This is a genomic window from Pedobacter foliorum (assembly GCF_013266735.1).
Classification (GTDB): Bacteria; Bacteroidota; Bacteroidia; order Sphingobacteriales; family Sphingobacteriaceae; genus Pedobacter; species Pedobacter foliorum.
The window spans coordinates 57,672-115,173 of sequence record NZ_JABSNU010000004.1; the positions used below are offsets into that span (position 1 = coordinate 57,672).

Below are 57,502 nucleotides of genomic sequence, written 5' to 3' on the forward strand. Positions count from 1 at the left end.
CAGCAATGGTTGGTGCAGTATTGTTAACTAAAAAAGAAAAAGTATAGTGGAAAACATGACTCAACAATTGCAGGGAGTACCACTTAACCACTACATCTGGCTAAGTGCTATTATTTTCACAATCGGCGTTATAGGAGTATTAACCCGTAGAAACGCTATCGTTATATTTATGTCTGTAGAGTTGATGCTTAATGCAGTTAACTTATTGCTTACGGCTTTTTCAGTACATAACAATGATCCATCCGGACAAGTATTTGTATTTTTCATTATGGCTTTGGCCGCTGCAGAGGTCGCAGTAGGCTTAAGTATTATTGTAATGGTATACAGAAATACTCAATCAGTAGATATAAATGTGTTGAATCGCCTTAAGTGGTAATATAAGTATAGATATAAAATGATAATAGATTTAGTTTGGCTGGTTCCGTTGATTCCTTTGATTGGTTTTATAATCAATGGCTTGGGAAGAAACACATTATCTAAAGGCCTAATTGGTTTTATAGGAAGCAGTGTTATTTTCGTTTCTTTTGCCATTAGTGTTGGTATATTTCTGGCTTTAGGCTCAGATGCAAATAAATCTCACGAAGTTTTTCTTTTTGATTGGATAAGCGCAGGAAAACTACATATTCCACTATCCTTTCTGGTAGATCCGTTAAGTGCTATAATGTTACTTATCGTTACCGGGGTAGGTTTCCTTATTCATATTTATTCAATCGGCTATATGCATAGCGATGAAGGTTTTGGTAAGTTCTTTAGTTACCTGAACTTGTTTATCTTCTTTATGCTTTTATTGGTATTAGGATCGAACTATATTGTAATGTTCATAGGATGGGAAGGCGTAGGGTTATGTTCTTACCTGCTAATCGGTTTCTGGTATACAAATAGCAGTTATGCTTCGGCAGCGAAGAAAGCTTTTGTCATGAACCGTATTGGTGATTTGGGCTTCCTGTTAGGTGTGTTTTTCATCTTTACTACTTTTGGAAGTATTGAGTTTTCTAAAATATTCCCTCAGGCCGCAAATATGTTGCCTGGAGATCATACTATAGCGCTTATTGCTTTGTTACTGTTTATTGGTGCATGCGGTAAATCTGCTCAATTGCCACTTTTTACCTGGTTGCCTGATGCGATGGCCGGTCCAACGCCTGTTTCGGCTCTAATTCACGCTGCGACAATGGTTACAGCCGGTATTTACATGATTGCCAGATCTAACCTGATCTTCGATTTAGCTCCACTAATTCAGCATGTGATTGCTATTGTCGGCTTGGCTACTGCAATCGTGGCTGCTATTATTGCATTAACCCAAACAGATATTAAAAAGGTACTTGCTTATTCAACAGTATCTCAATTAGGATATATGTTCTTAGGTCTTGGTGTTGGCGCATATAACGGAGCTTTCTTCCATGTAATTACACACGCGTTCTTTAAAGCATTATTGTTCTTATGTGCAGGATCTGTTATACATGCATTGCATCATGAACAAGATATGAGACATATGGGGGGCTTACGTAAAAAGCTACCAGTTACATTCATAACTATGTTAATTGGTACCATCGCGATTGCAGGATTACCTCCATTCTCAGGATTCTTTTCAAAAGATGAGATTTTAGCACATGTATATCAACATGATAAAGTAATGTGGGCAATTGCCGTATTTGGAGCATTCCTTACCGCATTTTATATGTTCAGAATGTTATTCCTTACCTTTTATGGTAAATACCGTGGGACTCACCATTCTGAAGAAAAAATTCATGAATCGCCAAAGTCAATGACTATTCCTTTAATCGTATTGGCTGTGCTATCTGCATTTGGTGGTATTATAGGTGTACCTGAGGCTTTAGGTGGAAACCATTGGCTATCACATTGGCTTTCTCCGGTAATTAAGCATACAGGCGAATCTCCTGATCATGCTACTGAGTATGCGCTTATGGCAGTTTCTGTTGTTGGGGTTTTAATCTCTATCGCAGTAGCTTATGGGAAATACATTAAACAAAGTCACGTACCTGCTCCAGATGAAGCTAAACGTTCTGTACTTGCAAACTTATCTTATAACAAATTTTATTTTGATGAGATATATGATGCATTAATTAGAAAACCATTGGATGCAATTTCAGTATTCTTCTATAAAATAGTAGATAATAAAATTGTTGACGGTATTGTGAATAGTTTTGGTTGGGGAACAACCGAAGCAAGTAAAGGTTTACGCCTGATGCAATCCGGAAATGTTGGCTTTTATATTTTTATGATGGTGGTAGGAATCATCTCATTGTTATTGTATACTTATTTATCTCTATAAAAGATCGTTCAAGAAAACATAATGGAACAACTTTTACTACTTCTTATATTCTTACCATTGCTAGGAGCCTTGGTTACCGCTTTTTCCGGAAATGCAGCAAAACATGTTGCATTGGTTTCGGCAATTGTCTCTCTTGCATTAGCATTGGTGATGGTATGTAACTTTACCCCGGATGCCAGTACTCAATTTATGGTAAACTATCCATGGATCCATGATCTTGGAATAAACTTCCATGCTGGTGTTGATGGAATAAGTATGATCACAATATTATTAACAAATGTGTTAGTGCCATTAATCATATTGGCAAGCTATCAGCATAATTACAAGAGTTCAAATGCATTTTTTGCTTTGATTCTTTTTATGCAAACTGGTTTGTTAATTGTGTTTACTTCACTTGATGCTTTTCTGTTTTATATCGGATGGGAAGCAGCACTAATCCCTATTTATTTTATTTGTGCAGTTTGGGGTGGGAAAGATCGCATTAAGGTAAACATGAAATTCTTTGTCTATACAATAGCAGGATCATTGTTTATGTTACTGGGATTAATTTATCTGTATTTGCAGAATCCGGCACATAATTTCGATATCCAGGCTTTCTATAATCTTAACTTAGATTCAGTACAGCAAGGATGGATTTTCTGGGCTTTCTTTATTGCTTTTGCAATTAAAATGCCTGTATTCCCTTTCCATACCTGGCAACCAAATACATATACTGAAGCTCCGGCTGCAGGTACTATGTTACTAGCAGGTATAATGTTGAAAATGGGTATTTATGGTGTAATTAGATGGTTATTGCCTATAGTGCCGACTGGAGTTCAGGATTGGGGACATGTAGCAATCATATTGTCAGTTATAGGAATTGTGTATGCGTCATTGATAGCTTTTACGCAAAAAGATGCAAAACGTCTGGTAGCATATTCTTCTATTGCACACGTTGGATTAATAAGTGCTGGTATTTTTGCATTGAATACACAAGGTATGCAAGGTGCTATGATCCAAATGTTAAGTCATGGGATAAATGTGGTAGGATTATTCTTTGTTCTTGACATCATCTCAAGTCGTTTAAAAACAAATAGGATAAGTGAATTAGGCGGAATTGCAAAGCAAGCACCAATATTGGCTATTACGGCTTTAATCATAGTTCTTGGAACTGTTGCATTACCGGGTACTAATGGCTTTATAGGCGAGTTTCTTTTATTGATAGGAGTATATCAGTATAATATCTGGGTAGCTGTTTTTGCAGGACTAACGATTATATTCGGAGCAGTTTATATGTTTAGAATGTATCAAAACATCATGCTGGGTAAAACTAACGACCTTACGATTACTTTTACAGATGTAAAGGGTTCGGAAAAGGCGGTATTGTACACGATCTGTGCACTAATTATTGTATTGGGCGTTTATCCAAAACCAGTTCTGCAATTGTCAGAGGCATCAGTGCAGCATTTAATAGAACAAGTAACACAAAAATTAACATCGGTAAACTAAGCAAATGAATATCATAATAACAATTACTGTTACAGCTTTAGTAGTGCTTTACGCAGGTTTGTTTAAGGCTAAAAAAGCATTATTACCCATTACTCTTATTGGGCTGCTTACTTCACTGGTTTTTGTTGCTACTGCATGGAACACTAATCAGACTTATTTTGGGATGATGCAAATGGATAATTTTGCATTGGCTTTCTCTGGAATAACAATCCTTGGTACCTTATTTATATTTCTGCTTACTCAAAATTATTTTGCAGCAGATAGCGAAAATATTGCAGAGTATTTTACCTTAATCTTATTTGCCCTGGCAGGTATCATCATTATGGTCTCTTATAAGAACATGTCTATGTTATTTATAGGTATCGAGATCATGTCTGTCTGTTTATATATCCTTGCTGGTATTCGCAAAAGTAATTTTGCGTCTAATGAAGCTTCATTAAAGTATTTTTTAATGGGAGCATTCTCAACAGGATTTTTATTATTCGGAATCACATTGATTTATGGTGCGACAGGCTCATTCGATCTAGAAACAATTAATCAATATCTGGTAGGCAATTACAAATCGATCTCTCCAATGTTTTATCCTGGGATAATTCTAATGATGATTGGATTGAGTTTTAAAGTGGGAGCTGCTCCTTTTCACTTCTGGACTCCAGATGTATACGAAGGTGCACCAACTTTGATTACAACTTTTATGTCGACTGTAGTTAAAACTGCAGGTTTTGCAGCATTTTTAAGATTATTTGCTGATGCATTTGCTCCTCTGCATGACTTCTGGCTTCCGCCTTTAATTGCAATCGTATGTATTACTTTGTTTATTGGTAACGTGACTGCATTGTTTCAAAAGAACTTTAAAAGAATGCTTGCTTATTCAAGTATATCTCATGCGGGTTATTTATTATTTTCATTAGTTACCTTGTCAGGAAACTCTGCAAATAATGTATTGGTTTATGCCGCTGCGTATACTTTTGCAAGTATTATAGCTTTTGCTGTACTTATTATGGTTAAGCAAAAAACAGGTAACGATCATTTTGATAGTTTTAATGGCTTGGCTAAGCGTAACCCATTAACTGCATTAGTATTAACAATAGCGATGCTTTCGTTGGCTGGAATACCACTAACTGCAGGGTTTATTGGAAAGTATTTAATGTTCCTTAATGTAATGGGAGAATATCAGATACTTCTGGTAGCGTTCGCTATTTTAAATGCATTGGTAGGTTTCTATTACTATTTTAAAGTAATAGTGGCTATGTACTTTAAAGAAGGTAATGAAATTGAGTTAGAAGCACCGCTTCAATACAAAGTAGTATTGGTGTTATCTGTTGTAATTACATTATTCTTAGGGGTATATCCGGCTGTAATTTTAAATTTGATATAACCATTTCTCTAGATAATTATTTGTAGTTTTACGAGTAATTGAACTATGCAAGATTTCTGGACGACACTACAGCATTTTATAGACCCCGAAAAATTACTTAAAGAAGGTGGTTTTTACGTTGTAATGTTCGTGATTTTTGCGGAAACAGGTTTGTTTTTTGGGTTCTTCTTACCTGGCGATTACCTCTTATTTCTTGCCGGAATGTTTGTCGCTACCGGAAAACTGGATGTAAATATTTATGTACTCATATTAGGCTTATGCCTGTGTGCCATTTCAGGTAATTTTACAGGCTATTGGTTTGGTCGAAAGACTGGGCCTGTGCTGTATCATAGAAAGGATTCTTTTTTCTTTAAAAAACGTTATTTGAAAGCTGCCGAAGAATATTACAATAAACAGGGAGCTTTTGCATTAATAATGGGAAGGTTTGTTCCCATAGTTAGAACTTTTGCACCGATTTTTGCTGGTGTGGTTAAATTAGATTTTAAGAGATTTGCATTATATAATATTGCAGGTGCAATATTATGGATAGCTTCCTTAACTTTGCTCGGTTATTTCTTGGGTAAAAGATTTGAAAAAGAGATAAACGATTATTTATTATATATAATTATAGGATTTATTGTTGTTACAACCATTCCTCTCGTTGTCACATTTGTGAAGAAGAAAGTGGTCAGTAGCACCGATAATGAAACAACAAATACAGAACAATAAAATAAAAAATGAGTAAATACGATCACCACCCATGGCACAGCGTTTCTCCAGGCGATAACTTACCTGAAATTGTTAATGCCATAATAGAAATCCCAAAAGGTTCGAAAGCGAAATATGAAATTGATAAAGAGTCTAATTTAATTAAATTAGATAGGGTACTATTCTCTTCAGTGATGTATCCTGCAAACTACGGCTTTATTCCTCAAACTTATTGCGATGATAATGACCCTCTGGATATTTTAGTGCTTTGCTCGGTAGACGTTTATCCATTGTCTATTATTGAAGCTAAAGTTATCGGTGTAATGCATATGGTAGATAACGGTGAACAAGATGATAAAATCATTGCAGTGGCAAAGAATGATATGTCTGTTAACTATATTAATGATTTAGCAGATTTGCCTCCTCATACAATGAAAGAAATAGTTAAGTTTTTCCAGGACTATAAAGCATTGGAAGAAAAGAAAGTAACTATTGAGCATCTTTTAGGTGTACGCTATGCACATAAAGTAATTCAGGAAAGTCTGGCACTTTATGACAAAAAGTTTAGAAATAACAATTCTTAATGGAAGGTCTCAAGATATTTTTAACATTCTTCTTAGTAGCGCTGAACGGATTTTTCGTTGCAGCAGAATTTGCAATTGTAAAGGTTAGAGCCTCGCAAATTGAAATTAAAGCGAAATCCGGAAGTAGGGTTGCTAATATCGCAAAATATATTACCCAGCATCTTGATGGCTATTTAGCCGCAACACAGCTGGGTATTACTCTTGCCTCACTTGGATTAGGTTGGGTTGGTGAATCGGTAATGCATAGCATTATTCATGATGCGCTAATTAATTTTAATCTTTCTGAGGTTTATATTACCTCGATTTCTACATTTATAGCATTTCTGTTCATTACAGTGATGCATATTGTATTTGGAGAATTGGCGCCAAAGTCTGTAGCAATACAAAGACCAGTTGCTACAACCTTATTCATTGCAGTGCCGCTTCAGGCATTCTATTGGCTATTCAGGCCATTTATTTGGGTGCTGAATGGCTTTGCAAATGTAATCCTTAAAATGTTTGGTATATCCAGCGTTGGTGGGCATGAGTCTGTTCACAGTACCGAAGAGCTATATTATCTATTAGATCAAGGTAAGGAAAGTGGAGCGCTGGATACAAATGAACATGAGCTCATTAAAAATGTTTTTGATTTTAATGAACGCGTTGTTAAAAACATTATGGTTCCGAGAACTAAAATATCTGGAATTGAACTTTCTACACCTAAACAGGAAGTAGTAGAAACAATTATTGCTGAGGGGTACTCAAGAATGCCTGTTTACGACGATATAATTGATAAGATTATAGGAATTGTACATGCAAAGGACATTTTGCCGTTATTGGCAGGTAATAAAGAATGGTCTTTAAAGGATATTATCAGGAAGCCATACTTTGTCCCTGAAACAAAGAAAATAAATGATCTGTTAAGTGAACTTCAACAAAAGCGCATTCAAATTGCTATTGTAATTGATGAATTCGGAGGAACAGCCGGAATGGTAACCCTTGAAGATATTGTAGAAGAAATTGTTGGAGAGATACAGGATGAGTACGATGAGGAAAAGCCAACAGTAGAAAAAATATCTGATACAGAATTTATCATTAATGCATATGCAACGGTTTATGATGTTAATGAGCACTTGCCTCATGACTTACCTGAAGACGAGGATTTCGATACAGTAGGGGGGCTTGTTTCCCATGCATTTGGAAAGATTCCTGAAGTTGGTGACAGTGAAGAGTGCTATGGTTATTTATTTACCATCTTAAAGAAAACGGAACAGAATATAGAAACCATAAAACTTGAACTAGTAATTAGTAAAAGTGATATGGTTGATAATCATTAATCCTTTTTGCCATGCATGTTTTTTATACACCAGACATCAATTCTAATGAATATGTCTTAAATGAAGATGAGAGCAAGCATTGCATTAGAGTTTTAAGATTAAATATTGGAACCGAAGTGCATCTCATAGATGGTATTGGAGGGCTTTATAAGGCTGAAATAATAGATCTATCTAAGAAAAATGTTAAGTTAAGAGTTGTTGAAGCAACTCATAATTATAATAAGCGTAACCATCATCTCCATATTGCAGTTGCTCCCACAAAAAATATTGATCGACTAGAATGGTTTCTGGAAAAAGCAACTGAAATAGGTATTGAAGAGATAACACCAATCATTTGCGATAGATCTGAACGTCGCGTTGTGAAAGAAGATCGTTTGGTTAAGGTGGTTACTTCTGCAGTTAAGCAATCACTTCAAGCTTACCACCCTAAAGTGAATCCTCAGATAAATCTTTCGGATTTTTTAAAATTAGAGAACGATTCTAACAAGATGATTGCTCATTGTATTGATGAGAATTCAAGACAATATATTACTCAGGTTGCTCAACCTAATCAAAATTATACCATATTAATTGGCCCCGAGGGTGATTTTACTCCTCTTGAAATTGAATTGGCTTTGCGGAATGGCTATAAACCATTAACTTTAGGTAATACACGACTACGTACAGAAACCGCTGCTTTAGCGGCCTGCTTTGAAGTGAATTATTTAAATAGATGAGATTTAAACCCTTTTTTCTTATTGGATTAATTTTGCTGCTATGTGGCTTTTATACGCCTACTTATAAGTTAGCAAAATTGAAATATAATGGCGGTGGCGACTGGTATGCCAATAGAACTGCACTTCCAAATCTCATTGATTTTTGTAATAAAAACCTGCAAACCAACTTTGTTGCTCAGGAGTCAATTGTTGAGGTAGGAAGCCCCGAAATATTTAATTATCCATTCGTATACTTAACCGGACATGGAAATGTGGTTTTTAGTAATGCAGAGGCAAGTAATCTACGTAAATACTTAATTGGTGGCGGGTTCTTGCATATCGATGATAATTACGGTCTGGATAAGTTTATTCGTAGGGAGATGAAGAAGGTGTTTCCTGAATTAGCATTCGCAGAATTACCTGCAAATCATGTACTGTACAATCAGAAATTTAAGTTCCCAAACGGATTACCTAAAATCCATGAACATGATGGTAAAAGACCACAGGGATTTGCATTAATTTGGGAAGGACGCATTGTTTGTTATTACACATATGAATGCGATTTAGGGAACGGATGGGAGGATTATGGTACTTATCCTGACGACAGCCAGGATAAGCGGGCTAATGCGCTTAAAATGGGCGCAAACTTAATTCAATATGCATTAACACAATAGCTATGAAAGTAAAAGTAAATGAGCATTATGATTTCAATGTTGAGATAAATAATGATTTATTGAGTGTTAATGGTTCAGAAGTTTCAATTGACTCAAGGAGTTTGGCCAATCATACCCACGTTATTTATAAAAACAAGTCTTTTAATATAGAGATTGTTACTGAAGATAAAACAACCAAAACCAGTGTAATTAAGGTCAACGGAACTTTATATACTATAGAAATAGAAGACCAGTATGATCAATTGCTCAAGCAATTAGGAATGGACAATTCTCAGGCAAATAAAGTAAGCGAAATTAAGGCCCCAATGCCAGGGTTAGTTCTCAATGTAATTGTTGCTGAAGGGCATGAGGTGAACAAAGGAGACAGTCTACTGGTTCTGGAAGCCATGAAAATGGAAAATGTTATTAAATCACCTACCTCAGGAATTATTAAAAAGATTCTTATCAACAAAGGAGATAAGGTAGAGAAGAATGAAATATTGATACAATTTCAGTAAACAAAAAATGGGGACTATTTATAGTCCCCATTTTTTGTTTACTGAAATAAATACTTTATCGCTTAAGGCCATTAAAAGCCCTTTGTGGTTTAGTCTTAAATTGAGGTTTGCCCATTGATCTAATTTCAGAAGCTCCAAGCATAGTCATCGCGCATCTAAAGCCTATATCTGCAGTCGATTCATCTTGCTGAAGAAATCTTCTTGTCGCAGGGTTTAACCACATTGCCTGATCATCCCATGAACCGCCCTTGTATACTCTTGATTTATCTGTAATAAGTGTAATTTCACCGTACAAATCATTAGCCTTGTCACGATAACCTCTCTGATCTGCATAAGTATTAACAGAATCCGCAGGTTTAGCTGCCGCGGCTTGTTTCTCTGCCCATGTTTGTTTTCTTGCAGATACTGCTGCAATCATAACCGGTCTATTGTGCTTATCTTTTTCTATTTTACCGGTGTTTGGATCCGCTACTTTCTTGTCTTCATAGAAATTTCCCCTATAAGGATTAAATGCATCAGCAGCTTCAAAAGTTTTAGAACGGTAAACATCGGCCACCCATTCATTTACGTTTCCAGCCATGTTATACAAGCCAAAATCATTTGGTAAATATGATCTTACAGGTACGGTTAAGCCTCCCTTATCGTTTAAAGAGCCTCCAACACCCATGTAATCACCTTTTGTTCTTTTGAAATTAGCTAATATTAAACCTCTGGTTTTTTTCTTAGCTGAACTTAAGCCAAGTCCATTCCAAGGGTAAATTTTATTCTCGTGAATATTTTCATACTCAGTATTTCCAATTAAGCCGAGGGCTGCATATTCCCATTCCGCTTCTGTAGGTAGGCGATAAGGCTGTTTTAAAATTCCATCCTCAAGTCTTACATTTCTGGTTGCGGCTTTATTCCCTTTGGCATCCGGAGCGCTGGCATTTGTAGGACTTAAATCCTTCATTGCTTTTTTGCCCTTGTCATCATATTGGCCATTTAAGTAAATCTCAGTATTGAAAGGCTCTGTCGGTCTGGAACTTGCTGCCGCGACACCCGATCTGGTATCTCCGTTTACTTCTTTGAAGGTGGTCATATACCCCTGATCTCTAAGTAATAATTCGTTCACTCGATCAGTTCTCCAATCGCAATACCTTTCTGCTTGCTCCCATGTAACACCAACTACAGGATAGTCCTGATATGCAGGGTGCCTCAAATAGTTATCTACATATGGCTCATTGTATGATAATGGTCTACGCCAAACCAAAGTATCTGGGATCTCATTGTAATAGTATTCGTAATCAGACGGATAATTGGTTCTTATCCAATTTAAGTATTCAAGCCAGTTTGTGTTCGAGACCTCTGTTTCATCCATGTAAAAAGAGGAAACAGTGGTCTCTCTTTTATGGTTATAAGAGCTTAATTCTTGTCCTGCAACATTTATGGCACTGCCACTCATTACAAAAACACCACCCTCAATTTCAACTAGGCCAGGGCCTGGTCCTCTTTTGAATTTATTGTTTACTTGAAATCCTCCGTATTCTTTTTTATTATAGGCCAATCCTGTCTTATCAGATGTTCCTGATTTGGATTTACAAGACATAAAGGAGGCTACAACTGCAAGATATGCAAGCGAGTATAAGTATGATTTTTTCATTGGGTCATGCAAATAGGTACTCTAACCGTTAAAACTACGCAAAAAAACGCTTTCGTACCAAAAAAATCTTTCTTTATAAGCTCGATGTAATTATCTCAGGATAGAAATTGCGTATAATTAAGAATACTTTGAAATTAATAAACACTATGCTAACTTGCGTGGGATAGTATAAATTATACGGGGCAAATGAATTTCAGGTACTCAGTAAAGACTGTATTAAGCATTTTTTCTCTGGCAGCAGTTTCCATTGGAGCGTTTGCTCAGGAAGTGCAACCTGGTACCCGAACAAATGGCAGCGCACCAAATAACATAATTACTGCTGTTCCCTTCCTATTAATTACTCCTGATGCAAGAGCAGGGGGTATGGGGGATGCAGGTGTTGCAGTTAGTCCTGATGCGAATGCAATGAGCATAAATCCGTCAAAACTAGCTTTTTTAGATAAACCGTATGGTTTTTCTGCTTCTTACAGTCCTTGGTTAAAAAGCTTGGTTCCTGATATTAATCTTGCATATTTAAGTGGATTCTATAAACTTAATGATGAAAGTACCATTGGAAGTTCTCTAAGGTATTTTTCTTTAGGTGAAATACAGTTTGTAGATATTAATCAGCAAGATCTGGGAGTTTACAGCCCAAATGAGCTGGCGTTGGATGTAACTTATTCAAGAAGATTTGGTAGCTCGTTTTCATTAGGGACAGCCTTAAGATATATTTATTCTAATCTTTTGTCGGGGCAATTTGCTGCAGGACAACAAACGCAAGCTGGTTCGGCAGTTGCAGTTGATGTTTCTGCATACTATAAAAAGCCAACCATTTTCCTGGGTACCGATGCGATTATTTCTGCCGGTGTCAACATTTCAAATATCGGGACTAAAATAAGCTATGTCGCTGGTGGAGAAAAGAATTTTCTGCCAACAAACTTTAAAATTGGGGCTGCTTCAACCTTTTTAATTGATGATTATAATCAATTTACCTTTGCATTGGATTTCAATAAGCTGTTGGTGCCCACGCAACCAATTTATGATGGGGAAGGGAAGATTGTAGCTGGTAAAAATCCTGATCGTTCGGTTCCATCTGGTATATTCGGTTCATTTAGTGATGCCCCTGGTGGTTTTAGAGAAGAAATGAGGGAAATTAATATCGCTGCCGGAATGGAGTACTGGTACAATCAGCAATTTGCATTAAGAGCAGGTTATTTCTATGAAAGTCCCCAAAAAGGCGACAGGAGATACTTTACGCTTGGTGCCGGTCTAAAATACAATGTGTTTAATATAGATTTTGCTTATTTGGCAGCTAACGCTCAAAAAAGTCCGTTGGCAAACACATTGCGTTTCACTTTGCTTTTTAATTTTGGCGATGCCAAATAATAGTATATAATAACAATTAAACAGATGAAAATTAAAGTAGGGTTTGGGTTCGATGTACATCAGTTAAAAGATAATCATCCATTTGTAATAGGCGGAGTTAACCTGGAGCATCATAAAGGTGCTTTTGGACATTCTGATGCAGATGTTTTGCTTCATGCAATTTGTGATGCCCTATTGGGTGCTGCAAATTTAAGAGATATAGGTTTTCATTTTAAGAATACCGATCCACAATGGAAAGGAATAAGCAGTGTTATTTTGCTTAAAGAAAGTGTAAAGCTGCTTAGCGAGAAAGGTTGGGAGATTGGTAATATCGATGCAATGCTTTGCCTTGAAGCGCCAAAGATTAATCCTCACATTCCAGAAATGCAAAAGAATATTGCAGAGGCAATAGATATTTCTATTGATGACATCTCTATAAAAGCAACTACCAACGAACAAATGGGTTTTATTGGTAGGGAAGAGGGGGTTGTTGCCTACGCAGTCTGCCTAATTCAAAAAGGATAATATCCTCTATAATTAAGCTGTATGCATCACACTGTCAACCAAAAAAATAAGGTTGTATGCATCATGCTATTTACTGAAAAATTACCTTCTCAGAGAAGACATAGGAAATTTTGCCCATTTAGCGAAGCGGGCAAAAGATTCCAGTCTTTGAAGAGAACGGTCATTTTTTACTCTTCTAAGTACCCAAATTTACCTTGGTTATAGTCACTTATAGCTTGTTGTATCTCTTCCGAAGTATTCATTAAAAATGGGCCATACTGGGCAATTGGTTCATTTATGGGGTCACCACTTAATACCAAAACTACACTGTTTTCCAAAGCTTCAAGCTCTATTTTAGAACCTTCATTCTTGAAATGAACAAACTGGTCTGTTTTGGCTGTTTCGGCGCCATTAATTTTAACACTACCTTCTATGATAACAAAACCTGTATTGTATTCTTCAGGGAAGTCAAAATAGGCTTTGCCTCCTTTGTTTAGACGGGCATTTAGTAAGTTTAACGGAGAAAAAGTATTTGCAGAACCTTTAATCCCGTTATATTCACCAGCAATTACTTCAATTACACCGCCATCATTATCCAGGTTGTATTTAGCCATATCGCTATGCTTTACATCCTGATACTTTGGTGTACTCATTTTATATTTTGCAGGTAAATTAACCCACAACTGAACCATTTGGAAAGCCCCGCCTTTTTTAGTGAATTGCTCTTCATGATATTCTTTATGTAAAATCCCACTGGCAGCAGTCATCCACTGAACATCACCGGGATAAATAATACCACTGTTTCCTGCACTGTCATGATGTGCTACTGCGCCATGATAGGCAATGGTTACCGTCTCAAACCCACGGTGCGGATGAACACCAACGCCTCTGGGTTCATTCCGTGCCGAGAACTCTATCTTTGAATTATAATCCAACATAAAGAATGGGCTCATTTTAATTTTATATCCTTTTGGGAAAAAATTATGCACCCTAAAACCATCACCAACCATATGAGGTGCCGGCGCATTTAAAATGGCCGACACTGCTTTAGTTTTTGCTTCCATTTGCATTCTTATCCTTTTACGGATGCTTATTTATTATTTAGGCTTGTTTTACAAATTGTAATTCACCAGCTATTTTAACAGCCTCACTAACCATTACACCACCAGTTTCTAATGCTGCATTCCATGTTAAACCAAAATCTGTTCTGTTTATTTTGCCGTTTAAAGTAAAACCTGCTTTTGTATTACCCCATGGGTCAGTTGCTATACCACCAAATTCAGCTGTCAATTCTACAGGTTTGCTTGTTCCTTTAATAGTTAGATTTCCATTTAAAATGTAATCATCACCATCTTTCTTTATCGAAGTAGATTCGAAAGTGATTTTAGGGAATTGTTCAGCATCAAAAAAGTCTGCACTTTTTAAGTGGTTATCTCTGTCTGTATTTCCAGTATTAATGGAGCTAGTCTCAGCTTCAAAAGAAACCGTTGCATTTTCAAAATCATCAGACTCTGAAGTTAATGTTGCACTAATTAAATGTAAACCACCGGTTACGGTAGAAATCATTAAGTGTTTAACTTTAAACTGTAATTCACTGTGAGTTGGGTCTAATACCCATTGTGTAGTTGCCATAATATTGTTTTTTTAAGTTGTTCTTTTAATTACAACACAAAATTACGGCTAGATGTTTTGCCTCACATTGACCTATGATAAGAAAACGCTAGGGTCTAAAATGCTTATGTGCCAAGTCTTTGCGAACCCTGCTCAACGATTCAGGTGTAATGCCTAAGTACGAGGCAATCATCCATTGTGGAACTCTTAGGGTAAGATTGGGATATAATTGGATAAAATTCAGGTAGCGTTCTTCAGCAGTTGCACTTAAAAGCATATTGATTCTTTTCTGCATAAACCTGATGGAGTTATTAAGCATAGTGCTATTCAGATCATTCATGCAGGGAACATGCTTTGCTGCATCGTTCATGAAATCTCTATTCATCGTAATAGCAGTAGTAGGTTCAATAGCATCAATAAAAAACTCCGAAGCCTCATTGAACATCCCATTTCTTTCAGAAAGCCACCATTGCTCAGGGGCAAATTGAATAATATGGGTTTTTCCTTTACTATCTATCGAATAACTACGCAAAAGCCCGTTTAGAACAAAAAAACCATTAGACAAAACCTCCCCCTTCATCAGAATCATTTCATTCTTATCGAAGGTTTTTACTTTAAGTTTGTCAGAAATAAGGTTAAACTGATCATCAGTTATGGCTACTTTCTTTTGTAAATAAGCTTTGAAAGGCTCTAGTATAGCTGTCATAGATAAAATCTATTTCTTGTCTGGTTCGATATTGGAAAAATCTACACCGCACTTGCAGTTGGTGCCGCAACCATTACTTTTAGGGGCTATAGAGCGATAAACAATGCGGCCAACGTAAAACAATGCGCCTGCAAACAGTATGATTACTAGAATAGTCTGAATGTCCATATCACAAAATTAGTTAATGCCTGTTTCAGGCAAGTCTGTTAATTGTAAATTTAACCTTCCATAAGCCCAACGGTACCACCAACCCAGTCAAAATCCTTATTATACCTTACACCAATCATTTTTCCTCTGCTTAAACGAGCCAAATTAATACATAATTTAGGTTCTTCTCCATCTGCCCAAAGATACATTAACCTTATTTCTGCCTTTACGCCACCATCAGGCGATTGTATAACGGGCTCATAAACAACTTTTCGTTGAAGTATCCAGTTTTCTGGGTCATTAATCTTTGTTACATCAGCTTTTGTTACGTCAATAATTACACCCATGCCTGCAAAAGAAAACAAAGGTTTTAATACATAGTTTTCAAGATCTGCAGGTATTTCGGTTAAAGTGTTCAGGAAATGTGTTTCGGGCACAAATTCACTCTTTAAGAAAGGCATAGTATACTTACTAATCCTGTAAAACCAATTGGGATGTGTAATCCACTCCACATCAATCTCATCTCTCGGATCAAAGCTTTCTATAAAAAGATCTGTTTTATCGGTAACCTCATCAAAAATCAGTCGGTTATAAATCCTCCTTAATTGCACTTTTTCGCCTTTTTCTTCATAGAATAGAGCATCGCCTTCTTTAAATATGTCGGTTAGACTTAAAATTTTGATGCCTAAATATTTCTGAGTAATTAAAAAGTCAATGGCTGTCTTTTGATTTGGAGCATCAACATCCATTAGCGCCACTTGATGGGGTGCGTAGTTGCCAAGCACTACCTTTTTTAATAAGTCAACGTACGATTGTTCATTAATTCCATTAAAAAAAGGAGTTAAACCAGATGCTAATCCATAGGATTCTTTATAAATCCTGCCGAGTTCGGGTTGAAAGCCATACAAAGAAGGGAAGCCCTGCATCTCAATTAGCTTGGGCACAAGGTGACCACTAGGATCTTTACAAATCCCAAAATCGAATGTCAAAAAATGAGGGTGCTCATTTTCATTTGGAACATTCCAATTCGCCGGAATAGAATCTTTTGTTAGCTCTTTAAAATTAGGTTGTTTTATTAGTTTTATAATTTCTTCCCCAGCTTCAACCAGTTTTTTTTGTAGGTCTGAAGGAATGAAAATTGGAGTTTCCGCAACCCTAAAAGGAATATTTGTTAATCCAGATTCCAGTGTTTTTAAAAAGCTTGAGTACTTTTCTTCAGAAAAAGTACTGTTAAACTGGTCTCTGTATTTCCCGATCATAGCTATGCTTCCTGTAAGGCATTTAATGCCTCAGTTAAAAAATTAGGTAAAATAACGCTTTGGGTAAGTTTGATCTTATCAGGATTGTCAAGACTCGATAACATGTCCTCGTATTTTTCCAGACCATGATTGTCAATAATTGCTTTCATTTTATCCTCTTGTAGCAAATACATCTTCATGCCAACGGGATCTGCTTCCGGATGAAATTGAGTGCCCACTATTTCTTTGGTAAAGCGAACCGACATTACACAACGTTCCAAATCAACATGTGGCCTTTCCTTTTCTAATGCCAGAACCTTAGCCTCTGAGTTTGAAAACAGTACATCATCAGGATTTATAACCTGCCAGTCACGACTGTCTACAGCATAAAGTGGATTAGGCAAGCCATTAAAGATCAAATCATTTTCCCCTTCTTCGGTTAAAAAGACTGGGAAAATGCCAAAAGCAGTTGATTTTCTTCTAATTACCTCACCCACATGGTACTTCCTGCAAGCCATTTGAAAAGAGTGACATATTAAAAAAGCATGCTTTTTCTGTGAGCTAATCTTATTATGGCACTCTATTTTGTCTAGTAAATTAAAAAAGTCGTTCTCCCACTGCTGGCCTTCTCCGTCAAAAGGGCTTCCTGGACCGCCGCTTGATATATAGATGTCGTAATGTTCATCAGGGATTTCTCCCTTTTGCCTCAAATCAAAAATATCATAACACAAATCAATGTCATTCTCTGTACGATAGCGCAACAAGATTTCCTGTATCCCACGCATCCCTTGGTTGGTAACTCCATTGTTCATGTCAATTACAGCAACCCTAATCTTATCTCTATCTATTATGTTCACGGTTTAGCCCCAATTAGTGTTTGTGTAGTAATGTAATCTACTACGGCCTCAAAGTTACCACTTTGTTCGTAAACAGCCAATTGCCTGTCTGCTCCTGTTCCATTCTCAAGAATTTTCAGCACATAATTGATCTCATTTCTGCAACCCAAATCGTCAACAACGTCGTCAATAAAATCTAGCAGTTCTAGTATCAGATTCCTGCAATTTACTTCCATTTCCTTGCCAAAATCAATCAGATTGCCATCAATGCCATAGCGTGCAGCTCTCCATTTATTTTCATTTATCAAGGCTCTCGAATAACTGATGAATTTCATGTTCTGGAGACGGAGCTTGTATAGTTTGGCACATAACGCCTGAAACAGTGCAACAAACGCCATAGTTTCATCAATTAACATTGGGCAATCGCAAATCCTGAACTCTATTGTTTCAAAGAAAGGATGCACCCTAATGTCCCACCAGATTTTTTTCGCGTTATCAATACTGTTGGTCTTAATCAACAGCTTAACATAATTGTCGTAATCTTCAATGCTATTAAAAATATCCGGAATGCCTGTTCTCGGAAATTTGTCAAATACCTTAGTTCGGAATGATTTATATCCCGTATTCCTGCTTTCCCAAAAAGGGGAGTTGGTAGATAAAGCAAATACGTGTGGTAAAAAATAGCGTACCTGATTTGCGATATGAATTGCAAGCTCTCTCGATTGAAACCCTACATGTACATGTAATCCGAAGATCAGATTGGATCTTGCAGCTTCCTGAAGTTCATTAACTATTTCGCTATAGCGTGGATGCTCGGTAATCAACTGTTTCTCCCAATGAGAAAAAGGATGCGTTCCTGCCGCACCAATTCGTAATCCCTGTTCACCTGCAAGCTGCGAAACCGTATATCTTAATTGTGAGATTTCTGCACGCGCCTGGTCTGTATTTCTGCAAATGCCTGTCCCAACTTCAACAACGGCCTGATGCATTTCGGCCTTAACCTGATCTTTATGTATTTTTTGTGCTGCTTCAACTATTTTTTGATCGTGTGAGGTAAGTTCACGGGTTACCGGATCAACCACCATGTACTCTTCCTCTACACCAAGTGTAAATTCATTCATCATAACTTATTCCCTCCAATTTATCCCTAATTATTTTTTTGCAACAGTTGCTTTTTTGGTTTTAGCGGTTGCTGCTTTAGCTGGCGCTTTTTTCTCGGCGATAGCTTTGGTTTTTGTTTTGCCAACCAGAGGTTGTCCGGTAGCAGATATTTTAACATATTCCCCCCATGTTAAATTATCTTGCCCCTCAATTTGAGCCTTTGCCCTTTCAATAGCATACTGAGCTGAAGTTTCGACAACCCAGTCAAAGTTTTCCTGACCAACGCTGGTTACCTCAGCATCAGGTGCAGGATTACAGAAATCAATAGCATAAGGTATTCCGTCGCGTACGGCAAATTCTACAGTATTGAAATCATAGCCCAAGTACTGATTCAGCTTAATCACATAGTCATGAATAGTTTTTAGTAATTTCTCACTCGAAGGAGGGGTGTTTACCTGGTAGCGAAGATGAAAAGGATTGCGCGGTTCGTATTGCATAATGCGAACATATTTGCCTCCAATGCAATAACATCTAAAATATTCATCAAAAACGATTTCTTCCTGAAGCATCATAACGGTCTGTTTGGTCTGACTATGCTTGTCGAAGAAATCTTCTATATCATGTAATTTGTAAACTTCTTTCCAGCCACCACCATCAAAAGGTTTCATATATGCAGGGAAACCGGTATATTTAAAGATAGCCTCCCAATCTAATGGAAATGCAAGGTTGCTAAATGATTCGTCCGATGTGTCGTCGGGTTGTTCGTAAGACGGTATCAAAGCTGTTCTAGGTACGGGTATCCCAAGCTTTACGGCTAACGCGTTATTAAAGAATTTCTCGTCGGCACTCCACCAAAAGGGGTTGTTTATTACTGCGGTTCCTGTAATTGCAGCATTTTTTAGTGCAGATCGGTAAAAAGGAACGTCCTGTGATATCCTATCAATAATTACAGCGTAATCGAGTGCTTCTGCTTGAAATATTTTGTCAATGTTTACAAATTCGGCTCTGATATCCTTTCCTGCGATCTCATTTACGCGTTTCACAAAAGCCTCCGGGAACGATCTTTCTTTGCCAAACAGTATTCCGATTTTTTTCATAAGTATATGTTTTAGATGTTTTTAATTAGGTTATAATTGTGATAGGTATTCTGGTAACATTTTTCTCCATATAGGCCAGTCATGTTCTGCGTTTTGTCGCACATCAAGCCAATGATTAATTCCCTTTTCAGTTAATATCTGGGATAATCTTTCATTACTGGCTCTGCATATATCTCTATCTGCTGTGCCTAGTATTATTTTCATGTTCCATAATTCCGGATTACTGTCGCTTGGTAAAAAGTCTACCGGATTGTTGAAATAAACATCATCATTGTAAAATCCATCAAGCTGATCTTTAATGTCAAAAGCTCCGCTCATGCTAAACATATGACTCACCAGCCATGGGTGTCTGAACGCAAAATTTGCCGCATGATAGCCTCCGAAGCTACATCCTGCGGTAATTATTTTAGAATGCCCTGTTTCGTTACGAGCCATCGTAGAAACCTCTTCCAGTAAAAAATTATCGTACTGAATATGGTTTTTTACCCTGTCGGCCGGGTGAATGCCTTTGTTGTACCAGCTTAAGCTGTCAATGCTATCAATGCAGTAAACTTTAACTTTTCCCTCATCTATAAACCACTGAATAGATTCGATCATTTTGAAGTCTTTATTTTCAAAATATCGCCCCATACTAGTCGGGAAAAGAAGGATTGGATAGCCGCTGTGCCCAAAAGCGAGCAATTCAAAATCGGCGTTCAGGTTGTTGCTGCGCCACTTTTTATATTCCTCTTTCATCCCCGTAAAATTTAGATGCTTTAAGATAAGAAATAAAGAATGTGAAAAGCAAGTAACGGGCTTATTTCTTGTCGTAAATATCTGTTTTATATAAAATTACATGCCGATTATTTAATTTTTTACCGAGAGTATTATCTTTGTGTTGCATTAGAGAGAAAGGGAAATTGCTGAATTATGTACACTACCATGTTACTTCCGGAAATTATTAAAACCGAAAATACGATACAATCAAAGCACCTTAAAAGAGGGGTTGAGTTTGAAATTTATGTTCCGGACAATCTTTTAGGAAATGAACAGTTAAATCTGTTATTGTTAAATGATGGGCAGGATACTGAAGCATTGGAATTGGAAAGCACGCTAACCAGATTGTATGGTCAAAATAAAATAGAACCATTGGTAGTCGTTGCTATAAAAGCTTCAAAAGATCGTGTGTTGGAGTACGGAGTTGCAGGAATTCCTGACTTTCAGGATAGAGGTAGCAAAGCCCAATCTTATACCGATTTCGTTATTAAAGAACTTATCCCTTTTGTACAAACTCATGTTGAGTTTCCTATAAATGGTAAACGTGCTTTTGCAGGTTTCTCGCTTGGGGGGCTAACTGCATTCGATATCGCATGGAATAATGACAATTATTTTGATGCTGTTGGTGTTTTTTCAGGGGCATTCTGGTGGAGGAAAAAAGACCTTAAAGATGGCTATACCGATAATGATCGCATTCTGCACCAGCGAATTATCGATACGAAAACTAAACCTGAATTAAAGTTTTGGCTAATGACAGGTACCGAAGATGAGGTGGCCGACAGGAATAAGAACTTCATTATAGATTCTATCGATGATACCATTGATGTAATTAAGGAGCTTTTAAATAAGGGCTATAAGAGGCCTGATGATATAGCTTATTACGAAATGGTTGGAGGTAAGCACGATTTGCCTACCTGGGCAAAAGCGATGTCGCCATTTTTAATATGGGCTTTCGGTAAAAAGAACCTTTTTTAAGGACTTATCCCAATGCCTCTATCTGATCAGAAGAGTAAATAAACACGCCCTTTTTGTCTGTTAAAGATTCTTTTAGCATTGCTGAAGCTACTGTTTCAATTTTAATGCTTCTGTATTTTTTTAGTCCTCCAATTAATAGTGGGTTTAGGAAGCGCATTAGCACTATCATAATTTTTTCTGCTGTTCGCTTTTCTTCGCGATTACCATCCAAGAATGATGGACGATAAATATATATGCTTTTGAAAGGTATAGCCTTTAAATCTCTCTCTACCTCACCTTTGGTTTTTGGATAAAATATAGACGAATTTACATCTGCGCCTATTGCTGAAACCAGATGGTAGCTGGTAGCGCCATTGTTTTGTGCAATCGAGCCTACGTCTAAAGGATATTGATAATCTATCTTTTTATATTGTACTTTATCAGGAGTCTTGCTATTTGTTGAACCCAAACAGCAAAATACAACATCACCTTTGATGTTTGAGGCGTATTGGTCTATATGATCAAAGTCAACAATTAATTCTTTTAGCTTAGGATGCTCCATGTTTAGTGTTCTGCGTCCAATAGCCAGTACCTCAGTATAGCCAGGGTTATTTAGTAATTGAGTTAATAAATTCTTGCCTATTAATCCACTAGCACCAAGTAGTATTGCTTTTTTTGTCATTAATATTTAGTCTTCTTGTTGAATATCTATCGTTTCGTCTGATTGATCACCGCTTCCGGCTTTGTATGAATAGTCACGCGCTTTTTCATCGGCAAGTTCATTGCCTTCGTGTTCAGTTTCAAAGTTCTGATCCAGACGATCATTCCAGTTGTCTAGCCCTGTTTTGTTATCGGGTTTGGCCTCTTGATGCGGCACATTTTTATCCGCTTTTTTTGAATTGCTCATAGCCTTATTAATTTAGTATATATGAAACACCTTAATATAGACATTGTTTAAAATTTAAAGCAATTAAAACGTATAAATGATAGAAATAGAACTACATGTAAAATGTGTCTTCAAGTGACTTGCTGAAAAAAGAGATAAATGCCTATGACTAAAGTGCTGAAATCTCGATAATTAATCTTATCTTTGCGCCAAAAATTAGTAGCATTTTATGCAAAAAATAAGAAATATAGCTATCATAGCCCACGTTGACCACGGTAAAACTACACTGGTCGATAAGATCTTACACTCTTGTTCAATCTTCCGCGATAACGAACAATCGGGAGATTTAATACTTGATAACAATGATTTGGAGCGTGAGCGCGGTATTACCATCGTGTCAAAAAACGTTTCGGTTATGTACAAAGACGTTAAAATCAACATTATTGATACCCCTGGTCACGCCGATTTCGGTGGTGAGGTAGAGCGTGTATTGAAAATGGCTGATGGTGTATTGTTATTGTGTGATGCTTTTGAAGGTGCCATGCCTCAAACACGTTTCGTAACTCAAAAAGCTTTGGCTTTAGGCTTAAAACCTATTGTTGTTGTAAATAAAGTTGATAAAGAAAACTGTCGCCCTGAAGAAGTTTACGAGCAGATCTTCGAATTGTTCTTCAACTTAGAAGCAACAGAAGAGCAACTTGATTTCCCGGTTATCTATGGTTCATCTAAACAAGGATGGATGAGTACTGACTGGAAAACACCTACAACAGATATCTTCGCACTTTTAGACGCAGTTGTTGAAAAAATTCCTGCAGCACCAACTAACGACGGTACTTTACAAATGCAAATCACCTCTTTAGATTATTCGTCTTTCGTAGGTCGTATTGCAGTTGGTCGTGTACACCGTGGCGTAATTAAAGAAAACCAACCGGTTACTTTAATTAAACGTGATGGTAAGATGGTAAAATCAAGAGTAAAAGAATTATATACTTTCGAAGGTTTAGGTAAAATCCGTGCCACTGAAGTAAAATCAGGTGATATCTGCGCAGTTGTAGGTATTGATGGTTTTGATATCGGTGATACTATTGCTGATTTCGATGCTCCTGAGCAATTGCCGGTAATCAAAATTGATGAGCCAACGATGAACATGTTGTTCACTATCAATAATTCACCATTTTTTGGTAAAGAAGGTAAATTTGTAACTTCTCAGCGTTTGAAAGAACGTTTATATAAAGAAATTGAGAAAAACCTTGCACTTAAAGTTGTAGAAACTGAGTCTCCTGATGCTTATTTAGTGTACGGAAGGGGTATTCTCCATTTATCAGTATTAATCGAGACCATGCGTCGCGAAGGATATGAAATTCAGGTTGGTCAGCCACAGGTAATCATCAAAGAAATTGATGGTAAAAAATGTGAGCCTATCGAAACTTTAATCGTTGATGTACCGGGTGAAGTTGCTGGTAAAGTAATTGAATTGGTAACACAACGTAAAGGTGAGTTATTGATTATGGAACCAAAAGGTGATTTACAGCACTTAGAATTCGATATTCCTGCACGTGGTATCATCGGTTTAAGAAATAACGTATTAACTGCTACAGGTGGTGAAGCGATTATGGCTCACCGTTTCAAAGCTTACGAGCCTTGGAAAGGTGTAATCCCTGGTAGATTGAACGGTGTATTGGTTTCTATGGAAAAAGGAAGCACTACAGCTTATTCAATTGATAAATTACAAGATCGTGGTCGTTTCTTTGTTGATCCGGGAGTAGATATCTATGAAGGACAAATCTTAGGAGAGCACATCCGTGATAATGACTTGGTTATTAACATCGTAAAAGGTAAAGCTTTAACTAACATGCGTGCTTCTGGTACAGATGATAGTCAGCGTATTGCTCCGGCAATTAAATTCTCTTTGGAAGAGGCTATGGAGTACATCCAGGCTGATGAGTACATCGAGGTAACTCCGTTAAGCATGCGTTTACGTAAAATTCACTTAACTGAAGCTGCACGTAAACTTAATAAAATAGTATAAATAGGAACTTTTTCTATTGATAAGTCATAAAGCCTGTTTCGCAAGAAACAGGCTTTTGTTTTTTGTTATTTTTGTATTTTAATACAGAAAACCCCATTTTAATAAAAGATACTATGGAATCATTAAAAGGTAAAAACGCAATAATCACAGGAGCCGGAAAAGGTTTAGGGAAGGCAATGGCGATAGCTTTGGCACAAGAAGGTGTTAATATAGGTCTGATGGCAAGAACAGCAACAGATTTACAAATCCTGGCAGAAGAGTTAAAACAATACGGAGTTAAAACGGCAATCGCTACGGTTGATGTTTCTGATATAGAGAATGTGAATGCAGCTGTTACTCAGGTTAAGTCTGAATTGGGCGTAATTGATATTTTAATTAACAATGCAGGAATAGCTTCCTTTGGACCGTTTCTAGAACTGGAGCCATCAAGATGGGAAGAGATTGTTAAAGTAAACTTGTTTGGAGCTTATTACACAACAAGAGCGGTTTTGCCTGAAATGATAGAGAGAAAAACCGGCGATATCATTAATGTTTCATCTACGGCAGGTAAAAACGGAGCTGCAGTAACAAGTGCTTACAGTGCTTCTAAATTTGGTTTAATTGGAATGTCTGAGTCATTAATGCAGGAAGTGCGCAAGCATAATATTCGCGTAACTACGTTGTTGCCGAGTACAATTGCAACTGATATGGCTAAGGATCTTAAATTAACTGATGGCAACCCTGATAGAGTAATGCAACCTGAAGATTTTGCGGAATTGGTTGTTTCTCAGTTAAAACTAAATAGAAGAGTGTTTGTAAAAGAAGCAGGCCTTTGGTCTACAAATCCATAAAATAATTACTTCGAGAAGCGGGTTTCAGGAATAGATTTTTCTCGAACCCGTTTTTCTTTAGTCGTTAGTTCTGCGGTGGCGAAAGTAATACTGAGCCAGATTAATCGCAATGAAAAGGTGGTTAATCAAATTTGGAATTAGCCCGTAATACTTGGTGAATATGTGAAAGCGCTCTTTTAGGCTAGCCATGTGCTTTTTCTTAGAAATCCCACCTACCAAATACTTAGCTACGTAAGTATGCGTATTCACAATGCTTGAGGCATGCTTGGCAGCTTTAATAATCCAATCGATATCAGCACTGTACTTGTACTTTAAATCAAAAGGCTCAGCTAAACTTCTTCTAACGTAAATGGCCTGATGACTTATGCTCATTCCATATCTGAAACTTTGCCAGTCAAAATTTTCAGGAGCATGATGTCTTCTCTGTCCTAAACTTATCCAGTCTTCATCATACATCTCAGTTTCGCCATAGTAAATGTCGGCAGAGCTTGCGCTTTCAAACACTTCGGCTACTGTTTCCGGGGCATAAATTTCATCGCCGGAGTTCATGAAAAGTACATAGTCGCCTGTAGTAAGGGAAAGTCCTTTGTTCATGGCATCGTAAATACCCTTGTCAGGTTCCGAAATAAATTGAGCTAACCTCGATTTGTAATTATAGATCTTGTCAACAGTGCCATCTTTTGAGGCACCATCAATAATGATGTACTCAATGTTTTTATAGGTTTGATTTAGCACAGAAAGCATGGTGCGTTCAATATCCTTTACATTATTATAAACGATAGTAATAACACTTAACTTCGGCTGCATGTGGTTCTAAATCTAAAAATTATCGGGGCTGTAAATCAATCAGTGATTGATACAATAATAAGTGTTTTTCTGCAATTACTTGCTCTGAGAATTGATTTAAAATCGTTCTTCTTGCTTCTTTCTGAATTTCAGGAGCATTTTCATCGTGATATAACCATTCCATTCCGGTGGCAAGGTCTTCTGAGGATTCGTAATCTGCCAGATAGCCATTTTCAAGATGTCTAACCATGTCTGGTATGCCACCTGTTTTAAAGGCCACTACTGGAGTTGCGCAAGCCAGACTCTCCATTACTGTGTTCGGAAGATTGTCTTCAAGAGAGGGGGTTATAAATGCATCAGCAGCCGAATAACACTTGGCCAAGTGAGCGTCGTTGTTAATAGTCCCTAGAAATGTGGTTTTAAATGGAAACTCTGGCATCTCGGCATTGTCCTTATTGCCAAAAATTACCAGTTCTATATTTTCTTTAATAATTCCAGGTCTGGTTGCCAGATCATTTAGGGCATCTATAAGATAGGAGGCGCCTTTATGCTTGTCGTTTTTAGAAGGCATAAAACCACTCATCAACACAAACTTATTCGGGTCTATTTTCAGGATTTTTTTTGCTTCAGATTTTACGTAAGGCTTAAAAACTTCTGTCTCGATTGTGTTTGGGATAACCGTTGTTTCCCTAAATCCCAATAAACTGCTTAATTTAACAGAGTTTGCCATCCATTTGCTTGGTGCAACAATGTGGAAGTTAAACTCTGAATATGCCTTTTTCTTACGCAACCAGGTTCTGTGCGAAAAGTCGTTTTTACCGCTCCATCTTAACAATGGGCAATTGCCACATTCCTTAAAGTAATTTTCGCAGGAATAACGAACATGACAACCGCCTGTAAATGCATTACTGTCGTGAAATGTCCATACTACAGGCTTTTCCAGTTCGTCAATTTCGGCAAGAAACTTAGGTGAAAGGAATCCATGGTTTACCCAATGTAAATGAATAATATCGGCTTCTTGTACAGCTGGATGATCAACTACAGAAGTTCCAAACCATTGTAAGGAGAAAGGTGTTTTTACCGCTTTTGATACAGCCTTTGATAAATAGCGCTCAGAAAGAATATTGAAAACTGCACCAGCTTTTGCGATAGGACCTTTACTGAAAGTTCCTGTTTTTAAACTTTCTTTAAACTGAAGGTACACCATTACTTTGGAGTCCACACCACTTGCGTTTAGTGCGTCACTTAACCTAAGGCAGGCCCTTCCGGCGCCTCCATTTCCTTCGTATGTATTTAGGTGTACTACTTTCAATTAGTCAAACTTAGATAAATGTTTCCTTTTTAAAACGGTTACGCAGCCTAAAATAATATATATTTTCAATCTTTATTAAATTCTTGTGTATTTTCGTCTGACTTTGATTTTTTACAAGCTTTAAGCGATTAAATCCTGCAATGATCATCTATTTAAAGAACTAAAAAGACAATATGGGTAACCTGTTAACCGACAGACAGTTTTGGGTGAATTATTGGGAGAGTAAAACCGGTTTATCGGTTAGTATTCCTGAAAACTATCTTTTTCATAAAGAACTTGCCGGTATTATTGCCGGTCAAAAAGTTAAAACAGCTATTGAACTGGGTGGCTTCCCTGGATATTATGCAGTTTTTCTGAAAAAGTATTTTAAACTTGATGTTACCCTACTCGATTACTTTGTACATCCTCCAGTTACGAGTTCTTTGCTAGAAGCCAATCAGTTAAACGAAAAGGATATCCATATTATTGAAACTGACCTGTTCAATTACACACCGGAGAAACAGTATGATCTTGTTTTGTCCTGCGGTCTTATTGAGCATTTTAATGATACTGCCGATATCATTAACAGGCACATCAATTTTGTAAAGCCGGGAGGTACCTTGTTTATCACTCTGCCTAACTTTAAAGCTTTAAACGGGTGGTTTCAAAAAAACTTCGACAAGGAGAATTACGATAAACACAACATTGACTGCATGGACCCTAAACTGCTAGAGAATATCTGTAAGCAGGCAGGGTTACAAGTTATTCAATCTAAATATTTTGGCCATTTTAGCTTGTGGTTGGAGAATGAACAGCAAAAGCCGGTAGGAGTAAGGTTGTTGAAAAAGTCACTGTGGCTAGCCGGAAAAATATTCACCAAAGTATTCCCATTCAATTCTAAGCAGCTTTCGCCTTACATTATTTTAGAAGCTAGAAAAGCTTAGTTTCTATTTCAGCCGTTGTATTACGTAGCGTTTTAATCTTTCCCAGAAGGTTCCTTTTCTGTTTTTAAGGAAACCTTTGATGGCTTCGTATGCAGCAGCATTTTCTTCAATTGAGGTAGGGAATTCAGTAATAGGTTTTGGATTGATGATTACATTATAGATGTCGTTGATGCCTGAATGTATTCCTGATCCATCGTGGCCTATATTATTGACTAACGATTGCGAGGGGTTAAGTGTTAGACCACCCTTTAAAAATATAGAGGCATACCATCTGATTGCCCAAGAGTTATTTTTCCCCTTTTTAAAATCCTCCATCTGTTTCCAGAAGTTCATGGTGTGCTCAATAGAAAAAGCACTTTTGGCCGATTTGTCAAACTTAGCCATCAAAGTGTCTATGTTTGGTTCAAAATGTTGCCATGCTCTTTCCCATGTAGCCCATCCCCAGCTGGTAGCGGCACGGTAGAAAAAGGTTTCAGGTAAATCGGCTCCTTTTAAATTATACATATAAGCGCCAATGTGCATTACCTTGTTTTCGTCACGGTAACGGTTTAAGGCCTCATTAAAATAGGTTAATGTATATGGAGAGGTAATCAGGTCATCCTCAAAAACAATTACTTGTTTATAGTCTTTAATGAGTTTGCTTACGCCGATTATAACCGACTTGGCAAGCCCCATGTTTTCTTTGCGTTCTACAACCTCAATAGATTTAAACCCTTCAATATTTTTAAGCAGCTCCCTTACTTCAAGCACGTCTTTTTCGTCGGCCTCCGATTTAAATCCATCAGAAAACACGAACAATCTGCTTTCGGCAGCCATTTCATTTTGTTGCAAAAACTTGATTGTACGCGCAGTATGCCCAGGACGATTGTAAACAAATAATGCTATGGGAGCAAAGGTTTGCATAAATCTAGTCTTTTATCCCTTCAACAATTAACGAAGAATAACCTAGAGGCTCATTAAAACGCTTGTCATATCTCTTAGATCTGATGATGTGACCATCTTTGCTATCCCACTCGTTAAAATGGAACTTACCGCTTTCATCGTAATATTCTAAAAGATTTACGTGATAGCCTGATTCTTCAAATGCTTTAGATAGTGTTTTGTAGTCGTACAGTAATTTATGGTCGTGAGCACCTTCACCATGTCCACCTGGTTTTACCATATTTATATAGTCAGGATTAGGGTGCAAGCCATCTGGAACCGCAATTCTAACCGCCCCACCTTTTTTAAGGTATTTGTTGCAATTTTTTAAAGCAATAAGCGCATCGTCGTAACTGATGTGCTCAAAAACGTGCTCAGCTAAAAAACGATCAGCCTTTTTATCACCAAATAAATTGTCAAATGAAGCAATCTCTAACAAGTTAAGGTTTTCGATATTGGTAGGTAGCCAATCTTTGTAATCGGTTGTATGTGCGCCAATTATGATCTGAAGTTTTCCGGTGCTGTTTTTTATTTTAGCTTTAAGCTGGATGAGGTCCAGTATGTTTTTGGGCTTATATACAATTGATCTTATTACCTTTCTTAAGGACATCTTTAATATGTTATGATTTGTGGTAAAGTTAAAACGTTAAATACAAAGCGCTAATATATTAATATTAAAATTTATGTGGCGCTTATTTAGGCTGATCGGTTGAACCTTTTAATTTCTGATATAATGTAATTAGGAGCAACGATTTAAGCATCATTATGCCTTGATGCCTTGTTTTAGGGATCAATAAAATCCAAAATGTAGAACAAGCGTATGCAATTAATGTAGCAAATGCTGCGCCTGCTATTCCATATTTAGGGATCCAAAAGATATTTAATGTAATATTAATTAAAGCCCCCATTGCTGTTCGCAGCATTGAAAGCTTGGTATAGCCTTCAGCAATTAAAAACTGACCGCTCGCAGTGCCTAGAAATACAAAAATTCCTGCCCAAATGTTTATGGATAATACATGAGCACCACTATAATACTCAGCCGGAAACACAATTCTGAAGATAAATGGAGCGGTTAGTGTAACACCTATGGCAATAGCCATGCTAATCCAAACCATTAAATCGTACATATTTTGCATTCTTTTTTGATACCTCACCTGGTCATCTCTTCGAGCATTCATAATGGCCGGGAATACTGATGCTGTGATTGCAACAGGAATAAAGTACCATGCTTCCGCGAACTGAACCGCATTGGCATAATTTCCCAATGCACCGGAGCCGATATAGTATTCAATCATCAGCTTGTCAATGTTCAGATAAATAGAAACAAGGATGGCTGAAAATGCCAATGGCCATGAATTTTTTAACAGAAATCTTGCAATGTCACTCTTAAATGTCCATTTAAAGATTGATTCTCCATTTTTCTGATAAATAAATAAATATCCCCCAGCCAATAATACCGCATCCAATAAAAGCGCAATAACAAACCATTGAAGACTTGCGCCAATTAGGATTAAAGTGACCTTAATGGCAGCAGAAAGTAGGTTTCCAGCAACCTGAACACGCATGATGTATTTGCCTTGCGTTCTCGACTGGAAGTAACTATCAATGATATTGAATGATTGGATCAGACCGGTAAAACTAACAGTCATAATAAAAATCAATGGAGCATCAATTGTTTTATAGTTATTGACTATAGTGTAGGTCGCATAGATTAATGGGAGGATAACAAGTCCTCCGATAATCTTTAAAACGAAGGCTGTGCCAAGTAGCTGGTTCTTTTTTTCAGGATTACGTAACAGCTCCCTGGTTACAAAACCATCTACTCCTAATGCAGCTGCGGCGGTAAAGAAAGTTGTAAAAGCCACAGGATAATTAAGTATACCGAGTTGCTCTTTGCTTAAGTAATGTGTTAAAGCAATTGATGCCAGAATTTTAATCGCCATGCTTCCCACTCTGGCTAACATTAACCATCCGGTATTTTTTACATACTTCTCCAGGGCCTCCTGATCAAAGCCTTTAATGCTTGGAATCTTCACGCTCAATCGCTCTCGTTATTTTTTACTAGGTTAAAGGTGCACCAACTGATACTTTACAGTCATGTCCTGGTTGTCCGTGTGGCGGATTTAATTTTACTTCTTTATTTGTGTTAGTTGTTGGCGCTTGTTGTTGTACAGTAGGAGCAACTACGGGAGCTTGTGTCGCGGGTGCAGCTGTGTTTTTTGCATTAAGTGGAGCGCCTACCGGAAGTGCGCAGTCATGAAAAGGCTGGCCATGTGCCGGATTGTTTGCAGGTCTTTCACCTGAGGCTGCACTTTGCTGAACCGCAGTTGATGGAGCTGCAGGTTGTGCAGTAGGTACGCCATTTGGTGTAGGGGTAACGATATTCTGAGTTTCTTTAGGGCTGGATTGACAAGCTGAAAACGCGATTGCTAGTGAGCAGATGTAAAGGATTTTTTTCATTGAATATTTTTTAAGGGATTAATAAAACAATTATTTTGAAGGATTTTTACTTATGTAATCCATTAGTTCGTCTTTCTTGGAGTCAAAATCAAAGACTTCTGTTACTTTAAAATAGTTTTGTTTATCTACAACAGAATTATAGGCAAATTTAGCTACTTCAAGTCGGGGGGAGTCAAAGTTAAAAACTTTTACAAGAGCTGTCAGTTGAGATATCGAAACTTTATTGGTGCTCAATGCACTTTTAATTAGCTTTATTTTAGCATTATCGAAATCTGTACGTTTTACCATATTTAGAAGTTGATCAAAGGACTGGTTACTCATTACGTAATCATCAAGGCGATTAGGTCGGTTAGGTTCAGCGGGTCTTGAAGGACGTGTAGGTCTGGATGGAGTGCTTTCAAGCATTCCATCCCAATTATCTAAAGCATATTGATTGGCATCAAAAATAGGCAAGGTATTTATAACCTTAAGGCCATTAATGCTAGAATAATGTGCAATTGTTCTGCTGTTTCTTGTAAGTGATAATGTTGTTTTTGCTATCTGTCTATTGTTCCTCATGATTATAACAGTCGGAGAGGTGTTTTCAATATCATAAAAGCGAAAGCGGCTTTTCGAAGAACTAACGAGTTCATTATCCACATATACAGTAATTTTACCCTGTTCGGCAACTTCAATAAACAACTCTGTGTTGCTATCCTGAGTTTGAGCAAAGATTAATGAAGTTTGCAGCAGTGCTGCAATAAATAAAATGAGCGTTTTCATATTGATGTTATTTGTGTGTGTCTGGTTAAAACTAATCTCATGCCAAAAATCTAAAGCAGTTAAAAATGTACCATCAATTCTTCCAGATGTGTAATTTGCCATACTACATCCTCTGGCTTTTCTTTGTTTAAAGGGTTAAAATAGATGGCTTTCATACCATAACCCTGTGCACCACGAATATCCGCTTCAACACTATCACCAATCATAATCGACTCATTCTTTTCGGCACCGGCCTTACCAAGCGCATATTCAAAAATGGCTTTGTCAGGTTTGTTAACACCTACGTCCTCAGAAACGATCACATTTTTAAAGTAAGGATTTAAGCCCGATCTATCCATTTTGGTTAAGGTACTTTCCTTAAAACCATTGGAAATAATATGTAATGTGTATTTTTTTTGAAGATAAGTCAATACTTTTTCAGAACCTTCAAATAGATTAGTCCTCGTAGGGGTCAGATTCACATAATCCTCTTCAAATTGTTGAGGTATAAGTTCGGGAGCTATCCCAAGCTGAATAAAAGTTTTTTTAAACCGTTCCGATCTTAATGTTTCTTTGCTAATACTGCCAACATGATATTGAGCCCAAAGAAGGTGGTTGTTTTCAGTATAAGTGGTTATGAAATCTTCAGCTGATGTTAATCCTAGTTTCTGAAGTTCGTAATTAGTATAAAGTTCGTGCAGTGTTTCCTGCGCATTTCTGTCAAAATCCCAAATGGTATGGTCTAAATCGAAAAAAATATGTTTAATCATAGTATGAAAAGCCTTACTGCTTAAGTCCGTATGCCAAATCTCCGGCATCACCCAATCCGGGCACAATATACGCTTTACTGGTCATTTCTTCGTCAATAGCACCAAGCCATAACTTGGCTTTAGGTAAATTGGCCCTTACATGCTTAACTCCTTCGGCACTTGCAATTACCGAAACGACGTGTAATTCTTTAAGTTGATATCTTCGAATCAATTCCTTGCAGCAAAGAACCATAGTTAATCCTGTCGCCAACATTGGATCGGCTATAATTACTATTTTGTCCGTTAAATCCGGAGAGGAAACATGCTCCATCTGTATTTCAAAACTTCCGCTTTTGTGGGTTCTTCGGTAAGCCGTGATAAAGGCAGCATCTGCATGATCAAAAATATTTAATAATCCCTGATGCAGGGGAAGACCTGCTCGTAAAATAGTCACCAAAACTGGTTGATCCAACAGTTGAACACTTGGCGCAATTCCTAATGGAGTTTGAGTTTCAGTTTTTGAGTATTCAAGCGTCTTGCTGATTTCGTAAGCAAAAAACTCACCTATACGTTCCATATTCCTACGGAAACGCATCGCGTCTTTTTGAATATTTTCATCCCGAAGTTCAGAAATGAAAACGTTGGCTAATGAATTAATTTTGCTGAGTTCGAATATCATCACATAAATTTAAATAAAATTGACCTTTAAAACAATTGGTCATTTCTATTAATGTGAGGTTAATTATACTCATTTTCTTAAGTAATAGGAGTTATGTTCCTGTCTTGGGCGTACCTGATGCGTAGTTCCTGCGGGGCTTTTGCGACAAAAAGTACTTTTTGATGCACCTTCTGCGCAGAAGGCCCGCAGGAGGTGTGCAGGAGGGCGCAAGAAGTTCCAATATTGCCACGGCCATAAAGTTTTCGTAAATTTGAAATCTACGGACTTAAATCATAAAGGACACGGATGAAATTTCAACTTGTTTCAGATTATAAACCAACAGGCGACCAACCTAATGCCATTAAACAACTGGTTCAGGGCGTTAATGATAATGAAAATTATCAAACTCTTTTGGGGGTTACCGGTTCAGGAAAAACATTTACTGTTGCCAATGTAATCCAGCAAACGCAAAAACCTACCCTAATTCTAAGTCACAATAAAACACTTGCAGCACAACTTTATGGAGAGTTTAAGCAATTCTTTCCAGAGAATGCGGTGAACTATTTTGTGTCTTATTACGACTACTACCAGCCTGAGGCCTTTATGCCCAGCACTAATACTTATATAGAAAAGGATCTTAGCATAAATGAAGAGATAGAGAAACTAAGGTTACGTACCACATCAGCGCTTATGTCTGGTCGTAGAGATGTAATCGTTGTTTCTTCGATTTCCTGCATTTATGGTATGGGTAATCCGGAAGATTTTTCACGTTCAGTGTTCCGTTTTGCAGTAGGAACAAGAATCTCTCGTAATTCATTTTTGCATAGCCTTGTAGAGATTTTATATGCCCGGACAGTCAATGATTTCAAAAGGGGAACTTTTAGGGTAAAGGGTGATACTGTAGATATTTTCCCTGCTTATCTGGATACGGCTTATCGTGTTTCATTCTTTGGTGACGATATTGAAGAACTTAGCGTTATAGATCCTGTTACAGGAAAAACCCTGGAGAAACTTGAAGATATGGCAATTTATCCGGCCAATCTGTTTGTTACACCAAAGGACAGATTCACTTCTTCAATCTGGGGTATCCAAGAGGAACTGGAAATCAGGAAAAATCAATTGATTGATGACAGACAGTTGTTAGAAGCAAAACGACTGGAAGAGCGTGTTAATTTTGATATTGAAATGATGAAAGAGCTGGGATACTGCTCAGGAATTGAGAACTACTCTCGCTTTTTTGATGGACGCTCGCCAGGAATGCGACCATTCTGTTTGCTCGATTATTTTCCTGATGATTATCTGATGATCATTGATGAGAGCCATGTTACTGTTCCGCAAATCAGAGCGATGTATGGAGGTGACAGGTCGCGTAAAATGGCACTTGTTGAATATGGCTTCCGTTTGCCTTCTGCGCTCGATAACCGCCCGCTTAATTTTGATGAGTTTGAACGTTTAGCTCCTCAAACAATTTATGTAAGCGCTACACCAGCCGATTATGAATTGCAAAAAACTGACGGAGTATATGTAGAACAGGTAATTCGACCTACAGGCTTATTGGATCCGCTTATCGAAGTTCGCCCAGCAATTAATCAGGTAGATGATCTGCTGGATGAAATAGATAAGACAATTAAAATGGGCGATAGGATTCTGGTGACCACCCTTACAAAAAGGATGGCCGAGGAGTTGACGAAATACATGGATCGTCTGAATATTAAATGTCGTTACATCCACTCTGAAGTAAAAACTTTGGAACGTGTAGAGATTTTAAGAGGTCTGAGGCTAGGTGAATTTGATGTTTTAATAGGAATAAACTTATTGAGGGAAGGTCTGGATTTACCTGAGGTTTCTTTTGTGGCAATCCTGGATGCAGATAAAGAAGGTTTTCTACGTTCTGATAGGGCCTTAATCCAAACCATCGGAAGGGCTGCCCGTAACGATAGGGGTAGGGTAATCATGTATGCCGATAAGATTACAGATTCTATGGCTCGAACTATGGATGAGACCAATAGACGCAGAGAAAAGCAGATTGCTTATAATCTGGAAAATGGTATCACTCCTAAAACTGTAGGCAAAAGCAGGGAAGCGATAATGGAGCAAACATCAGTATTGGATTTCTCTGGTAATGCATTGCGTGCAAAAGCTTATGTAGAGGTTGATGAGGTTAGTATAGCTGCCGATCCGATTGTTCAGTATATGACCAAACCGGAAATGCAGAAGTCGATAGATAAAACGCGTAAGGATATGGCAAAAGCAGCAAAAGATATGGACTTCTTGCTGGCTGCAAGATTGAGAGACGAGATGTTTGCAATGGAAAAGATGTTTGAAGAAAGATTTGGTAAATAATGGACGGAAAAAATAGAAAAGACATATATCCAGGACTAGAGGTGGATATTATATTGAAAAAAGATCAGCGGAATGGTACGCTAACCAGAGGTATTGTAAGTAATCTATTAACTTCGGCGCCATATCATTCCAGAGGAATTAAAGTGAGATTGGAAGATGGACAGGTTGGTAGGGTTGCGAATATTGTTGATGAGGAATAAAAACCCGATATTGTAATTGTTGTGCAATAATCAGACTGAGTTTGTAATATTGCTATGGCTAATGTGTCTATATTTTATCAATAAGCCTCTTTTCAAAGGTTGTAGAGAGGTTAGCAGGCTGTAATTAAACAGTTTTGCTTAAATTTGTAAATATTAAAACAAAGAAATGGGACTTATAAAATTCATATTAATAACCGTGCTGGTACTTTATATTATCCGGATTATACTCCGTTTAATTTTTCCTGTGGTATTAAGAAGTATGTTTAGTAAAGTTCAGCAGCAAGCTGCAAATCAGTCTCGCCAGCAGAATAATCAACAATATTCAAAACCTGTTGGTGATATTTCAATCGAGTATGTACCGCCGGTAGAAAAGAAAGGTAATCCAGATAAATTGGGCGATTTCGTTGATTATGAGGAGATAAAGTAGGGGCATTTAATACTGCTTTTAATTTTCTTTAAAAAGGATTTTTTATCTAAGTTTGGGGTTAGTTTAAATCATAAACAAACCTTAATGAATAATTGGTTAAAAGCGAATGGCATACATCTTGCCATTATTGGATTTTTTATAATCATCTGTTTTGTCTACTTCAGTCCAGTTCTGCAAGGTAAGGCACCTGCTCAGGGAGACGTTTTGGGTGCTAAGGCAACCGCTACCGAAATAATGCACTACAAAGAAAAAGATGGGAAAGGTCCTTTATGGACTAATCAGATCTTTGGTGGTATGCCTGCTTATCAGATTTGGGTTCAGCACCCTTATAATGGAGCAACTTATGTAATTTCATTAATCAAAACTATTTTCCCTGATCCGGTAGATTCGGTTTTATTGTACCTGGTAGGTGCGTATTTCCTGTTTATTGTATTGCGGATAAATCCATGGCTTGCAGCCGCAGGAGCGATAGCTTTTGCTTTTACATCGTATAATTTTATCATTATTGCTGCCGGGCATAGTAATAAGGCACTTGCCATTGGCTTTTGTGCGCCAATAATTGCCGGGGTAATTTTAACCCTAAGGGGTAAATATTGGATAGGGGCCAGCTTAACGGCTTTATTCCTAGCGCTAGAGATTAGGTCTAACCACATTCAGATGACCTATTATCTGATGATCGCTTTGCTGATTTTTATAGGTATAGAGATTTACCATGCTGTAAAAGCAAAGAAAACGGCCGAACTAAGTAAAGCTTTAGGCTTTTTAGCTGTTGGTATGCTTGTGGCATTTATGGTTAACACCGGTAAACTTTGGACTACTTATGAGTACGGTAAAGAATCAAACAGAGGTAAATCAAACTTAACTACCGATGCGGCAGAAGAGAAAAATGGTTTATCAAAGGAATATGCTTATGGCTGGAGTCAGGGTATTGGAGAGAGCTTTACCTTCCTGATCCCGGATCTTTATGGTGGTGCAACAAGTATTGATGCTCTAGTAAAACCTGAAAGCCATACTTATAAAGCTTTGCAAGGTATAACCGGTGGTGATCCCACTCAGGCAATTGGGCAGTTGGCAGGACAAATCGGCTTACAACAGTATTGGGGAGAAAAACCAGGTACATCCGGGCCATACTATTTTGGCGCTATAGTATGCTTTTTATTCGTATTCGGTCTACTGATCGTAAAAAGCAGATGGAAGTGGTGGATACTTGGAACAACTATCCTTTTCATGTTGTTGTCATTTGGTAAGAACTTCCCAATGATCTCCGATCTTTTCTTTGAATATTTCCCATTGTACAATAAGTTTAGAGCAGTTGAATCTATTTTGGCCCTTGTTGGCTTAATGGTTCCTATTTTGGCTGTTCTTGCAATAAAAGAAGCTCAGGAAGGCAGCTACGATCAAAAAACTCTGGTTAAAAAATTAACTATCGCTGGTGGAATAACAGGAGGCTTTACGCTCATTGTTGCCATTATGCCTACTGCATTGTTTAGCTTTACTACAGCCAATCATCAGCAAATGGTGCAGGTGCTTACGCAAATGCTTCAAAATAATGCAGGTGTTGCGCAATCAATAGCCAATGCACTTATAGCCGACAGAGCTGATATTGCTCGTGCTGATGCGATTCGTTCATTCTTATTTATTGCCGTTGGATATGCATTGATATGGGCCCTAATCACTAAAAAGATCAACATGCAACTTGCATTTATTCTTTTAGGATTAGCTATCATGATAGATATGTGGCAAGTAGATCGTCGCTATTTGAACAACAACAATTTTGCCAGTAAAACAGATTTGAATAACCACTTCCAACAACGTGAAGTAGATACTTTTATTTCTTCAGATAAGGATCCTAATTTTAGGGTAATGGACTTAACCATCAATACTTTCTCTGATGCAAGCACTTCTGCATTCCATAAAACTATTGGAGGTTACCATGCTGCGAAATTGAAGAGATATCAGGAATTGATAGACAATCAGCTTACTAAAAGCATCAATCAGGATGTATTGGATATGTTGAATACTAAATACATCATTACTCAGGATCCTAAAACTGGATCTTATCAGATGAAAAATAATGCAACAGCAGCTGGAAATGCATGGATTGTTCCAAGTGTTCAGTTTGTTAAGGATGCAGACGAGGAAATGAAAGCAATTAGCAGCTTTGATCCTAAAAAAGAAGCTATTGTTGATATTCAGTACAAAGGTCTGATCAGCTCAAAAAATGTGGGTGCTGACCCTTCAGCTTCAATTAAGCTTGATAGTTATAACCCTGATCATTTGGTTTACTCTTATAGCGCCCCCCGTGATATCATCGCTGTATTCTCAGAGATCTATTACGACAAAGGATGGAATATGTATGTTGATGGAGTGAAAAAGCCATATTTCAGAGCCGATTATGTACTCCGTGCCGCACAACTTGAAGCAGGAAATCATAAAGTTGAATTTAAGTTTGAGCCGGTATCCTATTATTTAGGAGAAAAGATCTCTCTTGCAGGTTCAATTCTATTGGTTGCAGGTCTTGGATTTGCATTCTATGATGATAAGAAAAAGAAAAAAGCAGCTTAATTAATTGTTGCTTCTGAAATAAGCATTGTTTTATACGATGCTGTAAAAGCCGTTACTTTAAATAGTAACGGCTTTTTTTATCCATCTTAATGATAACTGTTTCTTAACCTGTTGTTAATCTACATGTTGGATATTTGTGCAATAAACTAATATCCCTATGTTGGAATTGTTTTTAATAGTATGTGTTATTGCAATAGTCGCTTTCTTTTTTAGCCCATACGAATTAACAATGGAGGACGATGATATCTAAAAGAGAAGTTGAGATAGCTGTAATTTCCGACGTTCACTTAGGAACGTATGGTTGTCATGCTAAAGAGTTGTTGAAGTATCTTAAAAGCATTAAGCCCAAAATGCTTATCCTAAACGGAGATATTATAGATGTGTGGCAGTTTAGTAAAAGATACTGGCCTGAAACCCACATGAAAATAGTGCGCAAGCTAATGAAATTTGTAGTTGAAGGGGTTCCGGTATATTACCTAACCGGAAATCATGATGAATTACTGAGGAAGTTTGCAGACATGCACATGGGTGCTTTTCACCTACAAAATAAACTGATTCTGGAGATTGACGGTAAAAAAGCATGGTTTTTTCATGGCGATGTTTTCGATGTAACCATGCAACATTCTAAGTGGCTGGCTAAATTAGGCGCAGTTGGTTATGATACGTTGATATTGATAAATAGTTTTGTGAACTGGTGCCTGGCATCTATTGGAAGGGAGAAAATGAGCTTCTCTAAAAAAATAAAAGCCCAGTTTAAAGATGCAGTGAAGTTCATTAACAAGTTCGAATATACTGCTGCGGAACTTGCAGTAGAAAAAGGATATGAATATGTAATCTGTGGACATATCCATCAGCCAGAAATGCGTACCATTAAAACAGAAGAAGGTGAAGTTACCTATCTGAATAGTGGAGATTGGGTTGAAAACTTAACTGCCCTTGAATATTACGACAAAAGCTGGAAGATTTTTAAGTATGATCAAAAGGACTTTGAGAAGGATGAGGTAGAAGAGGGAGTTTTATCTGATAGTGAAGATCTTCACAGTAAATTGGATATTAATACTTTATTGCAAAAGATTAAATTAGAAATTGCCTAACGCGTAAAATTTACAGATATTCGGTGCGGATGAAGATACTTTACGCCATTCAGGGAACCGGCAATGGACACATTAGCCGGGCAAGAGAAATTGTACCGTTGCTTCAGCAATACGGAGAGGTAGATCTTTTGATTAGCGGAACACAGGCGGACGTTAAATTAACTCAGGAAGTGAAATATCAGCTTCATGGGTTTAGCTTTATCTTCGGAAAAAAAGGAGGCGTAAATCATTACGAGACCTGGAAAGAGATGGATCTTCCGCGCTTTGTTAGAGACATGCGCAGCGTGCCTCTTGAAGAATATAATCTGATACTTAACGATTTTGAACCTGTTACGGCATGGGCTTGCAAAAGACAAGGTATTGAGAGTGTTGGGCTTAGTCATCAGGCATCCTTCCAGTCAAAAAAAGTTCCTAAACCTAAAAGTATAGATTGGGCACAGTTGGTTATGAAATATTATGCCCCGGCATCTCACTATGTTGGTTTTCACTTTGATAGGTACGATGATTTCATTTATACTCCTGTAATTCGTGCTGAAATCAGGAATATGATAGTCTCAAATCTTGGTCATTATACTGTTTATTTACCAGCGATCGATGATAAGTTTCTTGTTCCTATTTTAAAACAGATTGCTCATGTAAAATGGGAAGTGTTCTCTAAACACACCAAACATGCTTATACTGATGGAAATGTAGTGGTAAATCCTGTAAACAATGAGTTGTTCAATAAAAGCTTAGCTTCTTGCGAAGGACTATTTACCGGAGGTGGATTTGAAGGTCCTGCTGAGGCATTACACATGGGTAAAAAGTTGCTGGTAGCACCTATGAAATTCCAATATGAGCAACAATGTAATGCCTTTGCACTAAAGCAATTTGGTTTGCCGGTAATATGGGGTAGTAATAAAAACTGGTTGCCCATTATTAAGGGCTGGGTAAATAATCCTCAGGAACACAAATTTTATTTTCCCGATGAAACGGCTGCGGTAATTGATAAAGTTGTGAAGCAGTTTGCCAGATAATTTGCTTTACTTTGCCGTAATATACAGGCATGATCAATCAATTTAGAAATTTAAACCCTATAAACCTGCTCATATTATTCGCATATACTTTTTTTATGCGCATGGCGATATTTGCTGATTTACCCCCATCACTTCAGTTTGAATTTTTAGAGCCGTATACTAAATTCTTTATCCAGATCCCTCTTCAGAATACGTTCTCGCCTGCTGGAAACGTGTTTTTCGCAGGAATCATCATCTACATACAGGCAATTTTATTTAACAGGGTGGTTAACAATCACGGGTTGTTAAGTAAGCCGGGGTTTTTACCTGCTTTACTTTACGTTACCGCCTCGAGTTTGTTTATGCCTTTCCTTGTTCTGAGTCCTACTTTGATCTGTAACTTTTTGATGATATGGATAATGGATAAGTTTTTGAAGATGGGTAAATCGCCAAATGCAATCATGACCATGTTTGATGTGGGGATGATTATTGCCATCGGAACACTTATTTATTTCCCTTTTATTGTAATGCTGGCAATGCTCTGGTTTACACTGCTGTTATACAGATCATTTAGCTGGAGAGAGTGGATTTCTGGCTTGGTTGGCTTTTTAACCATATTTTTCTTTGTAGGCGTTTATTATTATTGGAACGATAACTTGTCGATGTTCTACAAGATTTGGCTTCCACTGGTGAATAAGTTCCCTTCTGTATTTAAGATCAATTATAACGATTACTTGGTGTTGGTTCCTGTTGCGGTGATGATCGTTTTGGCTACATTGCAATTGCGCGAAAACTTTTTCAGGAGCTTTATAAGTACCCGAAAAGCATTTCAGATGCTGTTTTTTATGTTCCTCATCAGCATTGTAAGTTTTTATACCAAACCTGATTTTAGATTGTCTCATTTCTTGCTATGCGTGCCTCCCGGTGCTGTATTACTTGCTTATTATTTCTCAAATGCAAAAAAGAGATGGTTTTATGAAAGCTTGTTCCTGATCCTTGTTTTTGCCATTCAGTACTTTTTGTTTGTTTAACTTTTTTTAACAATTTGAAATGTTGAAACTTGCCAAAGATTAATAGCTTTGTGCAATGAAGTTTGGAGTAGCTGTCCTGAATGCATAATCTTGTCATAGATATTGGTAATACGAATAGTAAACTGGCTGTTTTTAACAACCGGGAGCTGATTGAGTACCTGACACTGAAACAGATGACTGCTGAGGATGTTTTAAACTTAATTAAGCAGCATAAGATAAGTAATTCAACAATTTCGAGTGTTGCCGTTGAGTTTGAAGAGATAATTAATGTTTTAAAAGAGAACACAAATTATATCGAGTTTTCTACAAAGGTCAATACCGGAATAAAGAATCACTATAAAACACTTGCTACGCTGGGTTTGGATAGATGGGCTAAAATTATTGCTGCCCATTATTACTATCCTCAAAGAAATTGTTTTATAATTGATGCAGGAACCTGCATCACATACGATTTGCTGGATAGCGACCATGCCTATTTTGGAGGTAGTATAAGTTTAGGCTTACATATGAGGTTCGAAGCTTTGCATCATTTTACCCGCCGACTGCCTTTGGTAGAGTGGGATAGGATGGAAACCGAAATTCCGGCAGGAGAAGACACAGCGACAGCCATTAAGAGTGGGGTTCTGCAAGGTGCAATTAATGAAGTTGAGGGATTTATTTCCCATAAAAATAAAGAAAATAAGGATCTAACCGTACTAATAACTGGGGGCGATGCAGCTTTTTTGCTGAAACAATTAAAAAACAGCATCTTTGCGCCTCAAATTATACACGATCCATACCTAGTATTAAAAGGATTAAATGAAGTCATTGCTTTTGAATATGTACAAAAAGATTAATTATATAGCGGCAGTATTGTTATTGCTTACCAGTATTTCTGTTAATGCACAGGTTACAACACAGTCGCCGTACTCCAGATTTGGACTTGGAAACGTAAAAGGAGCATTACTTCCTCAGTTTAAGGCAATGGGCGGTATTTCTACAGGTGTTTATAAACCAAGTGGTTTTAGTAATATCAACATGCAGAACCCTGCTACTTATTCAGGGATTACGCTTACCACCCTTGATATGGGTTTGAGTGGTGCTGTTACCACATTAAAAGATGGCTCTAAATCTGAAAGTAGTTTTAATGGTACACTTAGCCATGTTGCAGTAGCTTTTCCAATAGTAGCAGGAAAATCAGCAATAAGCTTTGGTTTATTGCCTTTTACTGAACTTGGTTACGAGTACACTGTTAATGATAGGTTAGACACAAACAATGTAAATTATAATTATTCAGGAGAAGGAAACTTAACAAAAGCATATTTCGGTTACGGACAGCAATTTGGAGATCATTTTAGAATTGGAGGTAACATCGAATATATATTTGGAAATTTGCTGGAAAGCGCCACTTTGGATCCGTTAAATCAGGTTGCTTTTAATAGTCGTAACATTAAGAAGAATAGTGTTGGTGGTGTTGGCTTTTCTTATGGTGCACAATATGAGATTCCTTTGGGTACAAAAAAACGTATTACTTTAGGATATTCAGGATCTTCTTCTTCATCAATTAATTCCCAGAAGACCTTTTTAACAACATTATTTAAAGTTGATTCTCAGGGTGAAGGAACACCTGATACTGTTAAAATAGATCAAAACAGTTCTGCTAAATTGAAGCTTCCTTTAATGCATAATTTTGGTATCTCAATTCAAAGAGACAACAAATGGATGATTGGCGCAGATTATAGAATGGGAAAATGGTCTAAATTGAGCTTGGATGGTCTAAACCAAGGTCTACAGGATAGCTGGGGATTCTCTGGAGGAGGTCAATTTACGCCTGATGCAGGGGCAACTACCGGCTATTTTAAGCACGTAGACTATCGCATGGGTTTCCAATATGATAAGACGTATATCAGACTAAACGATCAGGATGTTAAGCAGATGGCTGTCACCTTTGGGCTTGGTCTGCCACTGGCACTTAGCAGAAATTCCATTTACAAGCTAAACTTTACAACTGAAGTAGGAAAAAGAGGTTCAATAACCAACGGTCTTATTCAAGAGAACTATATAAATTTCCACTTAGGATTTACACTTAACGATACCTGGTTCAGAAGATATAAATTCGATTAATGAATACTCGGGGTATAATATATGGAAGTGTTATACTTTGTCTGCTACAGATTTGCTTAAGTTCTTGCGGAGAGGATGACTTGAAGAAGGCTGCAAAGCTGTCTGAAAAAGTCACTTTAGACCGCGACCGCACCACCGGTGTGGATATCATCTACAGTGATTCAGCAAAGGTTAAAGCGCAGGGTTTTGCACCTATCATGGATAAGGTTACTCCAGCTAATGGAGCTGGTTATCAGGAAATGCCAAAGGGTGTTAAAATCAACTTCATAGACGAGATCACTACAAAGATTAAAGGATCCATCACTTCCGATTATGCGATTATGAAGGAAGCTGAGAAACTCACCATTTTCAAGAGAAATGTAGTTGTCGTGAACGAAAACATGACTTTTAATACGGAAGAGCTGGTTTGGGATCAGAACAAGAAACTGTTCTTGTCGCCAAAAGGTGTAGTCACAAAACCAGACGGTACGGTTCTTAATGCGGTAGATTTTAGTGCTACTGAAGATTTCAATTTTATCAACTGGAAAAATGGCTCAGGGGAGACCTATGTGCCGGAGAATTTCGGAGAATAAGCTTATTTATTTAAGGGCCTTATTCGCTTAATTTTTAAATACTTATTCAAAAACAATTTTATATTTTCTTTTTTTAGCAAAAGTTGTATCTTGCGCCCTCTTAAAAAAAATTATAAATAAGAATATTATGGGTTTAATGACATTTTTGCGGAATCGCGCAGGCTATATTCTGATTGGAGCCATCGGTTTTGCAATTGTTGCATTTTTAGTTGGTGATGCAATTAACGTAGGTAAGCCTTTTTGGGCTGCTTCTCAAAAAGTTGTAGGGTCTGTTGACGGTGAGGAAATAAACATAGATGAGTTTGGTGCTAAGGTTGATCAGAGTTTAGCTCAGTTCAAACAGCAATACGGAGGTTCCGGTAACGCTCAAATGCAAGCTATGGCTGTTGACAACGTATGGCAAGGCGAAGTAGCTAAGGTTCTTTTAGGAAAAGAATATAGCCGCTTAGGTATAAATGTATCTTCTGATGAGTTGGCCGACCTTATTAAAGGCGATAACCCAAGCCCACTTATTGTACAATATTTTGGAAACCCTCAAACTGGTAAGGTTGATAGAGCCCAGGTGATCAGAACCTTTAAAGAAGGTTACAAAGATCCTAATATGGCAAAACAGCTACAAGCAGTTGAAGAAGAAATAGAAAGACAAGCATTACAACAAAAATATGTGAAGTTTGTAACTAACTCTGTTTACGTAACTTCATTAGAAGCTAATGATGAGCATGTAAACCGTAATAAACTGGCTAACTTCAAATATGTTGGTTTAGAATATGCTTCTATTCCTGATGCTAGTGTGAAAATTGCTGAATCTGATTATTCAGATTATTATAACGATAACAAACAACGTTTCGAAAATCCTACAGAAACTCGTGCATTTGAGTACGTAGCTTTTAGTGTTAACCCAACTAAAGAAGATTCTGCAGCGGTTAAAACACAAATTGAGAAACTTGCTGCTGATTTTAAAACATCTGCAAATGACTCTCTTTTTGCGGCAGTTAATTCAGACGTTAAAGTTCCATACACTTACCTTACTAAAGGCAAATTAGATCCTGCTGTAGATTCAGTAGTGTTCAATTTACCTGCTGGTAGTTTCTACGGACCTAAGCTGTCTGGCAATTCTTACAAATTGGTTAAAGTGATTGATACTCGTTTCTCTCCTGATTCAGTTAAAGCAAGTCATATTTTACTTGATGCAAGCAAACTTGGTGGTGTTGATAAAGCGATCAAATTAGCTGACTCGTTAAAGGGCCTTATTCAAAAAGGTGCAGCCTTTGCTACTTTAGCAGCTGAGTACAGTGTAGACGGTTCTAAAGATAAAGGTGGAGACCTTGGTACATTTGTTCGTGGACAAATGGTTCCTGAGTTTGAAAATGCTGCATTTAATGGAAACGTTGGTGACCTTAAAATTGTAACCAGTCAATTCGGTGTTCATTTAATCAAAATCGAAAAACAAATTGGTTCTTCAAAAGTGGCTAAACTAGCTTACATTGAGAAAAGCCTAATGGCAAGTAATAAAACTAAGGATGCTGCTTATAAAAAAGCAAGTAGCTTCTTAAGTGAAGTTAAAGGTGGTAACTTCTCTGAGTTAGCTCAGAAAAAAGGTTACACTTTAGGTGTTGCTGATAAAATTACACCAACACAAGGCTTTGCTCCAGGTTTAGATAACCCACGTCAGTTAATACGTGATGCTTATAGCGCTAAAGCAGGTGACGTGTTAGATCAGGTTTATCAAATGGATAACTCATTTGTTGTAGCTCGCGTAACAGATATCAGACCAAAAGGAACTTTGCCTTTAGATGCAGTTAAGAAAGATATTGAGCCAATCGTTCGTAATATTGTTAAAGCTAAAATGCTTAAAGAAAAAGTTGACAAAGCATTACAAGGTGCCGGCAATATTGATCAGGTAGCTCAAAAATTAGCTAAACCTGCAACTCCTGTTCAAAATGTTGTATTCGCAAACCCTATTATCCCAGGCGCAGGTCAGGAAAATAAAGTAGTAGGTGCTGTTTTTGGATCTCAGCCAGGTAAGCTTTCTAAAGCTATCGATGGTGAACGTGGTGTATATGTATTCTCAGTAGATGGATTTACTAACCCGGCTCCATTAGCTAATACTTACAAACAAAAAGAAATAATGATGCAGGCTACTGCTCAGCGCTCATTAGGTGCGGCATTCCAGGCATTACAAGATAAAAGCGACATAAAAGACAATAGGGTGAAATTCTATTAATCTTATTTTACGTAATTTTGCAACCGGAAGTAGTTTATACTTCCGGTTTTTTTGTGCCTTACGTCATCCTGAAATAAATTCAGGATGACGGCAGTATGTAAGATTGCCGGTTTTAACAATTATAATATTTGTAGTAATGGATATTCAAGAGAATTTTGTCAATAAAGTAGCTTCCAGTGGTTTAATCACTTTTAACCTTGAAGAGTACCTTAATCAGGGAGAAAGAGTAGTTTATGATATTAAGGATAATCTTTTCCACGGATTGATGTTGAGAGAAAAGGATTTCAGAGAGTTTATAAAAGCACATGATTGGGCTAGCTATGAAGGTAAAAACGTAGCAATCATCTGTAGTGCAGATGCAATTGTTCCTACTTGGGCTTACATGCTTTTGGCTAATAAATTAAAGCCATATGCAAATGAAGTAGTTTTTGGTAACCTTGAAACATTGGAAACCATTTTGTTTACCAAGGCACTGGCAAAAATAGATATTAATGCTTTTGCAGGTGAGCGTGTTGTAGTAAAGGGATGTGCAGATATTTATTTGCCTGTTTCTGCTTATGTGGAAATTACGAATCTCCTAACGCCTGTTGTTAAGAGTATTATGTATGGAGAGCCATGCTCTACCGTGCCCATTTATAAGCGAAAGGATTAATTTTGGATTGCTTTTTGTTTTAGCTTAGGTATGAGAAGATCATTTTTATTATTTGCTGTTGTTATATTCCTAAGCTTTAAAGGCTTTGCACAGGAATTGCCTTTTGTAAAGGAGCCCGTATTTCAGCCAGGAGAGGTGCTTACCTATAAATTGAAATATGGATTTATTACTGCTGCGGAAGGAACATTAAAAGTGCTCAATTCAGATTTGAAATTTGATGGTAATCCTACCTATAGGTTAAGCGTTGATGGAGTAACATCCGGAACCTTTGATGTTTTTTATAAAATAAGAGATCATTACGACTCTTATATTGATAAAGTTAATTTAAAGCCTTACTTCTTTCAGGAAAATATTAGAGAAGGAAGTTATAGACGACAAGATAAAGCAAGATTTAGTCAGGAAGAAAAGAAAGTAGTCGCAACAAAAGGTACTTTTTCAACACCGAATAATCAAACGTTCGACCTGGTGTCCTCTTACTATTTTGCAAGGAGTCTCGATATCTCTAAAATGAAATCTGGCGACTATGTTAAATTGAATTATTTCCTTGGTGATGAAGTGAACCAGTTAGAAATTCAATATCTGGGCAGAGAAATTGTAAAAACAAAGCTTGGAAAAATAAGTTGTTTGAAATTTAGCCCTTCAATTAAGCCTGGTCGAATATTTCGTAAGGATAGTAAATTATACTTATGGATTACCGATGATGGCAACAGAGTACCTGTAAAGGCTCAGGTTGAGATTATAGTAGGGTCAGTAATAATGGAAATTAAATCGGCAGATGGATTAAAGTATCCACTAGCCATAGTAAATTAAAAAGATGATAGAAATACAAAATACCCTGGTACATGAAGACCTGATTAGAGAAAACTTTGTGTGCAACCTCAACAAATGTAAGGGTATTTGTTGCGTGGAGGGAGATGCCGGAGCTCCATTGGATGTTGCTGAAACTGCGATACTCAAAGAAGTTTATCCAAAGATTAAGCATTTGCTGGAGGCTAAGGGAATAGCAGCGATAGAAGAGCAGGGAACATCAGTGGTTGATGCTGATGGAGATTTGACAACTCCATGTGTAGATGGAAATAAAGAGTGCGCTTATGTTACTTTTGAAAATGGAATTACTAAGTGCGGAATAGAAAAGGGATATGAACAAGGATTAGTTGATTGGCAAAAGCCAATTTCTTGTCATTTGTATCCTATCAGAGTCACCCAATATCCTGAATTTGAAGTTTTGAACTATGATAGGTGGCATATTTGTCATGATGCCTGTTCTTTTGGAAGGGAATTAAAGGTGCCTGTTTATCAATTTTTAAAAGGCCCTTTAGTAAGAAAATATGGTGTGGAGTGGTTTAAAGAACTAGAAGATACTGTATCTTCGAATAATGACATAGTTGGTTAGAACACTAATAGAATTTTAAACAAACAAACGCTATAACTTGAAAGGAATTATTTTAGCAGGGGGAAGTGGCACAAGGTTGCATCCTTTAACCCTGGTAATGAGTAAACAGATGATGCCGGTTTATGATAAACCGATGATCTACTATCCATTGTCTATCTTGATGCTTGCGGGGATTAATGAAATCCTCATTATTTCTACACCTCATGACCTTCCGAACTTTGAAAAACTGCTTGGTGATGGAAGTGCTTTAGGATGTAAGTTTTCTTATGCAGTTCAGGAACAACCAAATGGTTTGGCACAAGCCTTCGTCATCGGAGCAGATTTTATCGGCAATGATAAAGTAGCGCTGGTACTTGGAGATAACATTTTCTACGGTGATGGGATGGCTAAATTGCTACAATCAAGCGCCGATCCTAGCGGTGGTGTTGTGTTCGCTTATCGTGTTTCTGATCCTGAAAGATATGGCGTTGTAGAGTTTGATAAGGAGAACAGAGCGATTTCTATTGAAGAGAAACCGGCGCATCCTAAATCTGATTATGCAGTTCCGGGATTGTATTTTTATGATAATTCAGTTGTAGAAATCGCTAAAAACATTAAGCCTTCGGCAAGAGGGGAGTATGAAATTACAGATGTAAATAAAGTATATCTGGAACAAGGAAAATTAAAGGTAGGTGTACTAAGCAGAGGTACTGCATGGTTGGATACTGGAACTTTTGCATCTTTAATGCAGGCAGGACAATTTGTTCAGGTGATTGAAGAACGTCAGGGATTAAAAATTGGATGTATCGAAGAGGTTGCTTACAGAATGGGTTTCATTGACAAAGAACAATTAAGAAAAGTAGCTGAACCTTTAGTGAAAAGTGGTTATGGTTCTTATTTGTTGAAGATTTTAAAATAAGAATCTTTTATAACTTAAAATTTAAGCGCTGAGAATAACTGAGGGCTCTTGTACAACAACCATCTGCTTTCGATAGAAGATATTAATCCTGCATGTTTTGATTAAATTAGGACATGCAGGATTAATATCTTTTATTGATAAACTTTAGTCTCTGCCGGCGGCTGTAGGAGAATCCTATTGTTTTTTATATAGCAGTCTCTGAGTAATATATTTAAATGAGGGCGAGCCATTAATGGATGTTTAATTCATGTTGGTTTTCACAGGAAGCCCGTATATTGTAGTATGCAGTTTTAGCATATTAGTGAGCCTAATTGGTATCACCCTACGGCTGTACAAGCAGCCTCTAATTATTTGTTTTATTCATGCGCCAGCTTAGTTGGTGTAATTAAGCCAGTACCGGCTCTTCTATCTAAGTTTAACTTATATTGGCGCTCAAAGGAAGCCAGTATATTATGTTACGTAGTCAGCATATTTGCGAGCTTAGTTGGGAATGCCCAATGGTGATATAACTATGCTCTTTTCCCCTCCTTTATTCAATAATTACGTAAATCCCTGCTTTTTCTGCTTTGTAGGTAATCTTATCTTTCAGACTATAATAGCTCCAGTTCTGCAATAAAAAGGGATCTTCTTTGGCAATTTCTTCCTTCTGCTGTTGATTAATCAGAATCAATGTTGCCGCCTGATATTTTATGCAGAGGTTGATCAGTATCCGGCTATAGACATGCAACTTATATTCCACGTATTTTTTTTCACGCTGGCGATAATCTTCCAGACTTTTGTGTTTTTTTTTCTTTCCGTGACCTCCACGGTTAAAAACTACAGATTTTTTAACTCTGAGAATAGCGGCTTGTATGGCTAGTCTGCGATGGAGGAATTCTTCTTTATTTCCTATAGCATATTCGCGATTTCCGATTTTAACAGTAACAGGATGCTCAATCGACAAGGACGCTTCAGCAATTATGGAAGTGTCCAGCGCATATTGATCTTTTTCAATCTGAATAGCTGCCAGTAAAAACACTTTACCTTTGTCTAATTGGATGCTGCTGGTGCGAAGTCTTAAAGTACCATTTTTAATTCTATCCAGTAGAACCTTCTTGTCTGAATGATCTTTTCCAAGGTAGGTTCTGAAGGGAATCTGGAATAACCTAAAACTGAAATTCTTGTTGTCTGGAGTTGAACTAAGACTTGAAATTACTCTCGGGCCAAAGGGCAGGGGAAGGGTCTTTTTATAGTTCCTAAGTGACTTTTCACCCTTCCAGTAAGCCATCTTTTCTTTGTTAAAGTAAGAAATTAGGGTGTTGTTTAGGTTGGAAAGGATGTTGGTGGGGATTTGTCCCTTGAAATGATTAGAAAGCAAGCGGTAAGTCGTGTTTGTCCTTGAGGACTTTAAGATCCCGTTTTCCTCTTTTTTTTCATCAGCCAGTTTCAATTTGATCTCCTGAGTTAGATAAAAGAAGTCTTTCACATGTTCCTGTACAAAATGATGGGTCATGATCATGTTGGCAGCCCTGAAGCAAATCCGTTGCCAGCTGTATAGCTGCTCTTTTGCCGCTTTGATCACTTCTACCTCATCTGAATCAATAAGCAGCTGGATCTTACGGTTTAGGATTATTGTTTCTTTTTCCATGGTTTTAGCTTTTTATTTTTTTGATTTTAGTGTAGGCCTGCACAAAGGTTCTTTGTATCTGCTGCTGACTTAAATTCAATTGGCGGGCGATTTCTTCAAAGCTGTACTGCAGTTCGTAGCGCATGTGCAGAATTTTGGATTGTTCCTCGGACAGATCGCCTTCGAAGTAGAATTTGCTGGTTTTTCCTGCGGTCTCGAGCTTGCCAGAACTGGTCAGGATGGATTTTAGTGTTTCCAATGTTTTTTCGACCGTTCTGGCTACCTGATAGTCCGAAATGCCGCCGATATGCCAGGCGATGCGGTCATAGTTAAAAGCGTATTTCAGGCAGAGCTTAATAAACAATTGTTGGTTTTCAGCGAGGTTGGGTATAACTGCTTCAACTTGCCTCCACTGTAGCTTTAAGCGTTCATCCAGTTCTTCCTGATAGATAGTCTCGTCTTGATCCGGTTCTATTTCGGGGTCATATCCTCCGAGGAATTCCTGATAGTTTTCTATCTCGTCAAGCCTTAGCATGTTCCGTTGGAAATTGTGCTGGGAGGTTTTGTAATAAGCTTTGCAGGCTTTAATGGTGGTGTCACTAAGAAAGGTTTCGATGTGTTTAGGATCAGTGATGCTGTTTCTGATCAGCCAGAGGCGCAGAAAGGCTTCGCTGACGATGCAGTTCGCGTTGACCTCATCTTTGATATACCTGCTTCTTTTATAAAATAGAGCCGGGTAGAGTCGGTTATAGAAATACTCTAAGCCTTGCTCATCGCCTTGGGTGAATTTGAGAAAATTACGGTGTTCGTCCTTGATTTTACAACTGGTGAAGTTCATATTAATAATAATTGGTTAGCAATTAATATGAGTCGTAAACCGAGTTAACGCCAAATGGCGTGGAACTCAATTCGTCGAACTGGGGGTACTGGTATACCTGGGAACGACAAAAAGAGCCCACGCCATATAGCGTGAGCATCTTCACTGTCATCTTGTTCCCGTAAATTACCAGTTTTCCAGTTCAAGACTCTAGTGTAATGCTTCAAATTTTTTTTAAGAAGAATTACAAAAATAACATTAGATAATAATTATTGTGAATTAATGATGCTAAAACCTGTCACTATTTGTCACGCTGTCTTTTAGTAAATAGCTCAATCCAATTTTGTGGATTGTATTATTTTATCATTGTTTTTACAATAGTTATAATTATCTGTTTCATGTAGACTAAGATAATATAAAATTTTCAAATCCACAAGTGGAGTTGATGTGAATTTTAAAATTATGTCAATTGCCACTGCAAATGGCAGAGAAAACCGAAGAACTTTTATATGTTGAGATATCCGAAATGGACTATCTCCTGATATGCAATGTAAGAGATCTTAGAAAGGAAATTGGTTTGACTCAATTGCAGCTTTCTCAGAAGATGAAATTAGCTGATGGCTTTGTTTCAAAAGTTGAAACTTTTGTTGAAAGAGCGAAATATAATGTAAGGCATTTGCCATTGTTAGCTAAAGCGCTTGATTGTGAAATTAAAGATTTGTTTCCAAAACAAACTCCTAGATACGACCAGGTCAAACTAACGTTACGTAGAACTAATAGGATAAATCGGGATGGTTCTGTTTCTACTAAGAAGGAAACTGAAGTGGCTAGAATCGAACCCATTCATTGAATAAGCATATTAAAACTTCCTTTTTCTTTTCTGATCTCATTAATACAAGCTTTTTATGTTATTAAGGTAGATTTATTTTGGGATGATGCTATTAAAGATTCAGAAGTTTAATCGTTAACCTTTATAACATCAGTCCTGTAAAAAGTGAGTTTTTCCTTAGTTTATTGGTGCAAATAGCTGATTGATAGAATCTACATATTTGAAATAATTCATAAATATCTTGTGGAATATTTGAATTTTAAAAACTACTTTATATATTAGTGTATTATTTAACTAATACAGTAGTAATGATAACAATTAACAATCTTAATTTTGGTTACAGTAAGCATAACCTGCTTTTTAAGGATATGAGTATGCAGCTTAGCGCTGGTCATATTTATGGCTTACTCGGAAAAAATGGTGCAGGTAAGTCTAGTCTATTGAAAAATATAGCTGGTTTGGTATATGCGCAAAGCGGATCTCTAAATGTGATGGGGTTTAATCCTGCCAAAAGAGAACCCGATCTATTAGCCGACATCTGTTTTATTCCTGAGGAGTTTCATCTCCCATCAATCAAAATTGATGCGTATATAATGGCAAATGCTCCATTCTATAAGAAATTTGATCATGCTTATTTGAATGTGCTGCTAGAGGAATTTAACATTCCTATTAGCAATAAGCTGGTTAATATGTCTTATGGACAAAAGAAGAAGTTTATTATTGCCTTTGGTTTGGCTACCCAAGCTAAGCTGATTATTATGGATGAGCCAACCAATGGTTTAGATATTCCTTCTAAGGCTCAATTTCGTAAAGTTATGGCCTCTGCCTTAACTGACGACCGTTGTATCGTCATATCAACCCATCAGGTGCGTGATCTTGATAATTTAATTGATACAGTGATTATGCTAGATGAAAGTACAATTGCCTTAAAAGCATCAATTGAAGAGATCACTCAAAAGTTAACCTTTAAAAAGATGAAGGAGTTGGACGAAACGGTTATTTATGCTGAACCAGCTTTATCTGGGTTTAACGTAGTAGTGCCAAACTACCATCAGGAAGATAGCAAGATGGATATTGAACTTTTATTCAATGCTGTACTTGCGGAAAAGAAAAAACTTAAACCCATTTTTAATTAACGCGCTATGAACAACATATTTAATTTCAATCGTTTCTGGTTATTGGTAAAAAGACAATGGCTTGAGTTTGGCAAAATATACCTGATCAGTTTATTGGTGATAGCAGGTGTATTTGTTCTATTTTATTTGTGGAATTTCCCAGATCCGGATAAAGATTACCATTATAATTCAGATGGGTTTTTGAACCTGAATTTTAGAATTCCTTTGTTTCTTACGTCGGGATTCATTTTTATCAGCGTAATAGCCAGTAGCTATTTTTCAATGCTCGGACAGAAGGCTAAGGCAATAATTGAACTAATGGCTCCTGCTTCAAGTTTAGAAAAATGGCTGTGTGGGTTATTTTACACAAGTATCTTAAGTGTATTTAGCTTTTTGCTAGTTTTTTATATTGTTGATCTGACTTTTGTAACCTCCATTGAAAAGTCTATTGGTCATATTACAGTTAGTACCGCATCTGGGGCTTATCCTATCCCTAAAACGGGTGTTGTTGGTATAAGGACTTTGTTCTCTGAATTATTGGTACATAAAGAGATGAGGTCCATGTATGGAATCCCGTTTATGATTACCAGTATTTTTCTCTTAGGCTCAGTTTATTTTAATAGGTTTCATTATATAAAAACTGCAGTTGTTACACTGCTTTTTTGCAGCGGGTTGATATATGCACTTGTGAAAGTAGGAATGTGGTTGACCCTCCATAAGGTACAGGATTCCGCTAATTTTGGATATAGATCCCATAACGATGAAGTCTTTACCTTTATACTAATTGGGACTGCATTCATAACATTGTTTTTCTGGACAATAACCTTTTATCGTGTAAAAGAGAAAGAGGTTTAATTAAACTACACAAACATGGAATTTAGAGATAATAAGGCAATATACCTTCAGATAGGGGATTACGTTTGTGAACATATTTTGTTGGGCAAATGGAAAGATGAAGAAAAAATACCCTCAGTAAGAGAGTTGGCTGTGTCATTAGAAGTTAACCCTAACACGGTAATGCGTACTTACGAACTTCTTCAAAATAAAAATATCCTTAGCAATAAGAGAGGCATTGGTTTTTTTATAGCAGAGGATGCTATTAAACAGATAAAACTTTATCGTAAAGTTCAGTTTATGGACGAAGAGCTTCCAGTGTTTTTTAGAAACCTTTATCTGCTGGATATTGGTTTTGAAGAATTGGAAACGAGATACAAGAAATTTGTTAACCAAACATTTACTAACCCTTAGGTTGAATGTGTCTTAAAGACATTGTAACCACTAAAAAAATACTTCGATGAAAACAAGTAATAAATTATTGATCGCATTTGCAGTCTTGATGTTTGTTGTGCCATTAACAATAATGGCCTATACTATAAATAGAGATTATAAAGATCCTGAGGAAATCAAGGAACAAGGGAATGCCAATTTACGTTTAAACTCCAGTTCTAATGGCTTTTCTAGCATAGTGCTTAAGAAAACGTTCAAATCTATAAGTGTTCATGGAGATAGAGTAGGCGCTTTTGGGAATAGAGATAAAACCTGGTATGTAAATCTTGTGAATGATAAGGATTATGGAGTAAAAGTTTCGGAGACCTATAAGGATTTTATCGAAGTAACTATTGACGCTAATGAGCAACTTCAAATTACATTGAAGGGGGATCTTAAAGATGTATCTTATCCCATTGCTATCTATGTGTATGCACCAAAAATAGAAGAGTTAAATTTATCAGACATAGATGCAGTTACATTAACATTCAAAAAACAGACAGAAGCATTAAAGTTAAATGCTAAGGAAATAGTTTTTTTAAATATGGAGAACGATTTCAATGTAAATCACCTGAGTATTAATGCTGAAAAGGTTAATGATTTGCTGTTGGCTGGAGAAGGAGTTAAATCTCTTGATTTAGATCTGAAATCCTCACATTTTAGGTCTGAAGAGAAATCTTACGACTTACTAAATATATCTGCCTCCCCTGAATCAGGATTGAATATCTCAGGGGATGAACAAAACAAAGATCGTATTGGTATCAATCAATTGACATTAAATACTTCTGGTAAAGTAGATGTGAATTTGACAGATATCAAATTAAATGCCGTTTCAGGAAGTTTATCAGACGAGACTATGATTAAAATACCAATCGTTTATTTAAAGAAAATGATAAAGTAACACGCTCTTTTAACGCTAAATTACCATTAAACAAAGCCAGCCTCAATAGACCGTCGCTGGTTTTGTTATAAATACTGTATTTTGGCATATCTTCATGGTCTAATGCCAAAATCGCTTAATGTTTAGACAATTTATGCAAATTTTGCATGCTGTAATTCGCTTTCTTTGAGAAACCTAATAAACCAAATTAAACCTAAAAAGAAAGCTAATGAAATCTTTGTTCTCATTTCTATTTGCCGTATTGTTGACAATCAATTGTGCCTTCGCCAAAGATTTCTATGTTTCCCCAAAAGGGAGTGATAAAAATTCAGGAACCAGAGAAAAGCCTTTTGCGACTATAAAAAGAGCGCAACTTGCTGCGCGGAATACCCCTGGCAAAGTTGTTATATTCCTCCGCGGAGGAACGCATTATCTATCACAAACCGTTGTGTTTACTCCTGAAGATTCAAGAAAAGCAAATGGCGAGCTAACCATAAAGCCATATGCAAACGAAAAAGTAGTTGTCAGTGGCGGAACTCCTTTAACCTTAAAATGGGAAAGTTATAAAGGCAAAATCATGAAAGCCAAGGTTGGTGGCGACTATATTCTTGATCAGCTTTTCATTAACAGCCATCAGCAACGCATGGCTAGATAC

At 37.2% G+C, this 57,502-nt stretch carries 61 protein-coding genes (2 of these 61 only partly in view); 38 read left to right on the top strand and 23 right to left on the bottom strand.

The annotated features are described in order from the left end of the window. The 11 genes in view from HQN83_RS09995 to HQN83_RS10045 are tightly spaced (at most 45 nt apart) and all read left to right on the top strand, a layout consistent with a single transcriptional unit that may run on beyond the window. A protein-coding gene (locus tag HQN83_RS09995) for an NADH-quinone oxidoreductase subunit J family protein (protein WP_173090205.1) crosses the window boundary here: on the top strand, positions 1-47 show its 3' end. Its footprint begins 451 nt before the window's first position; 47 of the gene's 498 nt are visible here — the last part of the coding sequence; the start codon falls outside the window, past its left edge; the stop codon is at positions 45-47. An 8-nt stretch (positions 48-55) separates the two neighbouring features. After that, a complete protein-coding gene (gene nuoK, locus HQN83_RS10000) occupies positions 56-376 on the top strand; it encodes an NADH-quinone oxidoreductase subunit NuoK (protein ID WP_216854440.1) in 321 nt (106 codons plus the stop codon). Positions 377-397: 21 nt separating this feature from the next. Then, on the top strand, positions 398-2,290 hold the full coding sequence (nuoL, locus tag HQN83_RS10005; RefSeq protein WP_173090539.1) for an NADH-quinone oxidoreductase subunit L: 1,893 nt from the start codon (positions 398-400) through the stop codon (positions 2,288-2,290). 21 nt (positions 2,291-2,311) lie between these two features. Then, complete coding sequence (locus HQN83_RS10010) at positions 2,312-3,778, top strand: complex I subunit 4 family protein (protein ID WP_173090206.1); 1,467 nt, start codon at positions 2,312-2,314, stop codon at positions 3,776-3,778. 4 nt (positions 3,779-3,782) lie between these two features. After that, complete coding sequence (locus HQN83_RS10015) at positions 3,783-5,156, top strand: NADH-quinone oxidoreductase subunit N (protein WP_173090207.1); 1,374 nt, start codon at positions 3,783-3,785, stop codon at positions 5,154-5,156. A 45-nt stretch (positions 5,157-5,201) separates the two neighbouring features. Beyond that, a complete protein-coding gene (locus tag HQN83_RS10020; protein WP_173090208.1) occupies positions 5,202-5,864 on the top strand; it encodes a DedA family protein in 663 nt (220 codons plus the stop codon). A gap of 8 nt (positions 5,865-5,872) precedes the next feature. Next, on the top strand, positions 5,873-6,427 hold the full coding sequence (locus tag HQN83_RS10025) for an inorganic diphosphatase (protein WP_173090209.1): 555 nt from the start codon (positions 5,873-5,875) through the stop codon (positions 6,425-6,427). After that, on the top strand, positions 6,427-7,743 hold the full coding sequence (locus HQN83_RS10030) for a hemolysin family protein (protein WP_173090210.1): 1,317 nt from the start codon (positions 6,427-6,429) through the stop codon (positions 7,741-7,743). The genes HQN83_RS10025 and HQN83_RS10030 overlap by 1 nt, the downstream gene beginning before the upstream one ends. A gap of 11 nt (positions 7,744-7,754) precedes the next feature. After that, a complete protein-coding gene (locus HQN83_RS10035) occupies positions 7,755-8,459 on the top strand; it encodes a 16S rRNA (uracil(1498)-N(3))-methyltransferase (protein WP_173090211.1) in 705 nt (234 codons plus the stop codon). Then, positions 8,456-9,112, top strand: coding sequence for a DUF4159 domain-containing protein (locus HQN83_RS10040; RefSeq protein ID WP_173090212.1), 657 nt, complete (start codon positions 8,456-8,458; stop codon positions 9,110-9,112). Before HQN83_RS10035 ends, HQN83_RS10040 begins: the two co-directional genes overlap by 4 nt. A gap of 2 nt (positions 9,113-9,114) precedes the next feature. After that, positions 9,115-9,609 (top strand): acetyl-CoA carboxylase biotin carboxyl carrier protein subunit, encoded by a 495-nt coding sequence (locus HQN83_RS10045; RefSeq protein WP_173090213.1) that lies wholly within the window; start codon positions 9,115-9,117, stop codon positions 9,607-9,609. 55 nt (positions 9,610-9,664) lie between these two features. Here HQN83_RS10045 and HQN83_RS10050 read toward each other — a convergent pair whose 3' ends face one another. After that, the gene (locus HQN83_RS10050) at positions 9,665-11,248 is read right to left on the bottom strand and encodes an SUMF1/EgtB/PvdO family nonheme iron enzyme (protein WP_173090214.1); all 1,584 of its coding nucleotides are present in this window, start codon (positions 11,246-11,248) and stop codon (positions 9,665-9,667) included. A gap of 186 nt (positions 11,249-11,434) precedes the next feature. Here HQN83_RS10050 and porV point away from each other — a divergent pair, with 186 nt between their 5' ends. After that, positions 11,435-12,613, top strand: coding sequence for a type IX secretion system outer membrane channel protein PorV (gene porV, locus HQN83_RS10055; RefSeq protein ID WP_173090215.1), 1,179 nt, complete (start codon positions 11,435-11,437; stop codon positions 12,611-12,613). Between the two features lie 24 nt (positions 12,614-12,637). Beyond that, complete coding sequence (gene ispF / locus HQN83_RS10060; RefSeq protein ID WP_173090216.1) at positions 12,638-13,117, top strand: 2-C-methyl-D-erythritol 2,4-cyclodiphosphate synthase; 480 nt, start codon at positions 12,638-12,640, stop codon at positions 13,115-13,117. A 167-nt stretch (positions 13,118-13,284) separates the two neighbouring features. On the opposite strand, the gene HQN83_RS10065 is transcribed toward ispF, so the two are convergent. From HQN83_RS10065 to HQN83_RS10105, 9 genes are all read right to left on the bottom strand, one after another. Continuing rightward, positions 13,285-14,160 (bottom strand): pirin family protein, encoded by an 876-nt coding sequence (locus tag HQN83_RS10065; protein ID WP_173090217.1) that lies wholly within the window; start codon positions 14,158-14,160, stop codon positions 13,285-13,287. Positions 14,161-14,197: 37 nt separating this feature from the next. Next, positions 14,198-14,728 carry a YceI family protein gene (locus HQN83_RS10070; protein ID WP_173090218.1) on the bottom strand — a complete coding sequence of 177 codons (531 nt, stop codon included), beginning with the start codon at positions 14,726-14,728 and terminating at the stop codon, positions 14,198-14,200. Between the two features lie 88 nt (positions 14,729-14,816). Continuing rightward, complete coding sequence (locus tag HQN83_RS10075; protein WP_217277369.1) at positions 14,817-15,413, bottom strand: Crp/Fnr family transcriptional regulator; 597 nt, start codon at positions 15,411-15,413, stop codon at positions 14,817-14,819. A 9-nt stretch (positions 15,414-15,422) separates the two neighbouring features. Beyond that, the gene (locus tag HQN83_RS10080; RefSeq protein ID WP_108206405.1) at positions 15,423-15,581 is read right to left on the bottom strand and encodes a FeoB-associated Cys-rich membrane protein; all 159 of its coding nucleotides are present in this window, start codon (positions 15,579-15,581) and stop codon (positions 15,423-15,425) included. A gap of 50 nt (positions 15,582-15,631) precedes the next feature. Next, positions 15,632-16,819 (bottom strand): hypothetical protein, encoded by a 1,188-nt coding sequence (locus HQN83_RS10085; protein WP_173090219.1) that lies wholly within the window; start codon positions 16,817-16,819, stop codon positions 15,632-15,634. Positions 16,820-16,821: 2 nt separating this feature from the next. Further along, on the bottom strand, positions 16,822-17,655 hold the full coding sequence (locus HQN83_RS10090) for a type 1 glutamine amidotransferase (protein WP_317172499.1): 834 nt from the start codon (positions 17,653-17,655) through the stop codon (positions 16,822-16,824). Beyond that, positions 17,652-18,758: a carboxylate-amine ligase gene (locus HQN83_RS10095; RefSeq protein ID WP_173090220.1), complete on the bottom strand. Its 1,107-nt coding sequence runs from the start codon at positions 18,756-18,758 to the stop codon at positions 17,652-17,654. Before HQN83_RS10095 ends, HQN83_RS10090 begins: the two co-directional genes overlap by 4 nt. A gap of 27 nt (positions 18,759-18,785) precedes the next feature. Then, positions 18,786-19,832 (bottom strand): ATP-grasp domain-containing protein, encoded by a 1,047-nt coding sequence (locus HQN83_RS10100; RefSeq protein ID WP_173090221.1) that lies wholly within the window; start codon positions 19,830-19,832, stop codon positions 18,786-18,788. Positions 19,833-19,862: 30 nt separating this feature from the next. Then, positions 19,863-20,567, bottom strand: a complete 705-nt coding sequence (locus HQN83_RS10105) for an esterase family protein (protein ID WP_173090222.1) — start codon at positions 20,565-20,567, stop codon at positions 19,863-19,865. 174 nt (positions 20,568-20,741) lie between these two features. Here HQN83_RS10105 and HQN83_RS10110 point away from each other — a divergent pair, with 174 nt between their 5' ends. Further along, positions 20,742-21,563 (top strand): alpha/beta hydrolase, encoded by an 822-nt coding sequence (locus tag HQN83_RS10110; protein WP_173090223.1) that lies wholly within the window; start codon positions 20,742-20,744, stop codon positions 21,561-21,563. Between the two features lie 4 nt (positions 21,564-21,567). Here the strand turns inward: HQN83_RS10110 and HQN83_RS10115 are convergent, their stop codons facing one another. Next, positions 21,568-22,224, bottom strand: a complete 657-nt coding sequence (locus HQN83_RS10115) for an oxidoreductase (protein WP_173090224.1) — start codon at positions 22,222-22,224, stop codon at positions 21,568-21,570. Between the two features lie 6 nt (positions 22,225-22,230). Next, positions 22,231-22,449 (bottom strand): hypothetical protein, encoded by a 219-nt coding sequence (locus HQN83_RS10120; RefSeq protein WP_173090225.1) that lies wholly within the window; start codon positions 22,447-22,449, stop codon positions 22,231-22,233. A gap of 208 nt (positions 22,450-22,657) precedes the next feature. On the opposite strand from HQN83_RS10120, the gene typA reads away from it, so the two are divergent. Together typA and HQN83_RS10130 are read left to right on the top strand one after the other, a co-directional pair. Further along, entirely contained in the window at positions 22,658-24,457 is a 1,800-nt protein-coding gene (gene typA / locus HQN83_RS10125) for a translational GTPase TypA (RefSeq protein WP_173090226.1), read from the top strand. Between the two features lie 113 nt (positions 24,458-24,570). Beyond that, positions 24,571-25,287: a 3-ketoacyl-ACP reductase gene (locus HQN83_RS10130; RefSeq protein ID WP_173090227.1), complete on the top strand. Its 717-nt coding sequence runs from the start codon at positions 24,571-24,573 to the stop codon at positions 25,285-25,287. Positions 25,288-25,344: 57 nt separating this feature from the next. Here the strand turns inward: HQN83_RS10130 and HQN83_RS10135 are convergent, their stop codons facing one another. Both HQN83_RS10135 and HQN83_RS10140 read right to left on the bottom strand, forming a co-directional pair. After that, positions 25,345-26,094 (bottom strand): glycosyltransferase family 2 protein, encoded by a 750-nt coding sequence (locus HQN83_RS10135; protein WP_173090228.1) that lies wholly within the window; start codon positions 26,092-26,094, stop codon positions 25,345-25,347. A gap of 19 nt (positions 26,095-26,113) precedes the next feature. Then, complete coding sequence (locus tag HQN83_RS10140; protein ID WP_173090229.1) at positions 26,114-27,385, bottom strand: glycosyltransferase family 4 protein; 1,272 nt, start codon at positions 27,383-27,385, stop codon at positions 26,114-26,116. A gap of 173 nt (positions 27,386-27,558) precedes the next feature. On the opposite strand from HQN83_RS10140, the gene HQN83_RS10145 reads away from it, so the two are divergent. Further along, positions 27,559-28,308 carry a class I SAM-dependent methyltransferase gene (locus HQN83_RS10145; RefSeq protein WP_173090230.1) on the top strand — a complete coding sequence of 250 codons (750 nt, stop codon included), beginning with the start codon at positions 27,559-27,561 and terminating at the stop codon, positions 28,306-28,308. A 3-nt stretch (positions 28,309-28,311) separates the two neighbouring features. Here the strand turns inward: HQN83_RS10145 and HQN83_RS10150 are convergent, their stop codons facing one another. The 7 genes from HQN83_RS10150 to upp form a co-directional block, all read right to left on the bottom strand. After that, positions 28,312-29,211 (bottom strand): glycosyltransferase family protein, encoded by a 900-nt coding sequence (locus tag HQN83_RS10150; protein WP_173090231.1) that lies wholly within the window; start codon positions 29,209-29,211, stop codon positions 28,312-28,314. Positions 29,212-29,215: 4 nt separating this feature from the next. Beyond that, positions 29,216-29,839: a class I SAM-dependent methyltransferase gene (locus tag HQN83_RS10155; protein ID WP_173090232.1), complete on the bottom strand. Its 624-nt coding sequence runs from the start codon at positions 29,837-29,839 to the stop codon at positions 29,216-29,218. Positions 29,840-29,921: 82 nt separating this feature from the next. Continuing rightward, positions 29,922-31,265 carry a flippase gene (locus HQN83_RS10160; protein WP_173090542.1) on the bottom strand — a complete coding sequence of 448 codons (1,344 nt, stop codon included), beginning with the start codon at positions 31,263-31,265 and terminating at the stop codon, positions 29,922-29,924. A gap of 25 nt (positions 31,266-31,290) precedes the next feature. Beyond that, positions 31,291-31,689 carry a hypothetical protein gene (locus HQN83_RS10165; RefSeq protein ID WP_173090233.1) on the bottom strand — a complete coding sequence of 133 codons (399 nt, stop codon included), beginning with the start codon at positions 31,687-31,689 and terminating at the stop codon, positions 31,291-31,293. Positions 31,690-31,719: 30 nt separating this feature from the next. Beyond that, positions 31,720-32,553 carry a DUF4476 domain-containing protein gene (locus HQN83_RS10170; RefSeq protein ID WP_173090234.1) on the bottom strand — a complete coding sequence of 278 codons (834 nt, stop codon included), beginning with the start codon at positions 32,551-32,553 and terminating at the stop codon, positions 31,720-31,722. Beyond that, complete coding sequence (locus HQN83_RS10175; RefSeq protein ID WP_173090235.1) at positions 32,511-33,200, bottom strand: YjjG family noncanonical pyrimidine nucleotidase; 690 nt, start codon at positions 33,198-33,200, stop codon at positions 32,511-32,513. The genes HQN83_RS10170 and HQN83_RS10175 overlap by 43 nt, the downstream gene beginning before the upstream one ends. 13 nt (positions 33,201-33,213) lie before the next feature. Continuing rightward, positions 33,214-33,858, bottom strand: a complete 645-nt coding sequence (upp, locus tag HQN83_RS10180) for a uracil phosphoribosyltransferase (RefSeq protein WP_173090236.1) — start codon at positions 33,856-33,858, stop codon at positions 33,214-33,216. 285 nt (positions 33,859-34,143) lie between these two features. Between upp and uvrB the strand changes: the two genes are divergently transcribed. From uvrB to rfbA, 15 genes are all read left to right on the top strand, one after another. Then, positions 34,144-36,180, top strand: a complete 2,037-nt coding sequence (gene uvrB / locus HQN83_RS10185; protein ID WP_173090237.1) for an excinuclease ABC subunit UvrB — start codon at positions 34,144-34,146, stop codon at positions 36,178-36,180. Further along, positions 36,180-36,380, top strand: coding sequence for a YwbE family protein (locus HQN83_RS10190; RefSeq protein WP_173090238.1), 201 nt, complete (start codon positions 36,180-36,182; stop codon positions 36,378-36,380). Before uvrB ends, HQN83_RS10190 begins: the two co-directional genes overlap by 1 nt. A gap of 166 nt (positions 36,381-36,546) precedes the next feature. Beyond that, positions 36,547-36,807 (top strand): DUF4834 family protein, encoded by a 261-nt coding sequence (locus tag HQN83_RS10195; RefSeq protein ID WP_173090239.1) that lies wholly within the window; start codon positions 36,547-36,549, stop codon positions 36,805-36,807. Positions 36,808-36,891: 84 nt separating this feature from the next. Beyond that, complete coding sequence (locus HQN83_RS10200; protein ID WP_173090240.1) at positions 36,892-39,372, top strand: glycosyltransferase family protein; 2,481 nt, start codon at positions 36,892-36,894, stop codon at positions 39,370-39,372. Positions 39,373-39,614: 242 nt separating this feature from the next. Further along, a complete protein-coding gene (locus HQN83_RS10205; protein WP_173090543.1) occupies positions 39,615-40,466 on the top strand; it encodes a UDP-2,3-diacylglucosamine diphosphatase in 852 nt (283 codons plus the stop codon). Between the two features lie 29 nt (positions 40,467-40,495). After that, positions 40,496-41,482 carry a glycosyltransferase family protein gene (locus tag HQN83_RS10210; RefSeq protein WP_173090241.1) on the top strand — a complete coding sequence of 329 codons (987 nt, stop codon included), beginning with the start codon at positions 40,496-40,498 and terminating at the stop codon, positions 41,480-41,482. Between the two features lie 29 nt (positions 41,483-41,511). After that, positions 41,512-42,492, top strand: coding sequence for a DUF6427 family protein (locus tag HQN83_RS10215; protein ID WP_173090242.1), 981 nt, complete (start codon positions 41,512-41,514; stop codon positions 42,490-42,492). A gap of 80 nt (positions 42,493-42,572) precedes the next feature. Further along, a complete protein-coding gene (locus HQN83_RS10220; protein WP_173090243.1) occupies positions 42,573-43,328 on the top strand; it encodes a type III pantothenate kinase in 756 nt (251 codons plus the stop codon). Further along, on the top strand, positions 43,291-44,595 hold the full coding sequence (locus HQN83_RS10225; protein ID WP_246254439.1) for a hypothetical protein: 1,305 nt from the start codon (positions 43,291-43,293) through the stop codon (positions 44,593-44,595). Before HQN83_RS10220 ends, HQN83_RS10225 begins: the two co-directional genes overlap by 38 nt. After that, a complete protein-coding gene (locus HQN83_RS10230) occupies positions 44,595-45,167 on the top strand; it encodes a hypothetical protein (protein WP_246254441.1) in 573 nt (190 codons plus the stop codon). Before HQN83_RS10225 ends, HQN83_RS10230 begins: the two co-directional genes overlap by 1 nt. 127 nt (positions 45,168-45,294) lie before the next feature. After that, positions 45,295-47,391 carry a peptidylprolyl isomerase gene (locus HQN83_RS10235; RefSeq protein ID WP_173090244.1) on the top strand — a complete coding sequence of 699 codons (2,097 nt, stop codon included), beginning with the start codon at positions 45,295-45,297 and terminating at the stop codon, positions 47,389-47,391. A 136-nt stretch (positions 47,392-47,527) separates the two neighbouring features. Beyond that, on the top strand, positions 47,528-48,043 hold the full coding sequence (locus tag HQN83_RS10240) for a DUF2480 family protein (protein ID WP_173090245.1): 516 nt from the start codon (positions 47,528-47,530) through the stop codon (positions 48,041-48,043). A 30-nt stretch (positions 48,044-48,073) separates the two neighbouring features. Continuing rightward, positions 48,074-48,853: a DUF3108 domain-containing protein gene (locus HQN83_RS10245; RefSeq protein WP_173090246.1), complete on the top strand. Its 780-nt coding sequence runs from the start codon at positions 48,074-48,076 to the stop codon at positions 48,851-48,853. 4 nt (positions 48,854-48,857) lie between these two features. Continuing rightward, entirely contained in the window at positions 48,858-49,436 is a 579-nt protein-coding gene (locus HQN83_RS10250; protein ID WP_173090247.1) for a DUF3109 family protein, read from the top strand. A gap of 37 nt (positions 49,437-49,473) precedes the next feature. After that, positions 49,474-50,334, top strand: a complete 861-nt coding sequence (gene rfbA / locus HQN83_RS10255; protein WP_173090248.1) for a glucose-1-phosphate thymidylyltransferase RfbA — start codon at positions 49,474-49,476, stop codon at positions 50,332-50,334. A 529-nt stretch (positions 50,335-50,863) separates the two neighbouring features. Here rfbA and HQN83_RS10260 read toward each other — a convergent pair. Together HQN83_RS10260 and HQN83_RS10265 are read right to left on the bottom strand one after the other, a co-directional pair. Continuing rightward, positions 50,864-51,961 (bottom strand): hypothetical protein, encoded by a 1,098-nt coding sequence (locus tag HQN83_RS10260; RefSeq protein ID WP_173090249.1) that lies wholly within the window; start codon positions 51,959-51,961, stop codon positions 50,864-50,866. A 4-nt stretch (positions 51,962-51,965) separates the two neighbouring features. Continuing rightward, the gene (locus HQN83_RS10265; protein WP_173090250.1) at positions 51,966-52,778 is read right to left on the bottom strand and encodes a sigma factor-like helix-turn-helix DNA-binding protein; all 813 of its coding nucleotides are present in this window, start codon (positions 52,776-52,778) and stop codon (positions 51,966-51,968) included. Positions 52,779-53,238: 460 nt separating this feature from the next. Between HQN83_RS10265 and HQN83_RS10270 the strand changes: the two genes are divergently transcribed. The 6 genes from HQN83_RS10270 to HQN83_RS10295 all read left to right on the top strand — a co-directional run. Further along, entirely contained in the window at positions 53,239-53,607 is a 369-nt protein-coding gene (locus tag HQN83_RS10270; RefSeq protein WP_173090251.1) for a helix-turn-helix domain-containing protein, read from the top strand. Between the two features lie 287 nt (positions 53,608-53,894). Then, the gene (locus HQN83_RS10275) at positions 53,895-54,722 is read left to right on the top strand and encodes an ABC transporter ATP-binding protein (RefSeq protein ID WP_173090252.1); all 828 of its coding nucleotides are present in this window, start codon (positions 53,895-53,897) and stop codon (positions 54,720-54,722) included. Between the two features lie 6 nt (positions 54,723-54,728). Next, positions 54,729-55,556, top strand: coding sequence for a hypothetical protein (locus HQN83_RS10280; RefSeq protein ID WP_173090253.1), 828 nt, complete (start codon positions 54,729-54,731; stop codon positions 55,554-55,556). 15 nt (positions 55,557-55,571) lie between these two features. Then, positions 55,572-55,949, top strand: coding sequence for a GntR family transcriptional regulator (locus HQN83_RS10285; protein WP_173090254.1), 378 nt, complete (start codon positions 55,572-55,574; stop codon positions 55,947-55,949). Between the two features lie 46 nt (positions 55,950-55,995). Then, positions 55,996-56,868 (top strand): GIN domain-containing protein, encoded by an 873-nt coding sequence (locus HQN83_RS10290; RefSeq protein WP_173090255.1) that lies wholly within the window; start codon positions 55,996-55,998, stop codon positions 56,866-56,868. Positions 56,869-57,076: 208 nt separating this feature from the next. After that, positions 57,077-57,502, top strand: the 5' portion of a protein-coding gene (locus tag HQN83_RS10295) for a PDZ domain-containing protein (RefSeq protein ID WP_173090256.1). The gene runs 1,932 nt beyond the window's last position; only the first 426 of its 2,358 coding nucleotides appear in the window; it begins with the start codon at positions 57,077-57,079; the stop codon falls past the right edge of the window.

What these genes read in the sequence shown, in the direction of transcription:
- HQN83_RS10080 (WP_108206405.1), bottom strand. Translation starts at nt 15,581, where the DNA reads ATGGACATTCAGACTATTCTAGTAATCATACTGTTTGCAGGCGCATTG.
- HQN83_RS10215 (WP_173090242.1), top strand. Translation starts at nt 41,512, where the DNA reads ATGATCAATCAATTTAGAAATTTAAACCCTATAAACCTGCTCATATTA.
- HQN83_RS10130 (WP_173090227.1), top strand. Translation starts at nt 24,571, where the DNA reads ATGGAATCATTAAAAGGTAAAAACGCAATAATCACAGGAGCCGGAAAA.
- ispF (WP_173090216.1), top strand. Translation starts at nt 12,638, where the DNA reads ATGAAAATTAAAGTAGGGTTTGGGTTCGATGTACATCAGTTAAAAGAT.
- porV (WP_173090215.1), top strand. Translation starts at nt 11,435, where the DNA reads ATGAATTTCAGGTACTCAGTAAAGACTGTATTAAGCATTTTTTCTCTG.
- upp (WP_173090236.1), bottom strand. Translation starts at nt 33,858, where the DNA reads ATGATATTCGAACTCAGCAAAATTAATTCATTAGCCAACGTTTTCATT.
- HQN83_RS10025 (WP_173090209.1), top strand. Translation starts at nt 5,873, where the DNA reads ATGAGTAAATACGATCACCACCCATGGCACAGCGTTTCTCCAGGCGAT.
- HQN83_RS10145 (WP_173090230.1), top strand. Translation starts at nt 27,559, where the DNA reads ATGGGTAACCTGTTAACCGACAGACAGTTTTGGGTGAATTATTGGGAG.
- HQN83_RS10075 (WP_217277369.1), bottom strand. Translation starts at nt 15,413, where the DNA reads ATGACAGCTATACTAGAGCCTTTCAAAGCTTATTTACAAAAGAAAGTA.
- HQN83_RS10235 (WP_173090244.1), top strand. Translation starts at nt 45,295, where the DNA reads ATGGGTTTAATGACATTTTTGCGGAATCGCGCAGGCTATATTCTGATT.
- HQN83_RS10270 (WP_173090251.1), top strand. Translation starts at nt 53,239, where the DNA reads ATGGCAGAGAAAACCGAAGAACTTTTATATGTTGAGATATCCGAAATG.
- HQN83_RS10095 (WP_173090220.1), bottom strand. Translation starts at nt 18,758, where the DNA reads ATGATGAATGAATTTACACTTGGTGTAGAGGAAGAGTACATGGTGGTT.
- HQN83_RS10135 (WP_173090228.1), bottom strand. Translation starts at nt 26,094, where the DNA reads ATGCAGCCGAAGTTAAGTGTTATTACTATCGTTTATAATAATGTAAAG.
- HQN83_RS10050 (WP_173090214.1), bottom strand. Translation starts at nt 11,248, where the DNA reads ATGAAAAAATCATACTTATACTCGCTTGCATATCTTGCAGTTGTAGCC.
- HQN83_RS10210 (WP_173090241.1), top strand. Translation starts at nt 40,496, where the DNA reads ATGAAGATACTTTACGCCATTCAGGGAACCGGCAATGGACACATTAGC.
- HQN83_RS10035 (WP_173090211.1), top strand. Translation starts at nt 7,755, where the DNA reads ATGCATGTTTTTTATACACCAGACATCAATTCTAATGAATATGTCTTA.
- uvrB (WP_173090237.1), top strand. Translation starts at nt 34,144, where the DNA reads ATGAAATTTCAACTTGTTTCAGATTATAAACCAACAGGCGACCAACCT.
- HQN83_RS10070 (WP_173090218.1), bottom strand. Translation starts at nt 14,728, where the DNA reads ATGGCAACTACACAATGGGTATTAGACCCAACTCACAGTGAATTACAG.
- HQN83_RS10280 (WP_173090253.1), top strand. Translation starts at nt 54,729, where the DNA reads ATGAACAACATATTTAATTTCAATCGTTTCTGGTTATTGGTAAAAAGA.
- HQN83_RS10245 (WP_173090246.1), top strand. Translation starts at nt 48,074, where the DNA reads ATGAGAAGATCATTTTTATTATTTGCTGTTGTTATATTCCTAAGCTTT.
- HQN83_RS10220 (WP_173090243.1), top strand. Translation starts at nt 42,573, where the DNA reads ATGCATAATCTTGTCATAGATATTGGTAATACGAATAGTAAACTGGCT.
- HQN83_RS10275 (WP_173090252.1), top strand. Translation starts at nt 53,895, where the DNA reads ATGATAACAATTAACAATCTTAATTTTGGTTACAGTAAGCATAACCTG.
- HQN83_RS10175 (WP_173090235.1), bottom strand. Translation starts at nt 33,200, where the DNA reads ATGATTAAACATATTTTTTTCGATTTAGACCATACCATTTGGGATTTT.
- HQN83_RS10030 (WP_173090210.1), top strand. Translation starts at nt 6,427, where the DNA reads ATGGAAGGTCTCAAGATATTTTTAACATTCTTCTTAGTAGCGCTGAAC.
- HQN83_RS10150 (WP_173090231.1), bottom strand. Translation starts at nt 29,211, where the DNA reads ATGCAAACCTTTGCTCCCATAGCATTATTTGTTTACAATCGTCCTGGG.
- HQN83_RS10195 (WP_173090239.1), top strand. Translation starts at nt 36,547, where the DNA reads ATGGGACTTATAAAATTCATATTAATAACCGTGCTGGTACTTTATATT.
- HQN83_RS10115 (WP_173090224.1), bottom strand. Translation starts at nt 22,224, where the DNA reads ATGACAAAAAAAGCAATACTACTTGGTGCTAGTGGATTAATAGGCAAG.
- HQN83_RS10015 (WP_173090207.1), top strand. Translation starts at nt 3,783, where the DNA reads ATGAATATCATAATAACAATTACTGTTACAGCTTTAGTAGTGCTTTAC.
- HQN83_RS10225 (WP_246254439.1), top strand. Translation starts at nt 43,291, where the DNA reads ATGAAGTCATTGCTTTTGAATATGTACAAAAAGATTAATTATATAGCG.
- HQN83_RS10105 (WP_173090222.1), bottom strand. Translation starts at nt 20,567, where the DNA reads ATGAAAGAGGAATATAAAAAGTGGCGCAGCAACAACCTGAACGCCGAT.
- nuoK (WP_216854440.1), top strand. Translation starts at nt 56, where the DNA reads ATGACTCAACAATTGCAGGGAGTACCACTTAACCACTACATCTGGCTA.
- HQN83_RS10290 (WP_173090255.1), top strand. Translation starts at nt 55,996, where the DNA reads ATGAAAACAAGTAATAAATTATTGATCGCATTTGCAGTCTTGATGTTT.
- HQN83_RS10020 (WP_173090208.1), top strand. Translation starts at nt 5,202, where the DNA reads ATGCAAGATTTCTGGACGACACTACAGCATTTTATAGACCCCGAAAAA.
- HQN83_RS10190 (WP_173090238.1), top strand. Translation starts at nt 36,180, where the DNA reads ATGGACGGAAAAAATAGAAAAGACATATATCCAGGACTAGAGGTGGAT.
- HQN83_RS10085 (WP_173090219.1), bottom strand. Translation starts at nt 16,819, where the DNA reads ATGATCGGGAAATACAGAGACCAGTTTAACAGTACTTTTTCTGAAGAA.
- HQN83_RS10285 (WP_173090254.1), top strand. Translation starts at nt 55,572, where the DNA reads ATGGAATTTAGAGATAATAAGGCAATATACCTTCAGATAGGGGATTAC.
- HQN83_RS10250 (WP_173090247.1), top strand. Translation starts at nt 48,858, where the DNA reads ATGATAGAAATACAAAATACCCTGGTACATGAAGACCTGATTAGAGAA.
- HQN83_RS10040 (WP_173090212.1), top strand. Translation starts at nt 8,456, where the DNA reads ATGAGATTTAAACCCTTTTTTCTTATTGGATTAATTTTGCTGCTATGT.
- HQN83_RS10110 (WP_173090223.1), top strand. Translation starts at nt 20,742, where the DNA reads ATGTACACTACCATGTTACTTCCGGAAATTATTAAAACCGAAAATACG.
- HQN83_RS10155 (WP_173090232.1), bottom strand. Translation starts at nt 29,839, where the DNA reads ATGTCCTTAAGAAAGGTAATAAGATCAATTGTATATAAGCCCAAAAAC.
- HQN83_RS10265 (WP_173090250.1), bottom strand. Translation starts at nt 52,778, where the DNA reads ATGAACTTCACCAGTTGTAAAATCAAGGACGAACACCGTAATTTTCTC.
- HQN83_RS10010 (WP_173090206.1), top strand. Translation starts at nt 2,312, where the DNA reads ATGGAACAACTTTTACTACTTCTTATATTCTTACCATTGCTAGGAGCC.
- HQN83_RS10045 (WP_173090213.1), top strand. Translation starts at nt 9,115, where the DNA reads ATGAAAGTAAAAGTAAATGAGCATTATGATTTCAATGTTGAGATAAAT.
- HQN83_RS10200 (WP_173090240.1), top strand. Translation starts at nt 36,892, where the DNA reads ATGAATAATTGGTTAAAAGCGAATGGCATACATCTTGCCATTATTGGA.
- HQN83_RS10170 (WP_173090234.1), bottom strand. Translation starts at nt 32,553, where the DNA reads ATGGCAAATTACACATCTGGAAGAATTGATGGTACATTTTTAACTGCT.
- HQN83_RS10120 (WP_173090225.1), bottom strand. Translation starts at nt 22,449, where the DNA reads ATGAGCAATTCAAAAAAAGCGGATAAAAATGTGCCGCATCAAGAGGCC.
- HQN83_RS10065 (WP_173090217.1), bottom strand. Translation starts at nt 14,160, where the DNA reads ATGGAAGCAAAAACTAAAGCAGTGTCGGCCATTTTAAATGCGCCGGCA.
- HQN83_RS10260 (WP_173090249.1), bottom strand. Translation starts at nt 51,961, where the DNA reads ATGGAAAAAGAAACAATAATCCTAAACCGTAAGATCCAGCTGCTTATT.
- HQN83_RS10240 (WP_173090245.1), top strand. Translation starts at nt 47,528, where the DNA reads ATGGATATTCAAGAGAATTTTGTCAATAAAGTAGCTTCCAGTGGTTTA.
- HQN83_RS10165 (WP_173090233.1), bottom strand. Translation starts at nt 31,689, where the DNA reads ATGAAAAAAATCCTTTACATCTGCTCACTAGCAATCGCGTTTTCAGCT.
- HQN83_RS10230 (WP_246254441.1), top strand. Translation starts at nt 44,595, where the DNA reads ATGAATACTCGGGGTATAATATATGGAAGTGTTATACTTTGTCTGCTA.
- typA (WP_173090226.1), top strand. Translation starts at nt 22,658, where the DNA reads ATGCAAAAAATAAGAAATATAGCTATCATAGCCCACGTTGACCACGGT.
- HQN83_RS10100 (WP_173090221.1), bottom strand. Translation starts at nt 19,832, where the DNA reads ATGAAAAAAATCGGAATACTGTTTGGCAAAGAAAGATCGTTCCCGGAG.